Consider the following 43,096-nt stretch of genomic DNA (forward strand, 5'->3'; position numbering starts at 1 on the left):
GCCCACCGAGCCGAGCAGCAGCCCGCCGAAACCACCGAGACCCCGGCTGCCCACCACCACCAGCTCCGCCCGGCGTGACTCCTCGACCAGGGTGGCGCCCGGACCCCCGGCGATCTGGCGCACCTCGACGTTCAGCCCCGGCCACCGGCCGACCAGGTCTGCCGCCGTCTGATCGAGCATCTTCCGGGCTTCCTCGCTTGGCGCGGGAATGCCCATCTCGTACGGGTTGATCGGGATGCCGTACCCGAGCGGATGCAGATAGCCGTGTACCAGGTGCAGCGGGCATGTCCGCAGCACAGCGGCCCGGGCGGCGTGCTCCGCCGCCACCAGGCTCGACGGTGATCCGTCCACTCCTGCCACGACGGGTCGGTTCATTCGGCGGCCCTCCAGATGCGATCAGGTGCCATTGTCGGCGCGATGCCGCCGACCGAGGAGTATTTCCCGGTGGGTCACCGTCCCGAACGTCACACCGGGGTCGCCGACTGCTCGCCGCCGAGCGGTACCTGGCGCGCGCCGCCGCGGTCAGGCGACCCGGTGCGCGGGGCGCGGCGATCGTCAGGAGGTAGCGTGGTGCCGCACGACGACCAGCGGGCAGTGCGCGTGGTGCAGGATGGCGTGGCTGACCGAGCCGAGCAGCAAGCCGCCGAGGGCGCCACGACCGCGGGCGCCGACCACCACCAGCTGGGCCGCCTTCGACTCCTCGACCAGCACCCGCGCTGGGGAGCCCCGTACCAGTCGATGCCGCACCGGGACCTGAGGGTAGCGCTCGGCGAACCCGGCGATCGACTCGGCGAGGGTCCGCTCCTCCTCCGCGCCGAACGCGTCGAGGTCGTACACCAGGGGCAGGATGTCGCCGGGGCCGACCGGGGCGGGGTACAGCCAGGCGTGCACCGCGACCAGCGGGGCTTCCCGGCGGGCCGCATGGTCGAACGCGAAGCCAATCGCCTCGGTGGACAGCTCCGAGCCGTCCACGCCGACCACGACCGGACCGTCGGCGCGCGGCTCACCCCGTAGCACCAGCACGGGGCACTCCGCGCTGGCGGAGACCTGCACGGTGACCGACCCGAGCAACAGCCCGGCGAAGCCACCCAGGCCCCGGTGTCCCAGCACCATCAGCGCCGCCCCCCGGGACTCGGCCACCAGCACCGGGGTCGGCGCGCCGTCGACCACGACGCCGGTGATCCGCAGGTCGGGGGCGACCTTGCGGGCCTGCTCGACGGCCTCCGTGACGTATTGCTCGGCCTGGTTGCGCAGGCCGGCGGTGACCGGGGCGCCCGGGACCGGGGTCAGCGGGGCGCCGGTCAGCGGCCAGATGAAGGCGTGCACCACCCGCAGGGAGCGCTGCCGGTACTCCGCCTCCCGCGCCGCCAACCGGACCGCGTCCAGCGCTGCGGCGGAACCGTCCACACCGACCACGATCGGGGCACCGGTGTTGATCGTCATGACGTCCTCCTTCGGCTCGCCCTCCAGCCTGCCGGCCCGAGGGCGCGCCGGTCAGGGGCGGGCGTCCCGGGCCTCGGGCCGTTGGTCCCGAGCCTGGCCCCACCGTGCCTGTGCCGTGGCGGGACGGGAGGGACGGGAGGGGAGAGGATGGGCGGGGATGGGCGGGGATGGGCGGGGATGGTCAGCGGGCGGCGGTGCGGCGGGTCAGGCGCAGGACCAGGCCCGGCAGGACACTGACCGCGGCGCAGGCGACCAGGTCCACGGCGCCCAGCGGCTCGGTGCCGAGCAGCTCGCGCAGCGGGGGCAGCAGCACCCCGGCGACCTGGAGCAGCGCCGAGACGGCAACCGCGACCGGCAGCGCGAGGTTGCCGTGCCGGGTACCGGGCGGGCGGGACGCCCGGACGGCCAGCGCCACGCCGAGCTGGGCCAGCCCGAGCACCACGAACACCACCGACTGCCAGGGCCGGTCGGCCCATCCGGCGGCCACGCCGGCACCGAGCACCACGGCCGCGATCAGCCCGCCGGTGACCAGCACGTCGCGGCCGAGGCCGGCGCCGAGCACCGACTCGGCGGGGGAGCGGGGCGTTCGCCGCATCGTGCCCGGCTCGGCCGGCTCGGCGCCCAGCGCCACCCCCGGCACGCCGTGGGTGAGCAGGTTGACCCAGAGGATCTGCGCCGGCAGCAGCGGTACGGCCAGCCCGAACAGCGGCCCGAGCAGCATCACCGCGATCTCGGCGACCCCGCCGGAGAGGGCGTACCGCAGGAACCGGCGGATGTTGTCGTAGATTCGGCGGCCTTCGCCGATCGCGGCGCCCACGGTGGACAGATCGTCGTCGACGAGAACCAGGTCGGCGGCCTGCCGGGCCACCTCGGTGCCACCGCCCATCGCCACGCCGATGTCGGCGCGGCGCAGTGCCGGTGCGTCGTTCACCCCGTCGCCGGTCATCGCCACCACCTGCCCCCGGGCTTGCAGACCGGCGATGATGTCGAGCTTCTGGTCCGGCTGGGTCCGGGCGTACACCCGGGTGTCGGGGTGCGCGTCGGCCAGGTCGTCGTCGTCGCCGCGGGCGAGCGGGTCGCCGTCCCGCCAGAGCCCGAGCTGGCCGCCGATCGCGGCGGCGGTCGCCGGGTGGTCGCCGGTGACGAGCAGCAGCCGCACGCCGGCGGCGTCGAAGTCAGCGGCGATGTCCGACGCCTGCGCGCGCAGCGGATCGCCGACGGCGACCAGACCCGCCGGGCGCAGCCCGACCGGCCGGGCCGGGTCGGCGGGCGGGTCGCCGACGATCGCGGAGGCGACGGCGAGCACCCGCAGCCCCTCGGCGGCGAGCCGGCGCGCGGCGGCGGTCAGCTCGGCGACCTCCGGGTCGTCCGCGTCGACCAGCGGCGCAGCGAGCACGTTCTCCGGCGCGCCCTTGCAGACCACCAGGTGTCGTCCGTCGCACGAGCGGTGCACCGTGGTCATCCGGCGCAGGTCCTGGTCGAACGGGTGCTCGGCGATCCGCGGCCAGGCGGCCCGGGTGACCCCCGGGTCCAGGCCGCACCGGGCGGCGAAGGCCACCAGCGCCGCTTCCAGGGGATCGCCGACAGCCGTCCAGTCCGGCCGCTCCGCGGTGGGTGGGGCGAGGGCGGCGTCGTTGCAGAGCAGCCCGGCCCGCGCCAGCCGGCGTAGCTCGTCCGGCACGGCCACCGGCTCACCCCGGTGGTGCACCGCCCCGTACGGCGCGTACCCGGTGCCGGTGACCCGGTAACGGGAACCGTCCGAGGTGACCGCGTGCTGCACCGCCATCCTGCCCTCGGTCAGTGTCCCGGTCTTGTCGGAGGCGACGACGGTGACCGAGCCGAGTGTCTCCACCGCGTGCAGCCGACGGGGAATGGCGCGCGCACCGGCCATCCGGCGGGCGCCCAGCGCGAGGGCGAGCGTCACCACCGCTGGCAGGGACTCCGGCACCGCCGCAACCACCAGGCTGACCGCGGTGACGGCCATGTCCACCACGGGCCGGCCACCGAGCACGCCGATGATGAAGACCAGGCCGGAGAGGAGCACCGCGGCCAGCCCGAGGACCCGCCCGAGCGTGCCCAGCCGTCGCTGCAACGGGGTGGCGGCGGGTCGGGTCGCCGCGACGAGGGTGGTGATCCGGCCGAGCGCGCTGGCCGCTCCGGTACGGACGGCGACTCCGCCGGCCCGGCCGGTGGTGACCACCGTGCCCGCGCTGGCCTCCTCGCCCTCGGTGCGGACGACCGGCACGGACTCGCCGGTCAGCGCGGACTCGTCCACGCTCAGCCGGGCGGTGTCGGTGAGGAGCAGATCGGCGGGGACCACGTCGCCGGCCTCGACCCGGACCACATCGCCCACGACGACGTCGGCGGCGGGCAGGATCACGTCCCGGCCGTCCCGGACCACCCGGGCGGTGGGCGCGGCCAGCTGATCGAGGGCGGCGATGGCGCGGTCGGCGCGGACCTCCTGGACCACGCCGATCGCCGTGTTGACGAGTACGACCAGCACGATCACGGCGGTGTCTGGGTAGTCGCGCAGCATTGTGGTGACCACGGCGGCCGCGAGCAGCAGCGCCACCAGCGGATCGGTGAGCTGGTGCAGCACCCGAGTGGCCAGGTGCCGGCGGGGCGGCGCGACGGAGGAATTCGGCCCGTCCGACCGGAGCCGCGCGGCGGCCTCCGCCGAGGTCAGGCCGGTCGGTGCCGCCGGTGTCGAGGCGAGTTTCGTGATCGTGCGTACGCCCTCGGCCACTCTGGCCCCTCCGGTCCTGCGCGGTGCGCCTCCGGCGGCACACCATCCCGCCTCCAGCCTGGTTCGCGTCGGCCGGTGTGGGCAGGGGCGGAGCTCCCCGCGGATCGGGACCAACGACCCTCCCGCTCAGGATCGTGGACCGCGTCGGACGGCTACGTGCCGCTGCCGGCGGGCTGGTCGGCGCGGTGGTCGTCACCGGGCCGCCGGGCCATCGGCGGAGCCGCCGTGCCGCCGGCCCGCCGGCGGTCGAGCCGTTCCCACCCCGACCGGACGGCCAGCACCGCCACCACCGCGGGCAGGACCAGGCCGTACGCCGCGCCGAGGTACTGACCGGCGACGAACCCGTATTCGTCGGGTTGCAGCGGCATGTGGCCGACCCAGTCGAGTGTCCAGACCGCGAGTCCCACGGCGATCACCACCAGGGCGGCGGTGGCGGCCACCGGTCCGGCCACCGTGCGGGGCAGCGACGCCGTCAGCACCACCGCCGCCAGCAGCGCCACCTGGAGAGCCATGGTCAGGTCGACGATGCCGAGCGGGTAGTGGAGGGACTCCCACATCTCGAGCGTCAGTGCGTTGGCCAACGACAGCCGGGGCAGCACCACGACCATCCCGATCCCGGCCGCGACGACGCCCGCCACCCACCACCTGTTGACCGCGACGGCACCGTACCGGTGCAGCACCACTGCCACCAGGGTGAGCGTCGCCAACGTCAGCGGCACGACGGCCCACGGCTCGGCGAGCAGGCTGAGCACGATGCGCGGCGCGGCCAGCGGCCCGCACCCCACCGGTGAGAACCGGCACCCCAGCTTCTGCTCGACCAGCCAGCCGGTCACCTCCCAGATCAGTTGGAGGAGCGCGACACCCGCCAGCACGGCGACCGGCAGCAGGACGGCACGGGCGAGCCCGCCCGGTGCCGACCGGCCGGCCAGGGCGGTGAGCCACCAGCACAGCACGATCGCGCCCGAGACACACACCACCAGACCCGTCACCAGCGGTGGGCCCTGGTGCGGCGGTGCGCCGCCAGATGCGGTGGTGGGAACGAGCGCGGGGTACGGGGCCAGGTACATCCCGGCGAGCAGGGCGACGCCGAACACCGCCCCGGCCAGCGCTGGCCGGGGCGGGCGACCGGCGAGCCGCCGTGCCTGGGCGTCCCGCCAACTGCCCAGGGCGAGGAAGACGCCCACCGGGACCGCGGACAGCGCCACGATCGACAGGGACAGCCATGGTGTGGCGTCCGGCCGGGGCCGATCGAGGAGATCGGCGGCGAGCAGCAGGTCGACCAGGAGCTGACTGTTGGCGAGCACGACCGCGGTGAACAGCCCGGCACCGAACAGCTGGCCCAGCGGCAGGGCCAACACCATCCGGTCGTCCGCGAGCCCGGCGAGCCGGGCGGCTGCGGTCGGGTGCCGGGCGAGCAGTCGCTCACGTAGCCCGCGCGGGCGTTCCCGGCCGGCGTGCAGGGCGGCCCGGAGGCCGCCCGGCGTGCCAGCGGCGGCCCGCAGGTCCGCCTCGTGCTCGCGGGCCCGGAAGAACGCCCGGACCACCAGCTCCGCGACGACCGCGAGCAGCACTGCCCGGAGCGCCACCCCGACCGCCGTACCGGCCGGGATCGGCTGCGCTGACCAGATCTGCTGGGCAAGCAGGAGCAGCGCGGTGAGCAGTGCGCTCGCCCGGGTGCTGATCCGCAGCGAGGTGGCGAACTGCAACCGGAGCAGGTCCAGATTCTGCACGTGGGCCAGCTCGTGCCGGAGCACCGCCTCGAGGACCTGCCGGCCGGCCGGCCCCTTGGCGGGCAGGGTCAGCAGCTCCGGTCCGAGGGCCACGTACGGCTTCGCGCCGGTGCCGCCGGTGAACGCCCGCCGGCCCAGCCACGGTCCGAGAACCACCTCGACCGGCACGGGTAGCCGGACCGACGGCAACACCTCGCCGACGACGTCCACCGCCGCCGGGAACACCGCCTTGTCCAGCGGCCGGGTCCGCCGCCGGTGCCACCGGGACAGCCACAGGAACATGACCGCCCCGGGAATGATCATGATGTTGAAAGTCATCTGGAGGGTGTTGACCATGCTGGAGCAGGGGTGGGTGAGGATGTCCCCCAGGCCGCAGCCAGGTGGCACGAGGAGCGTCCCCGCCGACAACGTCGCCAGCAGCGCCGCCGTGCTGAACACCAGCGCGGCGAGGGGCAACAGCAGGAAGCCGGTGTCGGCGGGCCGACCGACCCGCGCGTCGCCGGTCACCCGGCCGCCTCCGGACCGTCCAGCAGCAGCGCGCCGACCACCGCGTCAGCGATCGCCCCGGCCAGTTCCGGCTCGACGCCCAGGGCAACGGCCCGTCCGGCCGCCACCGCATGGACCTCGGCCAGTTGCTCCCGGCTCCACCCGGTGGCCGGCGGCGGGGCCACCGCCGGGTGGCGGCGCAGCGCGCCGAACATCCGGCGGGTGGCCCGGCCACCAAGCTGTTCCAACTCGCCCTCGGCGCCCCGCAGCAGCGCGGCCACGACGCCCGCGCAGACCAGCGTCACCACCGGGGTCACGGTGGTGACCGCCTCCACGACTCCGAACTGAAGGTGGTCCCCCTCGGTGGACTCGTCCACCCCGGTCAGGTACGGCCCGGCGAGCAGCTCGAAAGCCGGCAGTTCCTCGGGTGCGAGTCGGGACACCACCGCGCGGGCCAGGGCAGCGGTGTGGTCGTTCGATGCGGACGGACGCAGCATGCTTCAGTCGTAGCGAACGGAATCGATCGTTGCCACAGCGAACTTTGTCCGCTATCCGTCCCCCGAGCGGACTACCAGCTCGTCGATCTCCAGCCGGCCGATGCGTAGCTCCCTGACCACCGCCTGCCGGATCGCCAGCCGCCCGATCGCCAGAATCGAGAATCGCGGTCGGGACGCTCACCTCGCTCACCGGGAGTCGGCGGTGTCGCCGGTCGGCCGCGCGGCGGCCCGGCCGGCGGCCAGCCGGGCGATCGGCAGCCGGTACGGCGAGCAGGAGACGTAGTCCAGCCCGACCTCGGCGAAAAAGGCGATCGACTCCGGGTCGCCGCCGTGCTCCCCGCACACGCCGATCGTGAGGTCGGGGCGGGCCGCCCGCCCCTCGGCGACGGCGAGCCGGACCAGGCGCCCCACCCCGGCCGCGTCGACCGTCTCGAACGGGGAGACGGTGAGGATCCCGCGCTCCAGGTAGGTGCCGACGAACGAGGCCTCCACGTCGTCCCGGGAGAACGCCCAGGTGGTCTGGGTCAAATCGTTCGTGCCGAACGAGAAGAAGTGTGCTTCGCGGGCAAGGTCCCCGGCGGTCAGCGCCGCGCGGGGCGTCTCGACCATCGTGCCGACGGGGATGGGTGGGGCGTCCGGCACGGTGGCGAGGACCTCGTCGATCTCGGCGCGGACCGTGGCCAGTTCCCGAACGTCGTCGACCAGCGGCACCATGATCTCCGGCCGGGGATCACCCCCGTCGCGGGCCCGCTGCGCGGCGGCCTCGGCGAGCGCCCGGACCTGCATGGCGAACAGCCCGGGAAGGACCAGGCCGAGCCGCACGCCGCGCAGCCCGAGCATCGGGTTGGCCTCGTGCATCCGGCGGACGGCGGCCAGCAGGGTGGCGTCCCGTCCCGGGTCCTGGTCGAGCGCCTCCGCGCGGGCCACCAGCGCGGCCAGGTCGGACAGCGGTGGCAGGAACTCGTGTAGCGGTGGGTCGAGCAGCCGGACGGTCACCGGCAGCCCGTCCATCGCGGCGAGGATCTCGACGAAGTCCGCCCGCTGCACGGGCAGCAGCGCGGTCAGGGTATCCGACCGTTCCGCCGGTCCGTCGGCGAGAATCAGCCGCTCCACCAGCTCCCGCCGCTCACCGAGGAACATGTGCTCGGTGCGGCACAGCCCGATCCCGGCCGCCCCGTGGGCGCGGGCCCGCGCCGCGTCGGCGGGCGTGTCGGCGTTGGCGCGCACGCCCACCCGACGTACCGCGTCGGCGTGCTGGAGCAGCCGGTCCACGGCCGCCACCAGCCGGTCGGACTCCGGGGTCAGCTCACCGGCGAGGTATCGGGCGACGGGGGAGGGTGCCACCGGCACCGCGCCGGGGTAGACCGCGCCGGTGGTGCCGTCGATGGAGATCACGTCGCCGGCCCGGAACACCCGGTCGCCGACGCTGAACTCGCCGCGTCCGGCGTCGATGCGCAGCGCCTCGGCCCCGCAGACGCAGGTCCGCCCCATGCCCCTGGCGACCACTGCGGCATGCGACGTCTTTCCACCGCGGGCGGTGAGCACGCCGGTCGCGGCGATCATGCCGGGCAGGTCGTCGGGGTTGGTCTCCTGCCGGACCAGGATCACCGGCACGTCCGCCGCGACCGCGGCCGCCGAGTCGAACACGACCGCGCCGACCGCGGCCCCTGGGGAAGCGCCGACTCCGGTGGTCAGCGGCGGCGGCGCTACCGACCGGTCGAAGGCCGGGAACATCAGCTGGGTCAGCTGCGCGCCGTCGACCCGGTGCAGCGCCTCGTCGATCGTGATCAACCCTTCGTCCACGAGCTGGGCGGCGATCGTGAACGCCGCGGCCGGGGTTCGCTTGCCGACCCGGGTCTGCAACATCCACAGCCGGCCCCGTTCGATGGTGAACTCAACGTCGCACAGGTCCCGGTAGTGCCGCTCCAGGACGCTCATGATCCGCACCAGCTCGCCGAAGCTCGCCGGGTCGATCCGCTCCAACTCGGCCAGCGGCACCGTGTTGCGGATGCCGGCCACCACGTCCTCGCCCTGTGCGTCGGCGAGGTAGTCGCCGTACACGCCGGGCTCGCCGGTGGCTGGGTCGCGGGTGAACGCCACACCGGTGCCCGAGTCCGCGCCAAGGTTCCCGAAGACCATCGCCATCACGTTGACCGCGGTGCCCAGGTCGTCCGGGATGTGCTCGCGCCGCCGGTAGAGCACCGCCCGTTCGGCGTTCCATGACTCGAAGACCGCGCGGATGGCCAGGTAGAGCTGCTCGTGCGGGGCCTGCGGGAAGTCGTGGCCGACGCGCGCGGCGTACACCTTCTTGTACGTGTCGACCAGCGCCCGCAGCGCCACCGCGTCCGGCCCCGCCGGCCCGGCCGCGGTGCGGACCACCGCCAGTTCCCGCTCGAAATACTCGGCCGGCACCCCGTGTACCGTCCGCCCGAACATCTGGATCAACCGACGGTACGAGTCCCAGGCGAAGCGTTCGTCGCCGGTCCGCGCGGCCAACCCCGCCACCGTGGCGTCGTTGAGGCCGATGTCGAGGATCGTCTCCATCATCCCGGGCATCGAGTACCGGCCGCCGGAGCGGACCGCGAGCAGCAGCGGGTCGTGCGGATCACCGAGTGGCCGGCCCAGCCGTACCTCGATCTCCCGCAGATGCGCGTTGACCTCGTCGAAGAGCCCGACCGGCGGTCGGCCGTCGGCGAGGTACGCCCGGCAGGCGTCGGTACTGACGGTGAAGCCGGGCGGCACCGGCAGCCCGAGCCGGGTCATCTCCGCCAGGTTTGCGCCCTTGCCGCCGAGCAGGTCGACCTTGCTTCGGTCACCCTCGATGAAGTCGTAGACGTATCGCGTCATGGTGAAGGCCTCCTCCACTACCGCCAGGAACGTCGTCCCCTTTCGTTGGTAGCCCTGGCCCGGGGTGCGCCGGCAGGGCCGGAGGCCGAGGTCGACCGGGCCAGAGGTCCCGGGTCCGGGCCGGACATACCTCGGGCCGGGCCGGTGGACGCCGCTGACGGCATGGCCTATCCTCGACGTCGATGACCGCCGACCTGCGCCTGCGCCCCGTCCACGACGGTGACCTGCCGCTGTTCTTCGCCCACCTGCAGGACGCCGAGGCCAACTGGATGGCCGCGTTCGGCCCGGCGGATCCGGGCGACCGAGTCGTGTTCGACGCGCACTGGCGTCGGGTCCGCGACGACCCGGCCGTGGTGCCACGCACGGTGGTCGTCGGCGGTGACGTGGTCGGACACGTGATCGCGTTCCCGGCCGGCGACTGCACCGAGGTCAGCTACTGGATCGACCCGCGCCGCTGGGGTCGGGGGTACGCCACCGGCGCGCTCACCGAACTGCTCGCCGAGGTGTCGCACCGGCCGGTGCACGCCCGCGTAGCCAAGGACAACCGTGCCTCGCTCGCCGTGCTACGCAAGTGCGGCTTCGTCGTCACCGGCGAGGACCGCGGGTACGCTCAGGGGCGCGGCGCCGAGGTGGCGGAGTGGGTCCTGGAACTCTCCGGGCCGGCCCCGCTAGCGGCCTGACCTGGGCAGGCACTACCCTCGCCGGAGTGAACTGGCTGGAATTGATTGGCTGGACCGGCTCTGCGGTGCTGGTCTGGTCGTTGCTGCAGACCCGCATCCTCCGGCTGCGCGCGGTGAACCTGCTCGGCTGCCTCATCCTCATCGGGTACAACGTCGCGATTCAGGTGTGGCCGATGGTCGGACTGAACGTGGTGCTTGCGGTGATCAACGTGTGGTATCTGCGCCGCATGCTGGCGACCCGCCACGACGAGGCCACCTACCAGGTGGTCGAGGTGGGCGTCGACGACCAGTTCCTGGCCCACACGCTCCAGGTGCACGCCGCGGAGATCGCTCGCTTCAACCCCGGTTTCGCGCTGCGGTCGGAGGGGGAGCGGTCCGCGTTCGTCGTCATGAAGTCCGACGAGGTGGTCGGGGTGGTGCTGTCCCACGCCGAGCCCGGTGGCGTCGCCCAGGTCGATCTCGACTACGTGACCCGCAGGTTCCGCGACTTCACCCCCGGCGAGTTCGTGTTCCGGCGCAGCCGGCTCTTCACCGACCGCGGGTTCCGTCGGGTGGTCAGCCCACCCGGCATGGTCGCCCCCTACTACCACCGGCTCGGCTTCCGCCGGCAGGGCGACGCGTACGTGCTGGATTTGCCCGCCACCGTGTAGCGGATTCCACAACGACGGCAACGGACCTCGCCACCTCGCCTACCGGGAGGACGTCGTATGCCGGCCGAAAGCCCAGCCGCCGAGCCGCCTGGGCGGGGCGTCGCAACCGGGTTGATCGATGCCGTGTGGACAGGTCACCACGGCGGATGGCGCTTTGCGCGGCCCGGACCTAAGCTCGCCCCCATGATTGTCTCCAGGAAGCCGGCGGCCTCCGTCCGTGCGCGTCTCCGGCCGCAGCCACCCAGGCACTGACCCGTGGCAGAACGCATTGGCGTGATCGGCGGTGGAATCGTCGGTCTGGCGGTCGCCCGCGAACTGGCCGCGACCGCGGAGGTGGTCGTGGTGGAGAAGGAAGGCGAGGTCGCGCGGCACCAGACCGGGCACAACAGCGGTGTCGCCCATGCCGGTCTCTACTACCCGCCCGGTTCCTTGAAGGCCGAGCTGTGCCGGCGCGGGCGCGAACTGCTGTCCGCCTACTGCCGCGAGCGGGGACTGCCGTATCTCGAGTGCGGTAAGTTGCTGATCGCCCGCGACGAGCGGGAAGTGCGCGCACTGCGGGAGATCGAGCGCCGCGCCCAGGCGAACCAGGTACCCGGCCTCCGCTGGCTGGAGGGTTCGGAGATTCCGTCCGTCGAGCCGCACGCCCACGGGCTGGCGGCACTGCACTCACCGAAGACCGCCATCGTCGACTTCCCGGCCGTCGCCCGGGCCCTGGCCGACGACGTGTGCGCGGCCGGCGGTGAGGTCCGGCTCAGCTTCGCGGTCACCGGGATCCGGACCGACCGCTCGCCCGGGCGTGCGCCAGAGGTACTCGTACGTGCTTCGGACGGCGCGGAGCTCAGGGTGGACCGGCTCGTCGTCTGCGCCGGGCTGCAGTCGGACCGGATGAGTCGCCTGGCCGGCGACGAGCCCGGTCCGGCGATCGTGCCGTTCCGCGGCGAGTACTACCGACTGCGGGCCGACAAGAACCACCTCGTGCGAGGCATGATCTACCCGGTGCCGGATCCCCGCTACCCGTTCCTCGGCGTCCACCTGACCCGGACGGTCGGTGGCGACGTCGAGGTGGGCCCGAACGCGGTGCTGGCGCTGGCACGGGAGGACTACGACGGACGCACCGTCAACGTTCGCGACGTGTGGGAGACGGTCCGCTGGCGCGGCTTCCGGCGGTTGGCCCGACAGCACTGGCGGGCCGGTGTGCGCGAGCTCCACGGCAGTCTGTCCCGGCGGGCCTTCGCCGCCGCGGCGGCGACCTACGTGCGCGGACTCACCCCAGCGGACGTCGAGCGGGCAGGAGTCGGTGTCCGCGCCCAGGCGGTCGACGTGGACGGATCCATGGTGGACGATTTCCGGATCCATCACCTCGGTCCGGTGGTCGCTGTTCGCAACGCACCATCCCCCGCAGCCACCTCCGCCCTTGCCATCGGCCCGTACATCGCCGACCGGGTGGCCGGCAGTCGTTCGTGAGGCAGTCCCCGTCGTTTCAGGCACAGGAGAGCCATGACCGACCGCAGCGTGATCAACATTCTGTTCCACGGGATTGGTACGCCGCGCCGTGAGCTGGAGCCGGGTGAGGGTCGTTACTGGGTGAGCGTTGACCGGTTCCACGCGATCCTCGACGAGGTCGTCTCCTGGCCCCAGGTGCGACTCAGCTTCGACGACGGCAACGCCTCGGACCTCGAGGTGGGGCTACCCGCCCTGCTCGACCGGCAGGTGAGGGCCACCTTTTTCATCATCGCCGGCCGGTTGGGTGAGCCCGGCAGCGTGGACGACGACGGTGTCCGGGAACTAGGGCGGCACGGGATGCCGGTGGGCAGTCACGGCATGTGGCACCGTCCGTGGCGTGGCCTCACCCGCGAGGAGGCTACCGAGGAGTTCCACACGGCTCGGGACCGGCTCGCCGAGCTTGTCGGCGAGCCGGTCGACCAGGCCGCCTGCCCCCTCGGCCGGTATGATCGCGCGGTCCTCTCCCGGTTGAGGGCAGCGGGCTACACGCGGGTCTTCACCAGCGATCGGCGTCCGGCCCGGGCCGGCGCGTGGCTGCAGCCGCGGTACAGCGTCCGGGCGGAGGACACCGCCGAGAGCTTGCGCGACATCGTCTTCGGGCCGGGGCTGCTCGGCCGGGCCCGCTCCAGCGCGGTGGGGCTGGTCAAGCGCTGGCGTTAGCGCGCCGAGTCGACGTTCCGGCGCGAGCCGGGACGTCGACTCACGGCCTGGCGCCGATCGCGGGCCGCCGGTCGCCGGGCGGGCCGGGTACCTCCCGCAGCGTCGCCGGGCTCAACAGGCCCTTCACCGCTGCCCGGCTGGTCGGGCTGCCCAGGGCGGCCCGACTGAGTTCCCGCAGCAGGATCGCCGCCCAGTACGCGGCTGTGGCCGGCCGTCCGTGCCGGCGCCGGTAGAGGCGCACCTTGTTGAGGGTCAGCAGCCGCCACAGCCAGGGCGCCGCCCGCGAGTCACCGCCGATGTGGGTGGCGTGGGCGGCGGGGGCCAGCCGGGTCTTGAAGCCGGCGTCGCGGGCCCGCAGTGCGAAGTCCGTCTCCTCCGAGTAGAGGAAGAACGACTCGTCCCATGGCGCGCATGCCGCCCAGCAGCGCCCGCCAATCAGCATGGCGGAGCCGACCGCCCAGTCCGACGACGTTTCCCGCCCGTACGTGTCGGGGTCGGTGACCGTTTCGCCGAGTAACGGGAAGCGGCCCGCCCGTTCGGCGCCGAGGAAGGCGTCACCGAGCGTACGCAGCACGGTGGGCTCACGTCGCAGGGTGTGCTCGGGGGTGCCGTCCGCCATGGTCACCAGGGGCACCACGATTCCGCCGTCGCCGCGGTGCAGCAGGTCGAGCAGGAGCCGGCCGCAGCCCGGCGCGAGCCGGATGTCCGGGTTGAGAATGAACACCGCGGTGAAGGGTTCCGCGGCGGCCACGGCCGCGTTGATGCCGGCCGAGTAGCCGCCGTTGCGGCCGGTCTCGACGACGCGCGCGTCGGGCATGAGCCGTCGGACCAGGCCGGCGGTACCGTCCGATGAGTTGTTGTCGGCCACCGTGAGATGCCAGCGCACGCCGGCGAGCCCGGGGCCGAGGGAGTCCAGCAGATCCGGTACGACGGCAGCGCTGTTGTAGGTGACGACGATGACGGCGACGAGATCGTCGGACCCGGGTACCGGCGCGGTGGTCACGTAGTCTGCGCTCCTCGTGCGGACCGGTCGGGCGCCGCGGGGTTGCGGTAGGTCTGGTAGATGCTGGCGAGGTCGGCCCGCAGGCCGTCCGCATGGTATTCCGAGCGGATCCGTTCGGCCGCCGCGTGTCCGGCTGCCACGAGCGTCGAAGGATCCTCCTGGTAGCGCCGTAGTGCCCGCTCGACGGCGACGGCGTACCCCAGCAGGTCACCCTCGGCGACCGGTGCGCAGTACCGGGGGTCGAAGAAGTCCCGCCCGGCGAGGCCGGTGAAGCCGACGACGTAGGCGCCGCTCGCCATCGCCTCGGCCGGCGGCAGGCCGAACCCCTCACGTTCGCTGAAGCTGAGGAAGACCGCGCAACTCCGCAGCGCCTCAGCGGTCTGCGCCTCGGTCAGCCCGTCGATCGGCACGAGTTCCCAACCGGCCAGCACGCCGCGGGATCGCAGGATGTGCAGCAGCTGCTCCTGCTCGGCGGCGCGGCGGCGGGGCATGTGACCGATCCGTGGGGCGGCCGGGCGTGCCGGCGGGTGGAATACCTGCGCGTCGACCACCACCCGGGCCAGGTGCACGTCGAGGTCAGGGAAGGCGTGGCGAAGCAGTGCGGCGTTGTCCCGGGAGACCGTGACCAGCGCCTCGATGCCGGGGCAGTCCCGGTACGGGGCGCCGGCCGCGGTGCCGTCGACGGGCACCTCGGCGAAGGTGTGGTAGGCGTTCTGGTTGAAGACCAGCTTCCGGACGGGCGCGGGCAGCCGGTCCAGCCCCGGGCCGAAGTACTCGGGCACCACCAACAGGTCGGACGGACCGAGCGTCACGTCCCCGGCTGCGGCCACCCGGGTGTCGTTGGCGAACCACTCGGCTCGGAAGCCCGGCCGGGCGTGCAGCACCGCGGCGGGGATTCCCGACTCGTTGAGGAGGTCCACGTGGCGGTAGAGGTTGCGGATGCCGCCACTGGGCTTGTCATCGTCGGGGCTGAGGTAGTAGACGACGCCCGGTCCGGGGCGGCTCTCGTCGTACCGCACCGGCGGGGGAGTGCGTCGCCGTAGTTCCCGCGCGTGACCGATCCGCCGGAGTCGGTCCTGGCCCGCCCGCTTCACCGCGGCGATCACGACGAGTGCTCGGAGGCAGGGGCCGGCTCCGCCCGGACGGTGGGCTGCGCCGTACCGCCGGGCAGCGGCACCACCCGGCGCCAGACGTCGAGATAGGCGGCTGCCTGGTGCTCCCAGGCCAGGACCGAGGTGAACCGTTCCCGGGCGATCGCCCGCATCTGCGCCAGTCCGCGTTCGTCGTCGAGCAACTCGTCCATCGCCTTGGCGAACTCGTCCGCGTCACCGGTCGAGACATACCGCCCGGCCGCATCGGCCGTGCGGCGGGTCTCCAGCAGGTCGACCGCGACCACCGGCAGACCGCGGGCCAGGTACTCCACGGTCTTGGCCATGGTGGACAGGTTCGTCATGTCGCTGTGGATGTCCGGTTGGATACCGAGGGTGGCGCCGCGCAGGAGCGCGTCGACCTCCGGGGCCTGAAGCCACCCGGTGAAGCGGACCACGTCGGCGAGCCCACGTTCGTCGACCATGCTGCGCAGCCCGGGAAGACGCTCACCGTCGCCGGCGATGACCATCTCCCAGTCGTCCCGTCCGCGGAGGGCGGCGAGCCGCTCGGCTGCCAGCACGGCGCGGTCCACGTGATCCTGCTCGTTGATCACGCCGACGTAGACGATCCGCTTGCCGCCGGTGGCGTCGGCGCTGGTCGGAGTAGCGATCTCGCTGGCCGCGGGCCCGTTGCGGACGACCGTCACCCGCTCGGGCGGGCATCCGCCCCGGGTCAGCGCGATCTGCCGGTACGACTCGTTGGTGGCGACGACCTCGCTGGCGAACCGCATGGAGAGTCGCTCGAACCAGGTGAGGAACCTCGTGATGAAGGGGCGCGGAGCAGCCGTCTTGCAGGCGTACAACTCCGGGCTGAGATCGTGGTGGTCGAAGATCCAGCCCCGGCCGGTCACGCGCATCACCAGGGCGAGTGGCCAGAACACGTCCGGCGGGTTGCAGACCTGGGCGGCCACCACCCGGTGCCGCACGACCAGCACAGCGAGGTGCCAGGCGACCCAGAGGAACGCCCAGGCGAATTCGCTCGCACCTGTTCCGCTGCCATGGACGCTCCCTTCGGCGGCCGGTCGGCCGTCGTCGTAGCCAGGTTCTGTCGTGCCGCCGGCGGTGCGGCGGCGGCGAGGAGCGATGGTCGCTCCGTCACGATCGTGGAATCGGGGACTGACAACATCCCCCGTTGGTATCGAGCCGTCTGTCAACCCGCCGACTGATTGATCGGTAAGTTAGAAATACCACCTCTCGACCCGGTTTGAAGTATCGGCCGGGTGTGCTTCTTTTCTTGCCAAAGGGCCGCCGGCGCGGTGACACTTGCGGGTACCCGTAGCATCGTGTCCGCGTCCGTCTCGCCGCGTGCCGAGTGCGGCGTGACCTTTTCTCGCCCGAACCTCGGCAAGGGGATGTAGTGGACCTCTGGGACATGACCAAGCTGCTCTTCCGGCGCTGGCGCATCTCCCTGCCGCTCCTGCTGACCGTCCTCGTCCTGGTTGGTGTGGCGAGCCAGACGGTGAAGCCGGACTACAGCGCGAAGGCGCACATCCAGCTGATCCCGCCACCGGTGGTCACCCTCCCGGATGGGCAGCAGAAGCCGATCAAGAATCCCTGGTTCGACCTCGGCTATGTGGCGCTGGGCAACGCCGCGATGATCGACGTGACCCGGCAGTCCGTGCTCAAGCAGATGGTGGCGGACGGTCTGTCCGACAACGTCACCGTCACGATGGACCGCGTTCCCCTGTTCGAGATCGAGACGGTGGGCAACTCCCCGGAACAGGCGACGGCCACCGCCCAGCGGATGCTCGCGCTGATCAGTGAGGCGGTCGCCGGACGGCAGGCCTCGCTGCAGGTAGCGGAGAGCGATCTGATCACGACGCTCGCGATCGACGACGGCACCGAGGTCGAGGTCCAGAACTCCAAGCTCATGCGGGTGATGGTCGTGGCGCTGGGTGCCGGACTGCTGTTCACGGCCGGGGTGACGGTCGCCGTGGACGCCTGGCTGCGCCGACGGGCCCGGCGCCGGACGGAGACCGGGACCGGTTCGGCGGACGCCGAGGCGGAGGCCGGTGCCCGACCCGCCACGGCCAGTCCTTCCGCCGCGCCCTTCGACGGCGAGATCACGCAGGTGGTGGGGAAGGTGCCCCGGGTGGGGCCCAGCCCGGCGGTAGGGGCTTCCGCGCCGCGAGTGGCTCCGCAGCCGACCGAGGTGCCGACGAGTGATCGGGGCGGGCAGCAGCCCTGGCGGGACCGCCCCGCCGGGGACCAGCCCGCCCGCCGGACCGACCCCGATCCGCGCCGTCCGGCGTCGGCGTCGGCCGACGCGACCGTCGTCCTCCCCGTGTCCCACTCCACCACCTGGCCACGTGGGGGCAGGGCCGACAGGTCGTGACCGCGACCGCGTACCATCCCGTCGATCTCGAGCCGTCGCTCCTGACCCACGGCACGTACAGCATTCGCCGCCGCCGGTCCCGGCTGGACGTCTCGACGCTGCTGGGCGTCACCGTCGTCCTACTCTACGTCCTGCCGGGCACGCTGATCGTGCCCAACCTGACCTACGCGGGCCGCCCGGCGCTGCTCGTGGCGATGCTGCTCTTCGCCTGGTGGTGCCTGGCCCGGCTCAATCCGAGGCTGCTGCTCATGGGACCGCAGCCGATCCGGTGGGTGCTCTGTGTCTATCTGGTAGCCCACCTCCTGTCGTACCTCGCCGGTCTGATGCGCGGTCTACCGAGCCAGGAAGCGAACGCCCAGGACTTCGCGATGCTGCAGCTGTTCGAGTTCCTCGGCATCGCGCTGATCGCCGCCGACGGGATCCGTAACTGGGACCGGCTCAACCGGGTCCTGCGGGTGGCGGTGTGGTGTAGCGGGTTCATGGCGATCGTGGGCATCCTCCAGGCTGTCTTCAAGTACGACGTCTCGGCGCACCTGGTGATCCCCGGCCTGGAGGTCAAGGGCGGCCTGGCGGGCTTTGGCCAGCGGGGGGACGAGGGGCAGTTCCGGGTGGCCGGAACCACCGTCCACTACATCGAGTACAGCGCGGTCATGGCGATGATGGTGCCCTTCGCCATCCACGTGGCCCGGTTCGCGCCGCAGAAGGGTCATCGGCGGCTGGCCGCGGTGTGCGCGATGCTCGCGGCCGTCGCGAACCCGATGTCGATCTCCCGCACCGGCATCGTCGCGCTTGCACTGGCCCTGCTCGTCATGGTGCCCATCTGGTCGTGGCGGCTGCGGTACACGTTCCTCTTCCTCGGCGCCGGCGCCGTGATGGCGATCACGCTGCTCAAGCCGGGCGTGCTCGGCACGCTCAAGGCGATGTTCCTGAACGTGGGCGTCGACCCGAGCATCGAGGGCCGGACGAACGACTACGATCTGGTGTCGCACTTCTTCGGCCAGCGGCCCTGGCTGGGGCGGGGGCCCAGGACGCTGCTCGACCACCCGGTACACGACACCATCCTGGACAACCAGTGGCTCTATACCCTGGTGACAGGTGGCGTCCTCGGCGTGCTCGCGCTGCTCGCGGTGCACGTGGTCAGCATCGTGCTCGCCGTGATCGCGTTCCGTCGGGCCACCCGGGACGAGGACCGACACCTCTGCGTGGCCCTCATCTCGGCCCAGGTGGTGGCCGTGGTGGTCGGTGGCACCTTCGACTCGCTCTACTACACGACCTTCGCCATGAGCCTGGCCCTCTTCGTGGGCCTCAGCGGCGCGGTGTGGCGGTTGACCCACCCCGCCCGCATTATCCGTACCTCGACCGTCCGGGGACTCGATTGACCAGCATCATCATTGCCGCGCACAACGAGGCCGCCGTCCTCGACCGCTGCCTCGACAGAGTGCTGCGCGACACCGCCGTCGCGGATCCGGCGCAGGTGATTGTCGTAGCCAACGGTTGTACGGACGACACGGCGGCGGTGGCCCGGCGCCGCGGCGTCACCGTCGTCGAGTTGGCAGAGCCGGGTAAGGCCGCAGCCCTCAACGCCGGTGACGCCATCGCGACCAGCTATCCGCGCGTCTACCTGGACGCCGACGTGGTGCTCGACGAGGGCGGCATCCACGTGCTGGCCCGGGAAGTGGAGCGCACGGGCGCGCTCGCCGCCGTTCCGACCCGTCGGATGGAGTTGTCCGGACGCTCGCCGGCGGTGCGCGCCTACTACACCATCCACTCCCGACTGCCCGCCGTCGTCGGCGGTCTGTATGGCCGAGGTGTGATCGCCCTTTCCCGGCAGGGACGGGCGAGGTTCGGGCGGTTTCCCGAGGAGACCGCCGATGACCTCTTTCTCGACTCGCTCTTCGTCGAGCGGGAACGGCTCGTCGTGACGTCGGTGACCGTACGGGTGGCGGCACCCATGCGTGTCGGCGACCTGGTCCGTCGTCTCGTCCGGGTCCGCGCCGGCAACGCCGCGTTGCGCGACGCTCTGCCCGGGGTCCGCCGTTCGCGTCAGAGTTCCTGGCTGACGGATGTGGTGCTCCGCGCCCCCTGGTTGTCCCCGGCCGCCGTCTGCTACGTGACGATTACTCTCCTGGCCGAGCGAGGTGCCCGCCGAGCGCGGCGAACGGGCCGGATCGCCTGGGCCCATGACCGATCGAGTCGGACCACCGGTGGAAAAGCCTGACCGGTCGTGGGGGCGGAACAGTCCCATATCGTGGGGCGTGCTCTCGCCGGGCGGCGCTAGGCTCGTGCCTCGGCCGATTGGCCAGTCGATTGGGCCAGCCGAGCGGGCCGGCGCCGACCGGTGGTGCATCCAGCCGACCGGCCGGCACCGAACGTAGCAGACCGGCGGCGTTGAGTACAGGTTGGCGCGGAATACTTTCGAGGGAGCAGCGTCGTGAACGGAGAGCAGGGGCGGATCGCCGGTCGCGGCGTCGCGTCAGTGTGGTCCACAGTGCGTGCACGCCGTGGGTTCCTGACGCGCCGCGCGACGGGTGCGCTCGCGCTCGTCGTGGCGGTCGCGGCAGGCGCGTTCGTGGCCCCCGGTTCGGCTCAGGCTGATCCGTGTAACCCGGTGGTCAACCCGGTCGTCTGTGAGAACAGCAAACCGGGCACCCCGGCCTCGGCGTGGGACGTGGACGGCAGTGGCGATCCGTCGATCCAGGGGTTCGCGACGGACATCAGCGTCAACGCGGGACAGCGAGTCGATTTCAAGATCAAGACCGACGCGGCGGCGTACATCATCGACATCTACCGGCTCGGCTGGTACGGCGGTGACGGAGCTCGCAAGGTCGCGAGCGTCGACCCCTCGGCGCCGTTGCCGCAAACGCAGCCCGACTGCATCACCGACGCCGCCACCGCGCTGTTCGACTGCGGCAACTGGGCGGTCTCCGCCTCCTGGACCGTGCCCTCGACCGTGGTCTCCGGCGTCCACATCGCCCGGCTGCAGCGTACCGACACCGGCGGGAACAGCCACATCACCTTCGTCGTGCGGCAGGACGTCAGTACCTCCGACGTCTTCTTCCAGACCTCCGACGCGACGTGGCACGCCTACAACAAGTACGGGGGCTCCGACTTCTACTCCGGCGGTGGCTCGGCCGGCCGCGCCTACAAGGTCAGCTACAACCGCCCCTTCGCCACCCGCAACAGCGTAGAACGGCGAGACTTCCTCTTCGGCGCCGAGTACCCGATGATCCGCTTCCTGGAGCGCAACGGGTACGACGTCAGCTACACCACGAACGTCGACAGCGACCGGCGTGGCGAGCTGATCAAGAACCACAAGATCTTCCTCTCGGTGGGCCACGACGAGTACTGGTCGGGCGCCCAGCGGCAGAATGTCGAGGCCGCCCGGGACGCCGGCACCCACCTCGCCTTCTTCAGCGGCAACTCGATCTACTGGAAGACCCGCTGGGAGCCGAGCAAGGACGGCAGCGACACCGCCTACCGCACCCTCGTCTCCTACAAGGAGACCTGGGCCGAAGCGAAGATCGACCCGTCGAGTGCGTGGACCGGCACCTGGCGGGACCCGCGGTTCAGCCCCCCGTCCGACGGTGGGCGGCCGGAGAACGAGCTGATGGGCACCATGTTCATGGTCAACGACGGTGACCTCGCGTTGACCGTGCAGGCCGAGGAGGGCAGGTACCGCCTCTGGCGCAACACCGACCTCACCTCGCTGCCGGCCGGAACGTCCGCCACCCTCGCTCCGCACACGGTGGGTTACGAGTCGGACGAGGACCTGGACAACGGCTTCCGGCCACCGGGTCTGATCCGGCTCTCCACGACCACCGGCGAGGTGCCGCAGGTGCTGCAGGACTTCGGCAACAAGGTCGCCCCCGGCACGACCACCCACCACCTCACCCTGTACCGCGCGGCCAGCGGTGCCCTGGTCTTCGGTGCCGGCACCATCCAGTACACCTGGGGCCTGGACGCGGTACACGACGGGCAGGCCACCCCGACCGACAGCCGGATGCAGCAGGCCGTCATCAACCTCTTCGCCGACATGGGTGTCCAGCCGGGCACCCTGATGACCGGCCTGGTGGCCGCTACCGCGTCGACCGACGGCACGGCGCCGACGGTTACGATCTCCACGCCGGCGGCGGGGGCAACGGTGGCCCGGGGCGGTGAGGTGACGCTTACCGGCACCGCCAGCGACGTCGGCGGACGCGTCGCCGGGGTGGAGGTCTCCACGGACGACGGCGCGAGCTGGCACCCGGCGACCGGCACCACGTCCTGGTCGTACACCTTCTACGCGGCGGGCCTGAGCTCCCAGGTGGTGCGCGTCCGGGCCATCGACGACAGCGTCAACATCGGCACCCCGGCCACCCGGGAGTTCCCGCTCACCGGCCCGAACACGCTCTTCGGCCAGCGGGTGCCGAAGCGGCCCGCGGTGGCCGACGGCGCCGCGGTGGAGCTTGGCGTTCGGTTCACCCCGCAGACCGACGGGTACGTCACCGGCGTCCGCTTCTACAAGGGAACCGGCAACACCGGCACCCACCTGGGTCGACTGTGGACCAAGTCAGGTCAGCTGCTGGCCGACGGCACGTTCGCCGACGAGACGGCCAGCGGCTGGCAGAGCCTCAGCTTCGGCTCGCCCGTGCCGGTGACCGCCGGGGTCACCTACGTCGCGTCGTACTTCGCGCCGAACGGTAGCTACGCCGGCGACGACTGGTTCTTCACCAGCGACTGGACGAGCGGTCCGCTCACCGCGCCGCAGTCGGCCGCCGGTGGTGGCAACGGCCTGTTCCGGTACGGGGGCTCGGGTGGCTTCCCGAACGAGACGTACGGTGCGGCCAACTACTACGTGGACGTCACCTTCGCGGTCAGCGCCGGCCTACCGCCGGTCGTCACCTCCACCACCCCGACCGACGGCTCCGGCGACGTTCCGGTCGACAGCACGCCCTCGGCCGTCTTCTCGAAGGCGTTGGACCCCGCCACGGTCTCCTTCACGCTGACCAAGGATGACACCCCGGTCGCCGGGACCAGCGCCTACGACGGGGCCCTGAAGAAGGTGACATTCACCCCGTCGGCCGCGCTGGACCCGTCGACCAGCTACACCGCCACGGTCACCGCCTCCGACGCCGAGGGCCGGTCGGGAAACGCCACCTGGTCGTTCTTCACCGCGCTCGACACCGAGCTGCACACCCTCTTTCCGCCGGACGCGGTCCCGGCGACGCCGGCGCACAACGACGCCAACGCGGTCGAGTTGGGCGTGACGTTCCAGCCGCGGGTCGACGGCCGGGTGGTCGGCATCCGCTTCTACCAGGGGCCGGGCAACACCGGCAGCCATCCGGTGACGCTGTGGTCCGCGGCTGGTACCCCGCTGCGCACCGTCACCCTGCCGAGCACGACCGCCGTGGGATGGCGTACCGCCTACTTCGCCAGCCCGCTCAACGTGGCGACGGGGACGAACTACGTGGCCTCCTACTTCGCGCCCGACGGCTTCTACCCCGGCGACAACGGATACTTCGCCAACACCCAGACGGTCGGGCCGCTGGCGGCGCCGGGCGGTAGCAACGGTGTGTACCGCTACGGCGGGAGCGGTTTTCCCAACCAGTCCTACGCGTCGACGAACTACTGGGTGGACCCGCTCTTCCTGACCGACGAGGAGGTCGACCCCGGACCGCCGCCGCCTGGGGCACACGGGATCTTCGCCGTGACCGACGTCCCGCAGACCGCGAACTGGGACGACAACGCCGCCGTCGAGCTGGGGATGCGGTTCGTCCCGGCCGTCGACGGGCAGGTCTACGGTGTTCGGTTCTACAAGGGGCCGGGCAACACCGGCCCGCACACCGGTTCGCTCTGGTCCCCGGGCGGTAGGCGGTTGAGCACCGTGACCTTCAGCGACGAGACCGCGTCAGGGTGGCAGACCGCGTACTTCCCGGCCGCCGTTGCGGTGAGCGCGGGTCAGCAGTACGTCATCTCCTACCACACCACCGTCGGGCAGTACGCGGTTACCGGTGGCGGTCTGGCCAGCCCGCGCACTGTCGGGCAGCTGACCGTACCGGCCTCGGGCGCGACCTACCGTTACGGTTCCGGGGACGGGTATCCGTCCTCGTCGTCGAGCGCGAACTACTGGGTCGATCTGGTGTTCGCTCCGTACTGACAACCGGCGGCGCGGGGTCGTGTGGTCCCGCGCCGCCGGTCGTCCGGTGACCTGACAGTCCGGCGGTACCCGCCGGGCGGCTCGAAGTGGGGGAGAAGTGCGACTGCTCGTCGGCCTGCACCATCTGGAGCTCGGGGGCAGTCAGCTCAACGCCCTGGATCTCGCGGTCAGCGTCCGGAACCAGGGCCACGAGGTGGCAATATTCGGCAACTACCGGGACGAGCCCGGCCCGATGGTGGCCCTCGCCCGGAAGGCGGGACTGCCGGTGATCGCGGTACGGCACCGGGCCGAGCGCCTGGGGCGTACCGTGCCGGTCCGGCCGGGGTTGTCCCGCGCGTTGACTCGGGCCGTCCGCGAATTCCGGGCCGACCTCGTGCACGCGTACGAGTACTCGGTGGCCCTCGACGCCTTCTACGGCCCGCACCTGCGCCTGGGTACGCCGGTGGTCACGACCGTGTACGGCATGCGGGTGCCTCGCTGGATGCCCCGTTACGGCGGCCTCGTCGTCGGCACCGCACAACTGGAGGCGGAGGTGGCCGCGTTCCGGCCACGGCCGACGTTGATCGAGCCTCCGGTCAACACGGACGTCGACGACCCGGCGGTGGTTGACGGCCTCCCGTTCCGTGCCCGCCATGGCATCGGTCCGGACGAGATCGTGATCGGCGTGGTCTCCCGACTCGAGCCGGACATGAAGGCGGAGGGGGTGCTGCGGGCGATCCGCGCGCTGCGGCTGCTCGACGACGAACGGCTGCGGTTGGTGGTGACCGGTGGGGGCCCCTCCTATCCGGAGGTGGCGGCCGAGGCGGAGCGTGTGAACGCGGCGCTGCGCCGTCCGGCGGTGGTGCTGACCGGTCCGATGGACGATCCACGTGGGGCGTACGCGGCCGCGGACATCGCGCTGGGCATGGGCGGGTCCGCGTTGCGGGCGATGGCCTTCGCGCGTCCCCTCGTGGTGCTCGGGATCCGGGGTTTCTCCCGGACCTGCGCCCCAGAGACGATCGACTACTTCCTCCGCTGGGGCTTCTACGGCATCGCCGACGGCGACCTGGATCCGGCCCCGCTGGCGGCACAGATCGGTGAGCTGGTCGGCGACCGGCGTCTCCGCGTCGAGCGCGGTGACTGGGGACGGCGACTGGTCCTGAGCCGGTTCAGCCTGAAGGCGGCCACCCAGACCCTGGACGAGGTCTACGCCGAGGCGCTGCGGCATCGGCCCGGGTCGGGGGCCCGGCTGCGGGAGGGCTTGCGGGTGGCCGGGCACAAGGGTGTGGCCGACCTGCTGCCCACCGCGGCCCGCCAGCGGATCCGACGGATGCTCGGGTGAGCGTCGAGGAGCGTCCCGCCCCGGTGGCCGAGCGGCCGGCCTTCTTCGCGAAGGCGGCCCGGGCCCTGGGTTGGAGCATGGCGAGCACCATCATCAACCGGCTCAGCACACTCGCCATCGGCATCGCGCTGGCCCGGATCCTCGGCCCGGACGCTTTCGGCACGTTCGCAGTGGCCCTGGTGGTTCTGCTGGCGGTGCTGAGCTTCAACGAGTTGGGGGTGAGCCTGGCGATCGTGCGGTGGCCCGGTGACCCTCGGGAGATCGCGCCGACGGTGGCTACGCTGTCGGTGCTCACCAGCACGCTCGTCTATGGCGGGCTCTTCCTCGGGGCGCCGCTGCTCGCCCGGGTGCTCGGCGATCCCGGTTCGACCGCGGTCATCCGGATCCTGGGGCTGAGCGTCATCGTCAGCGGCCTCGTGGCGACGCCCGTGGCGCTGCTGCAACGCGCGTTCCGCCAGGACCGGAAGGCGGTGGCCGACCTGGTGACGAACTGGACCAGTGCGCTCGCGTCGATCGGCCTGGCGCTGGCCGGCAACGGGGCGATGAGCCTGGCGCTGGGGCAGCTCGCCGGCTCGCTCGCCGGGGCGGTTCTTTTCGGCATCTTCGCGCCGCAGGGGCTGCGGTTCGGATTCGATCCGGCGAAGGCTCGCGCGCTGCTCCGCTTCGGGCTGCCGCTCGCCGGGTCCAGCATCGTCTTGTTCGCCACCACCAACCTTGATCGGGTCGTGGTCGGTGCCACGCTCGGTCCGACCGCACTCGGGTACTACGTGCTCGCGCTCCAGCTCGCCACCTGGCCGGTAACCGTCTTCTCGCAGCCGGTCCGGGCGGTGGTGCCGGCCGCGCTGGCCCGGCTGCACGACGATCCGCCGGCGATGCGCCGGTCGTTCCTCGCCGCGGTCGCCCTGCTCGGATCCGTCACGCTGCCGGCGTGCCTGCTGCTCGCGGCGGCGTCGGACGCCCTGATCCGCTTCCTCTACGGCGACGTCTGGCAACCGGCGGCGGGGGTGCTCCTGTGGCTGGGGCCGCTGGCGGCGCTGCGCATCCTGTTCGAACTCTGCTACGACTACTTCGTGGTGATCGCCGACACCCGCGTGGTGCTGAACGTCCAGGTGGTCTGGTTCGTGGTGCTGCTGCCCTCCCTGTATGCGGCGGGCACGCTGGCTGGGCTCCAGGCCGCCGCGGCGGTCCAGTTCGCGGTCGCCCTGCTGGTGATCTTCCCGTTGTACCTCACCGCGCTGCGCCGGGCGGGGATTCGGACCCTGTCGGTCGCCGCGCGGCTGGGTCCGCCGCTGCTCGGTGCCGTCGCGGTCGTGCTCGTTGCCCTGCTGATGGCCCGGGCCGGCGCGATCGACCTGGTGGTGCTTGCGGTGGCCGGGGTCACCACGCTTGCCGCGATCGGTCTGCTCGGCTATCGGCTGCGGGGCGTGATCCGCGAACTCAAGACGGTCGGCTAGGCGGCGGGCGCTCGTCGCCCGCCGCCTAACCGTTGTCTCGGGTCAGCGGCAGCGGTTGAGCGCAGTCACCTCGCCGAGGACGCGGCCCGTGGCCCAGTCGTACGTGACCGTGGCGTTCCCGCTCCAGGTGCCGATCTTCCGGCAGTCCACGTCGATCGGGCCGTAGCCGTACGAATCATGGACGATCTTGTTGCCGGTGATGGCGGGGAACCAGCCGCCGGTGGCCCGCAGCGAGTAGCTCCCGCCGGCCAGCAGGTTGTCGCGGATCGTCCCGCCGTCGTTGCGCTGGTCCGGGATGAAGACCGGTGCGGTGGGGCAGTCGTCGAGGCGCTGGTCGATGGTGTTGTGGCGGAGGACCACGCTCGGGCCGTGGTAGCTCTGCACGCCGTCGCCGTGCGGGTCCACGGTGCGGCACATTCCCGGTGGAACGGCGAGTCGGGCGTAGGAGTCCTCGATGGTCACGGGTGCCGCGCCCGGGTAGTCCTTGCCGGCGACCCGCCAGCCCTCCATCCGGTTGATCACCTTGCAGCGGCGGCAGGTGTAGTTCGCCACCCCGAACGCGTACAGCTGGTCGGTGGAGAATTCCTCGCCGGGCGGGTTGACCACCTCGGAGTCCTCGATGAGGAGCGGGCCGTGGACCCGGTTGCCGAGGAAGTTGTCCACCGTGCCGTACAGCCGGGTGCGGCGGATGACGACGTTCTCAGCTTTGACCAGGATGCTGCCGGTGACCAGGTGATCCTCCAGCACCGTGCCGGCCCGGGTGATGACCAGGTCTCCCTGGTGCCGCACCCTCGGCGTCCAGCCCGCCGGCACCCCCGTGCAGGCGGCGGTGGGGTAGCGCGGCAACGCGCAGCCGCCGCCCGTGCTCGGGGACGGCGTGGGGCTGGGCGTCGGGGTCGTCGGCGACGAGGTGGGGGCCGGGGTCGTCGGTGACGAGGTGGGCGTCGGTGACGAGGTGGGCGTCGGGGCCGGCGTGGAGGGGTGGGTCTTCGTCGGTTTCGGGCGGGGCGACCGGTGGCGCCGCCGGTCGTGCCAGCTTCCGTGGCCCTGTGGGGCCGGCGTCCGAGCCGTCGCGCCGGAGCGCGTCTCCGCCGGCCGTTGATGGCTCGCCGCGGACGAGCCCACGGCCAGCACACCGGACGCCGCGAGCATCGCCGCCAGGGCGCCGACGACGGCGAGCCGTCGGCTCTGACGTGACCCGCTTCTGGGCATCATGGTCCACTCCTCACAGTCCTGGGTCGCGCGGCGCGCGCCGCGGCTCCGATCGGTTGCGTCGTCGTGGCGACGCCGGCTGGGGTGGCGGGGAAGAACGGGAAGGCCGGCACGGAATCCGGTTGGGGTGGGAGTACCCGCGACCGTCGGGTGGTGGCCGGCCGGCCGGGCAGGTTACGGGCGACGACTGACGGATTTCCGGCAGGGCTGCGGCCCCACGCTGGCGACACGAGGTATCGTCGCCGGGGCCCCCTGCCGGACCGGCCGCCCGGCTGGATCGGGCCACGCCCGGTCGGGGCCGCATACGTCGGACGTTCGAGGGAGCCTGCGGTGGTAGACCGGAGCTGGTTCGGCGGTCCGCCGTGGGCTGTCCGCTCCGCTGACGACCCGCATCGCGTCGGGCACCGGCGGTGCCGTCGCCCTGCCCCGGGTCGGACGACCTGAATGGGGATCCGGATCGAGCCCATCACCGGGTCGCAGGTGAGAGCGGCGGGACAATTCCTTCATACCCACCTTAACGGTCAAGTCCCCGTGGAGGCATGGGTACGCGCGGTCGACGTGCCCTGGAAGGTGGACGCGCCGAACCACGGCATGATGCTGGTCTCCGACGGCGGCGAGGTGGTCGGTGTGTTGCTCGCCTTCTATTCCGAGCGTATGGTGACCGGCCAGGCGGAGCGGTTCTGCAACCTCGGTGCCTGGTGCGTGCTGCCCGAGTTCCGGTTCCACAGCCTCAAGCTACTCAGGGCGCTGCTGGCCCAGCCCGGCTACCACTTCACTGACCTCTCACCGAGTGGCAACGTGGTGCCGATCAACACCCGGCTGGGTTTCTGCTTCCTGGAGACCAGCACCGTGCTGGTGCCGAACCTGCCCTGGCCTTCGCTGCCGGGCCGGCGCGTCGTCAGCGCGGATCCGGAGGTGATCCGGCGGACGCTCACCGGGCCCGACCTGGAGCGTTACCTCGACCACGCGGACGCCCCGGCCGCCAGGCACGTCGTCCTGGTCGACGGCGACCAGTGGTGCCACGTCGTCTTTCGTCGCGACCGCCGCAAGCGGCTGCCACTGTTCGGGTCGATCCTGTACGTCAGCAACCCACAGCTGTTCCACCGGATGCACCGGATGCTGCTTCGCCACCTACTGCTACGCCACGGCGTGGTCGCCACCCTCGCGGAGCTGCGGGTGGTCGGCCGGCGCCCGTCGCTGTCGGTCCTGCTCCCGGACACCCGGCGCAAGATGTTCCGCAGCGACAGCCTCGACCCCGACGACATCGACTACCTCTACAGCGAACTGGTCTGCCTCAACTGGTGACCAGATGCCCGGACGAGAGAGACTAACCCCACAATGCGCACTCACCTTCACGAGCTCGTCGCGGACGCGGCCGCTCGGCGGGGCGGCGCCCCCGCGCTCACCTACAAGGACGACACGGTCAGCTATGCGCAGCTCTGGCAGGGCGTGGCCGCGGTGGGCGCGGGTCTGGTCCGGCTCGGTGTCGAGCGCGGCGACCGGGTGGCCGTCTGGACCGAGAAGCGGATCGAGGCGGTCGAGGCCATGTTCGGTGCCTCCGCCGCCGGTGGCGTTTTCGTGCCGGTCAACCCGCTGCTGCGGCCCCGGCAGGTCGGCTACATCCTGGCCGACTGCGCGGTCCGGGTGCTGGTCACCACTCCGGAGCGGTACGCGCTGCTCCGTGCGGAGTTGGAGCAGGTCAAGTCGGTCGAGCACGTGGTCCTGATCGGCGGGGGGCGCGCGGGGAGCGATCGGCAGACGGTGACCGTCTGGTCGATGCTGCGTGACGGTGATCCGCTCGGGTCCACCGGCACCGGCATCGACGTGGACATGGCGGCGATCCTCTACACCTCCGGCAGCACCGGCCGACCGAAGGGAGTGGTGCTCTCGCACCGCAACCTGCTCGCCGGGGCGGCGAGCGTCAGTAGCTACCTGGCGAACTCCGCCGACGACGTGATCCTGGCCGCGCTGCCGCTCAGCTTCGACGCCGGCTTCAGCCAGCTCACCACCGCCTTCACCGTCGGCGCCCACGTGGTGCTGATGAACTATCTGCTCCCGGGGGACGTGGTGCGGCTGTGCGCCCGGCACCGCGTCACCGGGCTCACCTGCGTGCCGCCCCTGTGGCTGCAACTGGCGGACCAGCCATGGCCGGAGGAGGCCAGCACCCATCTGCGGTATTTCGCGAACACCGGTGGGCGGATGCCGAAGGCCACCCTGGAGCGGCTGCGTGGCACCTTCCCGAACGCGCTGCCGTACCTGATGTACGGGCTGACCGAGGCGTTCCGCTCGACCTACCTCGACCCGTCGGAGGTGGACCGCCGGCCCGACTCGATCGGCAGGGCGATCCCCAACGCGGAGATCCTGGTGATCCGCCCCGACGGCACGCCCTGCGAGCCGGGGGAGGAGGGCGAACTGGTGCACCGCGGCGCGCTGGTCGCCCTCGGCTACTGGAACGATCCGGCGCGGACGGCGCAGCGGTTCCGTCCGGCGCCCGGACGGGACGGGCAACTGCTCCCCGAGCCGGCGGTCTGGTCCGGCGACACCGTCGTGCGGGACGAGGAGGGGTACCTCTACTTCGTCGGACGGATCGACGACATGATCAAGACGTCCGGATACCGGGTGAGCCCCACCGAGATCGAGGAGGTCGTCTACGACAGCGGCCTCGCCCGCGACGCGGTGGCGCTCGGCCGGCCCGATCCGAAGCTCGGGCAGCGGGTGGTCCTGGTCGTCAGCCCTCCCGACGGCGCCGAGGTCGACCGAACGGCCCTACTCGCGGTCCTGAAGCGGGAGCTGCCGCCGTACATGCTGCCCCGGGAGATCGTGGTGCGGCCCACGCTGCCCCGATCGCCGAACGGTAAGTTCGACCGGAACCTGCTACGCCAGGAGTTGACCTCGTGACCAACCACCCCGCCGCGGCCTTCCACCGCGACGCCGGCCGGCTCGCCGTGGGCGGCGTACCGGTCGACCGCCTCGCCGAGCGCGTCGGCGGCACGCCGTTCTTCGCGTACGACCGCCGGCTGCTCACCCGGCGGGTGGAGCTCCTGCGCGCCACGCTGCCGCGGGAGATCCAGCTCAGCTACGCGGTGAAGGCGAACCCGATGCCGGCCGTGGTGCAGCACCTCGCCGGCTTGGTGGACTCCCTCGACGTCGCCTCCGCCCTGGAGATGCGTACCGCCCTCGACACGCCGACGCCGCCGCAGCGAGTCAGCTTCGCCGGCCCGGGCAAGACCGACGCGGAGCTGCGCCAAGCCATCGCGGCGGGCGTGACCATCGAGATGGAGTCCGAGAACGAGGCAGACCGCGTCGCCGCCCTGGGCCGCCGGCTCGGGCTCCGGCCGCGTGTCGCGGTGCGGGTCAACCCGGACTTCGCCGTCAAGGGCTCGGGCATGCGCCTCGGCGGTGGCCCGCAGCAGTTCGGGGTGGACTCCGAGCGGGTTCCCGCCCTGTTGAAGGAACTCGCGAACGCCGACGTCGAGTTCCTCGGCTTCCACGTCTTCGCCGGCTCGCAGAACCTGCGTGCCGACAGCCTCTGCGAGGCGCAGCGACGCACCGTCGATTTGGTGCTCCGGCTGGCCGAGGAGTCCGGGCTGCCGGTGCGCTACCTCAACCTGGGCGGCGGCTTCGGCATCCCGTACACCGACCGCGACGAGCCGCTGGACCTCGCAGCGGTCGGGGCGAACCTCACCGACCTGGTACGGGGTCCGATCCGGCAGGGGCTGCCCGAGGCGCGGATCGTGATCGAACTCGGTCGTTACATCGTCGGCGAGTGCGGCGTGTACGTCACCCGTGTGGTCGACCGGAAGGTCTCCCGCGGCCGAACGTACCTGGTGGTGGATGGCGGACTGCACCACCAACTCGCCGCCTCCGGCAACTTCGGTCAGGTGATCCGCCGTAACTACCCGATCGCGGTGGCGGAACGGATCGACGCCGAGCCGGCCGAGACGGTGACCGTCGTCGGGTGCCTCTGCACCCCGCTGGACCTGCTCGGGGACGCGGTGACACTGCCCCGGGCGGACGTCGGGGATCTCGTCGTCCTGTTCCAGGCCGGTGCCTACGGCCGCACCGCCAGCCCGACCGCCTTCCTCAGCCACCCGGCCCCGGCCGAGGTGCTGGTCTGATCGCCCAGAAGGAGAAACTGTGGACGTCACGCACGTGGAAACCCTCGACGAGGTCCGGGAGGTCGTGGTCTCGGTGCTCGGCATCGAGGACCGGGCGGCCACGCTGGACGCCTCGACGCCGCTGCTGGAGAGCCTGCCGGAGTTGGACTCGATGGCGGTCCTCGAGTTGGTCGCGGCGCTCGAGGAGCGGTTCGGCTTCACCGTCGACGACGGCGACGTGACCGCCGAACTCTTCGAGACGCTCGGCAGCCTCTCCCGCTTCGTCGCCGACCGTCGGCCGTAACCGGCGATCCGGACGGTGCGGCAGTTTAAGGAGCCGACCCCCGTCGGTGGCCCCGACACCCCGCGCGCGCGGCGCCGGTCGGTGGCTATCGCGCTGGCCCTGGCGCTGGCCGCGGCCTGCGTCGGCGGCGTGGTCGCGGTGGTTCGGCAGGCCGGTACGGATGCGGACCGGGTCGCCGCGACGGACGCGACCCCGAGCGCGTCGGCGGCGAGCGGATCACCGGGTCCCGCGACGTCTACGGCGTCGCCACCTGCCAGCGAGCGGCTGGGTGCCCGGCCCACCCGGTCGGCCGCCACCGCGTTGACGGGCTTCCCGGCGGCCGGCAACACCGGGGTACGCGCCGGCGTACGGCTCGGAGGGTACTCGGGCCCATGCACGATCACCCGAGCCGACACCGTGATCGACCGTCGGCACGTCCGCTGCTCGCTGGTGATCAAGGCGGCGAACGTGGTGATCAGGTCCAGCCGGGTCGACGGCACTATCCGACTGGAGGGTGAGCGTCACTCGCTGCGTATCGAGGACTCCGAAGTCGACGGCGGGCAGGCGTACGAACATACCGTGGGCTTCGAGAACCTCACCGTGCTGCGATCGGAGATCCGGGGTGGGCAGACCAGCGTCAATTGCTACCGCAACTGCCTCATCCAGGACTCCTGGCTACACGGCCAGTACCTGCCCGACGGCGAGGACTGGCACCTCAACGCCTTCCTGTCCAACGGTGGCAGTGACATCCGGCTGGTCCACAACACCCTGGCCTGTGACCGGCCCGGCAACGCCAGTGGCGGCGGCTGCACCGCCAACGCCTCCATCTTCGGCGACTTCGGACCGAACGCGAACTACATCATCCGGGACAACCTCTTCGTCGCTTCCGACCAGATGTCCTACTGCTTCTACGGCGGCTTCGACGAGAAGAAGACCTACGGGACGCAGGTCAGCGGGATCGTGGTCACCGGCAACGTCTTCCAGCGCGGCGACAACCGCAAGTGCGGCTCGTACGGGCCGGTGACCTCCTACGCCGACTCCGCGCCCGGCAACACGTGGCGGGACAACGTGTGGAGCGACGGCGAGCCGCTGGCCCCCTGAGGTTGGTCGGGGTCAGCGGACCACCGCCGGCGACCAGGCGTCGGCAACCAGCAGACGCGGCTGCCCGCCGCCGTCGGCCGGGAGAGCCCAGATGTCGCTGGAGGCCGAGGCCGCATCCGTCCGAGGTAGTCCGTACAGCACCGTGTCGTCGTCGAGCCACTCGACCTGGTCGTCCACGCTGCGGGTCTCGCTCAACAGCGTCTCCGTCCGGGTCACCAGGTCGTACACCGCCAGCCGCCAGCGGCCCGGCGGCAGGTCACCGTGCTTCTTGAAGGCGATCCGGGACCCGTCCGGCGACAGCGACGGGCATTCGACGTCCTCCCGCAGCGCGGTGACCCGGCGCGCGGCGAGACTCCCCTCGACCAGCCAGGTCCTGCCGCCGAAGGCGGCGGTGGCGTAGAAGCGGTCGTCGTCGGCGAACGTGACGCCCCACAGGTTCCGGTCCACGGCGGTCACCACCTCGCCGCCGACGATGAGTTCGAACTGTTCGATGTCACCGACGACCTCGCCGTCGACCCGGGTCACCACCGTCCGGGTGGAGAACTGCCCGGGGCTGGCGTACGAGTCGCCGTGGACGAAGGTCGTGGTGGCGACCAGTGAGCCGTCGCGGGACAGTCGGGCTCGGCTCGGCAGCCCGACGAGCGGCAGGTCGCGTCGGGGCGTCCAGTCGGGGCCGAGAACCTGTGCCTGGTACGTGGTCACGAGTCCCCGGTCCGCCGAGATGCAGACCGCATCGCCCCGGGTCGCGTGGACCCGCTCACAGGACACCCCGGCGATCGCTCGCGGCCCGGCGCTGGCAGAGAGCGGGACCATCGCCACCCGGCCGTAGTCGGTACCCAGGGCGGTGTTGCGGAAGACCAGGTGCGGCCCGCTCCGGACCGCGGCCACGTCGTCGCGGGTCGATGCGCCGGTCGCCGTCGCCCGCGCCGTCACCAGGTCCTGTCGCGCCTGCCAGACGTAGCCGCCCGCGCCCCCGGTGGCGACCAGTAACACGGCCGCCAGCACCGCCAGCCGCGCCCGTGGACCGAGCACCCTCACCCGGTCGCCGCGCGGGTTCACGCCGGCACCTCGTCGGCGCGGGCCTGGTTGGGGACGTCCGCGGCCGGAGGATCGCTGCCACGCAGCAGCCAGGCGGCGATCGGCACCGCCGCGGCGAGGAGGGCGGCGAAGACCAGCAACGCCCGCTGCGGTCCCTGCCCGCTCCAGAGCAGCCCGAACAGGACGGATGCCGTGAACCGCGCCAGGGCCACCGTGGTCTGGGCGGCCGCGATCCCGCTGCCCCGGGCGGCGGGTGCCAACAGCCGGCTCACCAGGGCCGCGAGCACGCCGTCGGTGGCGGCGTAGAAGGTTCCCAGCAGCAGCAGGACCGCGACGGTGAGACCGATACCGCCCCCGGGCAGCGCCGCGAGTAGATAGCCGCCCAGCAGGGCGAGGTGACCGGCGACCAGCACGCGGCCCCGCCCGATCCGGTCGGCCAGCCGGCCCAGCGGGATGGCCAGCGCCAGGTAGGCGACGTTGGTTCCCACGTAGAGCAGCGGGAAGTAGCGGGCTGCGAAGCCGTCCCGGTCCTGGAGGGCCAGGTAGAGGAAGCCGTCACCGACGGTCAGGAGGCCGAGCAGGGCAGCAGCCAGCAGCGGCCGCCGTAGCCGCCGTCCGGTGACCTCCGCGACCACCTGCCGCAGGCCGGTGCGGGCGGCGCCGACCGCGGTCGGCAGGTTCGGAACGAACAGCACCAACACCGCCACGCCGGCGACCGCGAAGGCGAACGAGACGACGAAGATGGAGTCGTAGCCGCCGGGCACAGCCGCGAGTAGGGCGAAGGCGACGAGCGGGCCGAGGGCGGCGCCGAGGGTGTCCAGCGCCCGGTGTACGCCGAACGCCCGCCCCAACATCTCCGGCCGCGACGCGGCGGCGATCAGGGCATCCCGCGGCGCGGTGCGCAGGCCCTTGCCCAACCGGTCGGCGGTGACCACCGCGGTGACCGCCGCGAAGCCCGCCGCCGGCAGCATCGCCAGGCGGCTCAGCGCTGACCCGGCGTACCCCGCCACCGCCACCCACTTGGGTCGCTGGCCCCGGTCGCCGGCGTAGCCCCCAGCGATCCGCACCAAGGCGCTGACGCCCTGGTAGACGCCGTCCAGGAAGCCGTACGCGATGGGGCTGAGGCCGACCACGGCGGTGAGGTAGAGCGGCAGGACCGCGGCCACCATCTCCGACGAGACGTCGGTGAGCAGACTGACCGTGCCGAGCAGCACCACGGTCCCGGTGACGCCGCGCACGCCGATACGGGCCCGGCTCGCATCAGAGCCGCCTGGCCGGTCCCGCAACGTCACGTACACCCGAAACTCCATCCCGGGCCGGCTCCGCCGGGCCGCCCGGCTACGGCCCTGATCGCCGTCGTCCTGTCGAGGACCTCAGTGCGCCAGCGCGGCGGCCAGCGCGGCCACGACCGCCTCCTGCTGGTCGGCGGTGATCTGCGGGTAGATCGGCAGGGACAGCAGCTCCGGCGCGCTCCGCTCCGCGTTCGGGAAGGCACCCTCGGAGTGGCCGAGGCCGGCGAAGGCCGGTGTCCGGTGCACCGGCACCGGATAGTGGATCGCCGCCCCGATGCCCGCCGCGCTGAGCCGGGCCACCACCTGGTCCCGGCGGGCCGCGGTGCCGTCACCGGGAATCCGGACGCAGTAGATGTGCCACACGTGCTCGTTGCCGGGCAGGGTCACCGGGCGGATCACGTCGACCGACTCCAGCAACGCGTCGTAGCGGGCCGCGGCGGCCCGACGCTGCGCGTTCCAGGTGGCCAGCCGGGCCAGCTTGGCGCGCAGCACCACCGCCTGGAGACCGTCCAGCCGGCTGTTCACGCCGATCACGTCGTGCACGTACTTCGTCAGACCGCCGTGGCTGCCCAGCGTGCGGACCGCCGTGGCGAGGTCGGCGTCGGCGGCCACCACGGCGCCGGCGTCGCCGTACGCCCCCAGGTTCTTGCCGGGGTAGAAGCTCGTCGCCGCGATGCCGTCCACTCCGGCGCCGCGCCCGTGCCGCGTGGCGCCCTGGCACTGCGCGGCGTCCTCGACGATGGCGATCTCGCGCCCGGCCACGCCGGCCCGCAGCCGCTCCACCGGCGCGAGCTGGCCGTAGAGGTGCACCGGGATGATCGCCCGCGTTGCGGGCGTGACCGCGGCGAGCGCCGCGCCGACGTCCAACAGATACGAGTCGGACTCGCAGTCGACCAGCACCGGTCGCGCGCCGGCCCGGGCGACCGCCTCGGCGGTGGCGATGAAGGTGTTCGCCGGCAGGACCACCTCGGTGCCGGGCCCGACGCCGACGGCGCGCAGCGCAAGCTCGAGCGCGTCGGTGCCGTTGGCCACCCCCACACAGTGCCGCACACCGCTGAACGCGGCGTACTCCCGTTCGAACGCGGCCACCTCGGCGCCGCCGACGAAGGCGGTGTCGGCGATGACCCGTTTGAAACCGGCCTCCACCTCCTCCGCGACCTCCGCGTGCGCGGCGGCGAGGTCGACGAGCGGAACTCCCGGCATGACTAGCTCCCCACAACCTTCGGTACGGCAACTTCTTGCAGTGACGCCAGCGCGGACACCGGCTCCGGTCGCGCATCCCACCCGTCGGGTGCCGGCGCGGTGCGAGGTGTGCCCGCCGGCGCCGGCAGCCCGGCGGTGCGCAGGCGGCGGGCCGGGTTGCCGGCCCAGATCTCGCCGTCCGGTACGTCGCGCAGGACAACCGAACCCATCCCGACGAGTGACCCCGCACCGACCGTCACACCCTCGCGGACGAGGGCACCCGCGCCGACGTACGCGCCCCGGCGTAGCGTCGCGCCACCACCGAGGCGAACCCCGGATGCGATGGTCACGTGGTCGGACACCTGGTCGTCATGGGTGAGCACGACGTGCGGCATGACCGCGACGTGCTCGCCGACGGTCACGTCCGCCGTGAGCACCACGCCGGCGAGCAGGACCGAGCCGGGACCGAGGACGCTCCCGGCGCCGACGTCCGCGGTCGGATGAACGATCGTGGCGTACCGCTCCACCGGTAGGCCGAGCCGCTCCACGATCCGCTGCCGCGCCACGTAGTTGCGGGGATTTCCCACGCAGACGACGACCTGTGTCCCGGACATCCCGGCCAACGCGTCGGTGCCGCCGAGGATCGGCAGGCCGGCCCGGGTGACGCCGTGCAGCGCGGGGTCGTCGTCGAGGAACCCGCGCAGCCGCCATCTCGGCTGGACGCCGTTGACCGCGCACACCGCCGCGGCGGTCTCCCGCGCGAACCCGCCCGCGCCGACGATGACGAGATCCCGCATCAGCCGGCCAGCTTGCGCAGCACGCCGGCGACGTGGTCCTGGTCGTCCTCGGTCAGCGCGTGGTGCAGCGGCAGGATCAGTGAGTCGCGGGTCAGCCGCTCGGTCACGGGTAGCGGCGCGGGCGTCACATCGGCGTACGCCGGTTCCAGGTGGGCGGCCATGATGCCGCGCCGGGCCGACACGCCGACCGCGGCCAGCTCTGCGAGCACCTCGTCGCGGCCCACTCCGTACTCCCGGTCGATCAGCACCCAGAACGACTGGAAGTTGGTCTCGCCGTACTCCGGGTCGTGGACCGGCACCAAACCGTCGATGTCCGCGAGTAGCTCGTGGTAGCGCGCCGCCAGGAGCCGCCGGTGCCGCACGAGCTCCGCGAGCCGGCCGAGCTGCACCAGTCCGATGGCCGCCTGGATGTCAGTCATCCGGTAGTTGAAGGCGGTCTCCAGATAGGCCTCCAGCACCGGTTGGGCGCTGGCGTGGCGTTCGGCGGCGGAGACGTTCATCCCGTGCTCGCGCAACCGGCGGAGCCGGGCGGCCCACTCCGGGTCGTCGACCGTGACCATCCCACCCTCGCCGGTCGTCAGCAGCTTGCGCGGGTGGAACGACCAGGCAGAGATGGTGGAGCCGGCGCCTACCGGCCGCCCGTACGCCGTCGAGCCGGCGGCGCAGGCGGCGTCCTCGATGAGCGGCACCCCCCAGCGGCCGGCGGCTTCCCGCAGCGCGGCGACGTCGAACGGCACCCCACCCTGGTGCACGGCGATCACGGCCCGGGTGCGGGTGGTCCGGACGGCGTCGACGGTCGCGACCGTCAGGTTACCCGTGGCGAGATCGACATCGGCGAAGACCGGGGTCGCTCCGACGTAGCGCACCGCGTTGGCGGTGGCGATGAAGGAGAACGACGGCACGATCACCTCGTCGCCCGGGCCGATGTCCAGCACGACCAGCGCCAGGTGTAACGCGGTGGTGCAGGAGCTGACTGCCACCCCATGACCGGCGCCGACCCGCGCGGCGAACTCCTGCTCGAAGCGCGCCACCCGCGGCCCCTGGGCCACCCAGCCCGACCGCACCGCGTCCGCGGCGGCCTGCGCCTCCTCCTCACCGAGCTGTGGGATCATGACCGGGATCCGTTTGGTGCTCACCGGCCGCGCCTCTCAACTGCGATGACGGGGCGTGGTCGCCCGCCTATCGTGTTCCGTCCGGTCACCTTTCGGCCCGCCACCAGTCGACCAGCCCCCGCAGCCCCTCGTGCAGGCCGATCTCGGCCCGGAAGCCCAGCTTGTCGGCGGCGGCGGCGGTGTCGGCCAGCCGGCGGGTGACCCCGTTGACCGCACGGGCCGGACCGAATTCGGGTGCCAGGTCGGACTTCATCACCTCGCTGAGCGCGTGGGCCAGCCCACGCAGGCTGGTCTCGGTGCCGCTGGCGACGTTGAACACCTCGTCGGTGACGTCCGCCTGGGCGGCCAGGATGTTGGCGCGGGCGATGTCGGCGACGTGGACGAAGTCCATCGTCTGCCGGCCGTCTCCGAGGATCAGCGGGGGCCGGCCCGACTCGATCCGCTCCATCCAGCGGATGAGCACCTCCGTGTAGAGGCCGTGGATGTCCATCCGCGGGCCGTACACGTTGAAGTAGCGCAGGGCGACGTAGTCCAGGCCGTACATGCTGTGGAAGCTGCGCAGCACACCCTCGTTGAACGCCTTCGCCGCGCCGTAGAACGTGTCGTTGTGGTACGGGTGGTGCCGTTCGGTCGTCGGGAACTCGTCGGCGAGTCCGTAGACCGAGGCCGACGAGGATAGGATGACCTTGCGGACCTTCGCGGCGACCGCCGCCTCCAAAACGTTGAACGTGCCGTCAACCAGCACCTCGTTGGCCAGCCGGGGTTCCTCGGCGCACTGGGTGATGCGGATCGCGGCCAGGTGGAAGACCAGGTCCTTGCCCCGGGTCAGTTCGTGCACGAGTCCGACGTCCCGGATGTCGCCCTCGACGAGACGGACACTGCCCTGCGGCAGGGATCGGACGAGGTTCTCCCGCCGCCCACGAACGAGGTTGTCGAGGACGACCACCTCGGTCGCGCCACCGGCGACCAACTCGTCCACCACGTGGGAGCCGATCGTGCCCGCCCCGCCAGTTACCAGGGCGCGCGCCCCGGCGATCTCCACTGCGCTCATGCCAGCAGTCCACTCCAATCCGTGCCCATGCCTCGCCCGGTCACGCCTCGGCCCACGTGTTGAGGTCGACCAGTCTGCCGCCGTCGGCGAGGCTACGGGAAGCCGCCTCCAGCGCGGCGATCACCCGCAGACCGGACCGGCCGTCGGTGAGTGACGGGGTGCCGCTGCGGATGGATCGAGCGTACTCCTCGACCATGGTCCGCAGTGCCTCCCGTTCGGTGAGCGCCGGGGCGACCATGTCGCCCGAGCGATACGACACCAGCATGTCGCGGCGCTGGTCGTCGCCGAGTTCCTCGGTCGACGCCACGTCCACCCCGCGATCAAAGATGGAGAGCCGCTGGCTGGGGTTGAGGTCGTCCCAGACCAACGTGCGCTTGGAGCCACCGATGATCGTGGTTCGGATCTTCACCGGGGAGAGCCAGTTGACGTGGATGTGTGCGATCGCACCGGTGTTCAGCTGCAGCGTCAGGTAGGCGACGCAGGCCCGGCCCGCGCCGATCCGGTCCGCGCCGTGCGCGGCCACCGCGACCGGAGCCACGCCGGGCGGGAGGACGAAGTCGAGAATCGACAGATCGTGCGGGGCGAGATCCCACATCACGTCGATGTCGCGCTGAACCAGCCCCAGATTGATCCGTACGGAGTCGAGGTACTGCAACTCGCCGAGTTCTCCGGCGTGTAGGAGATCGCGGATGCGTAGCACCGCCGGTGTGTAGCAGTAGGTGTGGTCGCACATCAGCGACAGGCCGCGACGCGCCGCCTCCGCCACCAGCGTACGCCCCTGCGCGACGTTGGCCGCCAACGGCTTTTCCACGAGTACGTGCTTTCCGGCCCGCAGCGCCGCCATCGCCACCTCAAGGTGGGTGCCGGCCGGCGTGGCGACGGCGACGGCCTGCACCGTTTCGTCGGCGAGTACCGCGGCGAGGTCGTTGGTCGCCCGGACCGTCGAGTAGCCGCCGAGAACCCGCTCGGCCCGGCTCACGTCGAGGTCGCAGAGCCAACGCAGCCGAAACTCGGTGGAGGCTTGGAAGTTGCGAACGAGATTCGGACCCCAGTAACCGGCGCCGACGACGGCCACGCCGATCGGCTCGTCGACGGCAACGTGCGTTGAATTCACGGACATCCGTTTCGATAGACAGGACAGGGCGCGTTCGATCGGCAGGACAGGCCGCGTTCGCTGAGGGATGGGTCAGTCCGGCAAGGTATCGAGATCGCCACCGGCAACGCCAGAGCACTGACGGATTTCCAGCAGTGCCGCCGGGGTCGACCGACCATTCGGTTCGTCCACCATCTCCGGGCGGCCCATGTCGGGTACTGCGTCAGCTTGCCAACATCGGCCTTGTCGACGGAGGTCCACCGTCGTCACCCCGAACGAGCCGCTACCCGGCCTCAGCCAGCAGCCGGATAGAGGTTCTGGAGGCGAACCTGACCGTGCGCGACCAGGTGCCCGTCGATGTCGGTGATCTCTACCTGCCAGAGCTGCTGGCTGCGGCCCCGATGCATGGGAGTGCCGACAGCGGTCAGTTCCCCGTCCCGGACCGCACGGAGGAAGTCGGTCTGGTTGGCGACGCCGACCACGCGCCCCCGGTCGCCCAACCACAGCGCCCCGCCGACGCTGGCCGCGGTCTCGACGACCGAACAGTACACGCCGCCGTGCTGGATTCCGAACGGCTGGTGCAGCTCCGGGTGGACCTGCCACCGGATGACCACCCGGTCCGCGTCCACCTCGTCGAACTTCAGGCCGAGCAGCGCCGCGAAACCACCCGACAGGTCCGGCTCACCCACGGGAAACCTCCTTGGTAGTCGACAGACGGCCAGCGTAGCGGGCACCGGGACCGGCAAACCCGGTACGGTTGCCCCCCGGTCATGGGGGAGAATCAGTGTCCGTGACCGACACCAGCCTTCCGCCGTCCGGGCGGGACACACTCTTCGACGACCTGCGGTGGCGGGGCCTGGTTCAGGACTCCACCGGCCTCGACGAGCTGCGCGCGTTGCTCGACCGGCCCGGGACGGCCTTCTATGTGGGCTTCGACCCGACCGCGCCGAGCCTGCACGTCGGCCATCTCATGCAGGTCACCACCGCCCGGCGGCTTCAGCTCGCCGGCCACCGGCCGCTGCTGCTGGTGGGCGGGGCGACCGGGCAGATCGGCGACCCGAAGGAGAGCGCCGAGCGCACCCTGAACCCGCCCGAGGTGGTGGCCGGCTGGGTCGCCCGAATCCGTGCGCAGCTGGCGCCCTTCGTGTCGTACGAAGGGGCCGACGCCGCGCAGCTGGTCAACAACCTGGACTGGACCGGCGAGATGTCGGTGGTCGAGTTCCTGCGTGACGTCGGCAAGCACTTCCCGGTCAACAAGATGCTGGCCCGCGAGGTGGTCAGGGCCCGGTTGGAGAGCGGGATCAGCTTCACCGAGTTCAGCTACCAGCTGCTCCAGGCCCACGACTTCTTCGAGCTGCACCGCCGGCACGGCTGCCAACTCCAGTTCGGCGGTTCCGACCAGTGGGGCAACATCACCGCCGGCGTCGACTACATCCGCCGCCGGGGCGCCGGGCCGGTGGAGGCCTTCACCACGCCGCTGGTCACCAAGGCGGACGGCACGAAATTCGGCAAGACCGAGGGCGGTGCCGTCTGGCTCGACCCGGAGCTGACCAGCCCGTACGCGTTCTACCAGTTCTGGGTGAACGTGGACGACCGGGATGTGGGTCGGTACCTGCGCTTCTTCAGCTTCCGGTCCCGGGAGGAACTGGAGGCGCTGGAGAAGGAGACCGCGGAGCGGCCGGCCGCCCGTGCCGCCCAGCGGGCGCTGGCCGAGGAGCTGACCACCCTTGTGCACGGCGAACGGGAGATGGCCCAGGTGGTCGCGGCGAGCCAGGCACTTTTCGGACGGGGCTCGCTGGCAGAGCTGGCGCCGGCGACGTTGCGGGCGGCGCTCGCGGAAGCCGGGATGGTGTACGTCGACGAGCTGCCCGATGTGGCCGGGTTACTGAAGGAGTCCGGCCTGGTGCCGAGCATGAAGGAGGCCCGGCGGGTGATCGCCGAGGGCGGCGCCTACGTCAACAACATCCGGGTCACCGCGGCGGAGGTCATGGTGACACCGGCCGACCTGCTGCACGGCCGTTACCTGGTGCTGCGTCGCGGAAAGCGGTCGTTCGCCGGGGTTGAGCTACGTGGAGACAGGGAAACGTCGAGAGTGTGATCGGGGACGCGTCCGGCGGATTTGACGATCACTCCGCCGGGCGCGTAACTTTCTCTCTGCCACCGCGGAACGGACGAAACAGGGCGAAAGACCTGGAAGGC

Annotated in this window: 35 protein-coding genes (1 of these 35 only partly in view); 17 read left to right on the top strand and 18 right to left on the bottom strand. The window is 71.9% G+C overall.

The window, feature by feature from the left end:
* The 6 genes from QTQ03_RS02725 to ppdK all read right to left on the bottom strand — a co-directional run.
* A protein-coding gene (locus tag QTQ03_RS02725) for a universal stress protein (protein WP_289276564.1) crosses the window boundary here: on the bottom strand, window positions 1-375 show its beginning. It extends 468 nt beyond the left edge of the window; only the first 375 of its 843 coding nucleotides appear in the window; it begins with the start codon at window positions 373-375; the stop codon falls past the left edge of the window.
* Between the two features lie 180 nt (window positions 376-555).
* Window positions 556-1,443 (bottom strand): universal stress protein, encoded by an 888-nt coding sequence (locus tag QTQ03_RS02730; protein WP_289276565.1) that lies wholly within the window; start codon window positions 1,441-1,443, stop codon window positions 556-558.
* A 181-nt stretch (window positions 1,444-1,624) separates the two neighbouring features.
* A complete protein-coding gene (locus QTQ03_RS02735) occupies window positions 1,625-4,189 on the bottom strand; it encodes a cation-translocating P-type ATPase (RefSeq protein ID WP_289276566.1) in 2,565 nt (854 codons plus the stop codon).
* Between the two features lie 152 nt (window positions 4,190-4,341).
* Window positions 4,342-6,426, bottom strand: a complete 2,085-nt coding sequence (locus tag QTQ03_RS02740) for a M48 family metalloprotease (protein ID WP_289276567.1) — start codon at window positions 6,424-6,426, stop codon at window positions 4,342-4,344.
* Window positions 6,423-6,902, bottom strand: a complete 480-nt coding sequence (locus QTQ03_RS02745; protein ID WP_289276568.1) for a hypothetical protein — start codon at window positions 6,900-6,902, stop codon at window positions 6,423-6,425. Before QTQ03_RS02745 ends, QTQ03_RS02740 begins: the two co-directional genes overlap by 4 nt.
* Before the next feature lie 186 nt (window positions 6,903-7,088).
* On the bottom strand, window positions 7,089-9,749 hold the full coding sequence (ppdK, locus tag QTQ03_RS02750) for a pyruvate, phosphate dikinase (protein ID WP_289276569.1): 2,661 nt from the start codon (window positions 9,747-9,749) through the stop codon (window positions 7,089-7,091).
* Window positions 9,750-9,931: 182 nt separating this feature from the next.
* Here ppdK and QTQ03_RS02755 point away from each other — a divergent pair, with 182 nt between their 5' ends.
* From QTQ03_RS02755 to QTQ03_RS02770, 4 genes are all read left to right on the top strand, one after another.
* Entirely contained in the window at window positions 9,932-10,429 is a 498-nt protein-coding gene (locus tag QTQ03_RS02755) for a GNAT family N-acetyltransferase (protein ID WP_289276570.1), read from the top strand.
* 26 nt (window positions 10,430-10,455) lie between these two features.
* The gene (locus tag QTQ03_RS02760) at window positions 10,456-11,079 is read left to right on the top strand and encodes a hypothetical protein (RefSeq protein ID WP_289276571.1); all 624 of its coding nucleotides are present in this window, start codon (window positions 10,456-10,458) and stop codon (window positions 11,077-11,079) included.
* A gap of 255 nt (window positions 11,080-11,334) precedes the next feature.
* The gene (gene lhgD, locus QTQ03_RS02765; protein WP_289276572.1) at window positions 11,335-12,543 is read left to right on the top strand and encodes an L-2-hydroxyglutarate dehydrogenase; all 1,209 of its coding nucleotides are present in this window, start codon (window positions 11,335-11,337) and stop codon (window positions 12,541-12,543) included.
* 33 nt (window positions 12,544-12,576) lie between these two features.
* A complete protein-coding gene (locus tag QTQ03_RS02770) occupies window positions 12,577-13,242 on the top strand; it encodes a polysaccharide deacetylase family protein (RefSeq protein ID WP_289276573.1) in 666 nt (221 codons plus the stop codon).
* A gap of 40 nt (window positions 13,243-13,282) precedes the next feature.
* Here the strand turns inward: QTQ03_RS02770 and QTQ03_RS02775 are convergent, their stop codons facing one another.
* Genes QTQ03_RS02775 through QTQ03_RS02785 form a run of 3 tightly spaced genes read right to left on the bottom strand, consistent with a single transcriptional unit; the run spans window position 13,283 to window position 16,547 of the window.
* Window positions 13,283-14,245 carry a glycosyltransferase gene (locus QTQ03_RS02775; RefSeq protein ID WP_289276574.1) on the bottom strand — a complete coding sequence of 321 codons (963 nt, stop codon included), beginning with the start codon at window positions 14,243-14,245 and terminating at the stop codon, window positions 13,283-13,285.
* Window positions 14,242-15,351 (bottom strand): glycosyltransferase, encoded by a 1,110-nt coding sequence (locus QTQ03_RS02780; RefSeq protein WP_289276575.1) that lies wholly within the window; start codon window positions 15,349-15,351, stop codon window positions 14,242-14,244. Before QTQ03_RS02780 ends, QTQ03_RS02775 begins: the two co-directional genes overlap by 4 nt.
* Window positions 15,348-16,547, bottom strand: a complete 1,200-nt coding sequence (locus tag QTQ03_RS02785; protein ID WP_353890559.1) for a glycosyltransferase — start codon at window positions 16,545-16,547, stop codon at window positions 15,348-15,350. Before QTQ03_RS02785 ends, QTQ03_RS02780 begins: the two co-directional genes overlap by 4 nt.
* Before the next feature lie 203 nt (window positions 16,548-16,750).
* On the opposite strand from QTQ03_RS02785, the gene QTQ03_RS02790 reads away from it, so the two are divergent.
* From QTQ03_RS02790 to QTQ03_RS02815, 6 genes are all read left to right on the top strand, one after another.
* On the top strand, window positions 16,751-17,728 hold the full coding sequence (locus tag QTQ03_RS02790; protein WP_289276577.1) for a hypothetical protein: 978 nt from the start codon (window positions 16,751-16,753) through the stop codon (window positions 17,726-17,728).
* Window positions 17,725-19,107: an O-antigen ligase family protein gene (locus QTQ03_RS02795; RefSeq protein WP_289276578.1), complete on the top strand. Its 1,383-nt coding sequence runs from the start codon at window positions 17,725-17,727 to the stop codon at window positions 19,105-19,107. The genes QTQ03_RS02790 and QTQ03_RS02795 overlap by 4 nt, the downstream gene beginning before the upstream one ends.
* Window positions 19,104-19,946: a glycosyltransferase gene (locus QTQ03_RS02800; protein WP_289276579.1), complete on the top strand. Its 843-nt coding sequence runs from the start codon at window positions 19,104-19,106 to the stop codon at window positions 19,944-19,946. The genes QTQ03_RS02795 and QTQ03_RS02800 overlap by 4 nt, the downstream gene beginning before the upstream one ends.
* A gap of 270 nt (window positions 19,947-20,216) precedes the next feature.
* A complete protein-coding gene (locus tag QTQ03_RS02805) occupies window positions 20,217-23,864 on the top strand; it encodes a DUF4082 domain-containing protein (RefSeq protein ID WP_289276580.1) in 3,648 nt (1,215 codons plus the stop codon).
* A gap of 97 nt (window positions 23,865-23,961) precedes the next feature.
* A complete protein-coding gene (locus QTQ03_RS02810; protein WP_289276581.1) occupies window positions 23,962-25,185 on the top strand; it encodes a glycosyltransferase family 4 protein in 1,224 nt (407 codons plus the stop codon).
* Complete coding sequence (locus tag QTQ03_RS02815; protein ID WP_289276582.1) at window positions 25,182-26,639, top strand: oligosaccharide flippase family protein; 1,458 nt, start codon at window positions 25,182-25,184, stop codon at window positions 26,637-26,639. The genes QTQ03_RS02810 and QTQ03_RS02815 overlap by 4 nt, the downstream gene beginning before the upstream one ends.
* Before the next feature lie 42 nt (window positions 26,640-26,681).
* On the opposite strand, the gene QTQ03_RS02820 is transcribed toward QTQ03_RS02815, so the two are convergent.
* Entirely contained in the window at window positions 26,682-27,428 is a 747-nt protein-coding gene (locus QTQ03_RS02820) for a hypothetical protein (RefSeq protein WP_289276583.1), read from the bottom strand.
* A 73-nt stretch (window positions 27,429-27,501) separates the two neighbouring features.
* Here QTQ03_RS02820 and QTQ03_RS02825 point away from each other — a divergent pair, with 73 nt between their 5' ends.
* The 6 genes from QTQ03_RS02825 (at window position 27,502) to QTQ03_RS02850 (ending at window position 33,332) form a co-directional block, all read left to right on the top strand.
* A complete protein-coding gene (locus QTQ03_RS02825) occupies window positions 27,502-27,741 on the top strand; it encodes a hypothetical protein (RefSeq protein ID WP_289276584.1) in 240 nt (79 codons plus the stop codon).
* Between the two features lie 641 nt (window positions 27,742-28,382).
* On the top strand, window positions 28,383-29,156 hold the full coding sequence (locus QTQ03_RS02830) for a hypothetical protein (protein WP_289276585.1): 774 nt from the start codon (window positions 28,383-28,385) through the stop codon (window positions 29,154-29,156).
* A gap of 33 nt (window positions 29,157-29,189) precedes the next feature.
* A complete protein-coding gene (locus QTQ03_RS02835) occupies window positions 29,190-30,749 on the top strand; it encodes an acyl-CoA ligase (AMP-forming), exosortase A system-associated (RefSeq protein WP_289276586.1) in 1,560 nt (519 codons plus the stop codon).
* On the top strand, window positions 30,746-31,969 hold the full coding sequence (locus tag QTQ03_RS02840) for a pyridoxal-dependent decarboxylase, exosortase A system-associated (protein WP_289276587.1): 1,224 nt from the start codon (window positions 30,746-30,748) through the stop codon (window positions 31,967-31,969). The genes QTQ03_RS02835 and QTQ03_RS02840 overlap by 4 nt, the downstream gene beginning before the upstream one ends.
* A gap of 19 nt (window positions 31,970-31,988) precedes the next feature.
* Window positions 31,989-32,252 (top strand): acyl carrier protein, encoded by a 264-nt coding sequence (locus QTQ03_RS02845; RefSeq protein ID WP_289276588.1) that lies wholly within the window; start codon window positions 31,989-31,991, stop codon window positions 32,250-32,252.
* 81 nt (window positions 32,253-32,333) lie between these two features.
* Entirely contained in the window at window positions 32,334-33,332 is a 999-nt protein-coding gene (locus QTQ03_RS02850) for a hypothetical protein (protein ID WP_289276589.1), read from the top strand.
* Between the two features lie 12 nt (window positions 33,333-33,344).
* Here the strand turns inward: QTQ03_RS02850 and QTQ03_RS02855 are convergent, their stop codons facing one another.
* The 8 genes from QTQ03_RS02855 to QTQ03_RS02890 form a co-directional block, all read right to left on the bottom strand.
* Window positions 33,345-34,391, bottom strand: a complete 1,047-nt coding sequence (locus QTQ03_RS02855; protein ID WP_289276590.1) for a TolB family protein — start codon at window positions 34,389-34,391, stop codon at window positions 33,345-33,347.
* Entirely contained in the window at window positions 34,388-35,680 is a 1,293-nt protein-coding gene (locus QTQ03_RS02860) for an MFS transporter (RefSeq protein WP_289276591.1), read from the bottom strand. The genes QTQ03_RS02855 and QTQ03_RS02860 overlap by 4 nt, the downstream gene beginning before the upstream one ends.
* A 63-nt stretch (window positions 35,681-35,743) precedes the next feature.
* Entirely contained in the window at window positions 35,744-36,865 is a 1,122-nt protein-coding gene (locus QTQ03_RS02865; RefSeq protein WP_289276592.1) for a DegT/DnrJ/EryC1/StrS family aminotransferase, read from the bottom strand.
* Between the two features lie 2 nt (window positions 36,866-36,867).
* On the bottom strand, window positions 36,868-37,641 hold the full coding sequence (locus tag QTQ03_RS02870; RefSeq protein WP_289276593.1) for an acetyltransferase: 774 nt from the start codon (window positions 37,639-37,641) through the stop codon (window positions 36,868-36,870).
* On the bottom strand, window positions 37,641-38,777 hold the full coding sequence (locus tag QTQ03_RS02875) for a DegT/DnrJ/EryC1/StrS family aminotransferase (protein ID WP_289276594.1): 1,137 nt from the start codon (window positions 38,775-38,777) through the stop codon (window positions 37,641-37,643). The genes QTQ03_RS02870 and QTQ03_RS02875 overlap by 1 nt, the downstream gene beginning before the upstream one ends.
* Before the next feature lie 61 nt (window positions 38,778-38,838).
* Complete coding sequence (locus QTQ03_RS02880; RefSeq protein ID WP_289276595.1) at window positions 38,839-39,804, bottom strand: NAD-dependent epimerase/dehydratase family protein; 966 nt, start codon at window positions 39,802-39,804, stop codon at window positions 38,839-38,841.
* A 40-nt stretch (window positions 39,805-39,844) separates the two neighbouring features.
* Window positions 39,845-40,918: a Gfo/Idh/MocA family protein gene (locus QTQ03_RS02885; RefSeq protein WP_289276596.1), complete on the bottom strand. Its 1,074-nt coding sequence runs from the start codon at window positions 40,916-40,918 to the stop codon at window positions 39,845-39,847.
* 272 nt (window positions 40,919-41,190) lie between these two features.
* Window positions 41,191-41,586, bottom strand: coding sequence for a PaaI family thioesterase (locus QTQ03_RS02890; RefSeq protein ID WP_289276597.1), 396 nt, complete (start codon window positions 41,584-41,586; stop codon window positions 41,191-41,193).
* Window positions 41,587-41,687: 101 nt separating this feature from the next.
* Here QTQ03_RS02890 and tyrS point away from each other — a divergent pair, with 101 nt between their 5' ends.
* Window positions 41,688-42,995 (top strand): tyrosine--tRNA ligase, encoded by a 1,308-nt coding sequence (gene tyrS / locus QTQ03_RS02895; protein WP_289280645.1) that lies wholly within the window; start codon window positions 41,688-41,690, stop codon window positions 42,993-42,995.
* Window positions 42,996-43,096: the final 101 nt, after the last annotated feature.

The organism is Micromonospora sp. WMMA1363 (assembly GCF_030345795.1).
In the GTDB taxonomy this organism is placed as follows: Bacteria; Actinomycetota; Actinomycetes; order Mycobacteriales; family Micromonosporaceae; genus Micromonospora.

Bases quoted from the DNA above. Each gene is read 5' to 3' on its own strand.
- QTQ03_RS02730 (WP_289276565.1), bottom strand. From the start codon at position 1,443: ATGACGATCAACACCGGTGCCCCGATCGTGGTCGGTGTGGACGGTTCC.
- QTQ03_RS02745 (WP_289276568.1), bottom strand. From the start codon at position 6,902: ATGCTGCGTCCGTCCGCATCGAACGACCACACCGCTGCCCTGGCCCGC.
- ppdK (WP_289276569.1), bottom strand. From the start codon at position 9,749: ATGACGCGATACGTCTACGACTTCATCGAGGGTGACCGAAGCAAGGTC.
- QTQ03_RS02755 (WP_289276570.1), top strand. From the start codon at position 9,932: ATGACCGCCGACCTGCGCCTGCGCCCCGTCCACGACGGTGACCTGCCG.
- QTQ03_RS02770 (WP_289276573.1), top strand. From the start codon at position 12,577: ATGACCGACCGCAGCGTGATCAACATTCTGTTCCACGGGATTGGTACG.
- QTQ03_RS02835 (WP_289276586.1), top strand. From the start codon at position 29,190: ATGCGCACTCACCTTCACGAGCTCGTCGCGGACGCGGCCGCTCGGCGG.
- QTQ03_RS02860 (WP_289276591.1), bottom strand. From the start codon at position 35,680: ATGGAGTTTCGGGTGTACGTGACGTTGCGGGACCGGCCAGGCGGCTCT.
- QTQ03_RS02865 (WP_289276592.1), bottom strand. From the start codon at position 36,865: ATGCCGGGAGTTCCGCTCGTCGACCTCGCCGCCGCGCACGCGGAGGTC.
- QTQ03_RS02870 (WP_289276593.1), bottom strand. From the start codon at position 37,641: ATGCGGGATCTCGTCATCGTCGGCGCGGGCGGGTTCGCGCGGGAGACC.
- QTQ03_RS02880 (WP_289276595.1), bottom strand. From the start codon at position 39,804: ATGAGCGCAGTGGAGATCGCCGGGGCGCGCGCCCTGGTAACTGGCGGG.